The sequence below is a fragment of the Pseudomonas sp. UTLPPB19802 genome, from assembly GCF_059730225.1.
In genome coordinates this window covers 5,812,628-5,868,936 of sequence record NZ_AP048545.1, presented here as the reverse complement: position 1 = coordinate 5,868,936, position 56,309 = coordinate 5,812,628, and the positions used below count along the sequence as shown (strand labels likewise).

General features: G+C 62.5%; 49 protein-coding genes and 1 pseudogene (1 of these 50 cut by a window edge). 23 read left to right on the top strand and 27 right to left on the bottom strand.

Going from position 1 to position 56,309, the window contains the following annotated elements; translation table 11 throughout:
• Positions 1-15: 15 nt before the first annotated feature.
• The 9 genes from AC6I6U_RS25320 to AC6I6U_RS25280 all read left to right on the top strand — a co-directional run bounded on the left by AC6I6U_RS25320 (position 16) and on the right by AC6I6U_RS25280 (position 10,256).
• Entirely contained in the window at positions 16-276 is a 261-nt protein-coding gene (locus tag AC6I6U_RS25320; protein WP_497878739.1) for a YeaC family protein, read from the top strand.
• Positions 273-1,103, top strand: a complete 831-nt coding sequence (locus tag AC6I6U_RS25315) for a DUF2797 domain-containing protein (protein ID WP_497878738.1) — start codon at positions 273-275, stop codon at positions 1,101-1,103. The genes AC6I6U_RS25320 and AC6I6U_RS25315 overlap by 4 nt, the downstream gene beginning before the upstream one ends.
• A gap of 12 nt (positions 1,104-1,115) precedes the next feature.
• Positions 1,116-3,773: an aminopeptidase N gene (gene pepN / locus AC6I6U_RS25310; protein WP_497878737.1), complete on the top strand. Its 2,658-nt coding sequence runs from the start codon at positions 1,116-1,118 to the stop codon at positions 3,771-3,773.
• A 531-nt stretch (positions 3,774-4,304) separates the two neighbouring features.
• Positions 4,305-5,357, top strand: a complete 1,053-nt coding sequence (locus tag AC6I6U_RS25305) for a WD40/YVTN/BNR-like repeat-containing protein (RefSeq protein ID WP_497878736.1) — start codon at positions 4,305-4,307, stop codon at positions 5,355-5,357.
• A 21-nt stretch (positions 5,358-5,378) separates the two neighbouring features.
• Positions 5,379-7,754 (top strand): efflux RND transporter permease subunit, encoded by a 2,376-nt coding sequence (locus tag AC6I6U_RS25300; protein ID WP_497878735.1) that lies wholly within the window; start codon positions 5,379-5,381, stop codon positions 7,752-7,754.
• Between the two features lie 231 nt (positions 7,755-7,985).
• Complete coding sequence (locus AC6I6U_RS25295) at positions 7,986-8,270, top strand: DUF5629 family protein (RefSeq protein WP_497878734.1); 285 nt, start codon at positions 7,986-7,988, stop codon at positions 8,268-8,270.
• Positions 8,260-9,432 carry a lactonase family protein gene (locus AC6I6U_RS25290; protein ID WP_497878733.1) on the top strand — a complete coding sequence of 391 codons (1,173 nt, stop codon included), beginning with the start codon at positions 8,260-8,262 and terminating at the stop codon, positions 9,430-9,432. The genes AC6I6U_RS25295 and AC6I6U_RS25290 overlap by 11 nt, the downstream gene beginning before the upstream one ends.
• Before the next feature lie 157 nt (positions 9,433-9,589).
• Positions 9,590-9,769, top strand: a complete 180-nt coding sequence (locus AC6I6U_RS25285) for a hypothetical protein (RefSeq protein ID WP_497878732.1) — start codon at positions 9,590-9,592, stop codon at positions 9,767-9,769.
• 280 nt (positions 9,770-10,049) lie between these two features.
• On the top strand, positions 10,050-10,256 hold the full coding sequence (locus AC6I6U_RS25280; protein ID WP_497878731.1) for a hypothetical protein: 207 nt from the start codon (positions 10,050-10,052) through the stop codon (positions 10,254-10,256).
• On the opposite strand, the gene AC6I6U_RS25275 is transcribed toward AC6I6U_RS25280, so the two are convergent.
• The 10 genes from AC6I6U_RS25275 to AC6I6U_RS25230 form a co-directional block, all read right to left on the bottom strand.
• Positions 10,257-10,889: a glutathione S-transferase gene (locus AC6I6U_RS25275; RefSeq protein ID WP_497878730.1), complete on the bottom strand. Its 633-nt coding sequence runs from the start codon at positions 10,887-10,889 to the stop codon at positions 10,257-10,259.
• Positions 10,886-14,527 (bottom strand): AAA family ATPase, encoded by a 3,642-nt coding sequence (locus AC6I6U_RS25270; RefSeq protein WP_497878729.1) that lies wholly within the window; start codon positions 14,525-14,527, stop codon positions 10,886-10,888. The genes AC6I6U_RS25275 and AC6I6U_RS25270 overlap by 4 nt, the downstream gene beginning before the upstream one ends.
• Positions 14,524-15,765, bottom strand: a complete 1,242-nt coding sequence (locus tag AC6I6U_RS25265) for an exonuclease SbcCD subunit D C-terminal domain-containing protein (protein ID WP_497878728.1) — start codon at positions 15,763-15,765, stop codon at positions 14,524-14,526. Before AC6I6U_RS25265 ends, AC6I6U_RS25270 begins: the two co-directional genes overlap by 4 nt.
• A 226-nt stretch (positions 15,766-15,991) precedes the next feature.
• Positions 15,992-17,641, bottom strand: coding sequence for a BatD family protein (locus AC6I6U_RS25260; RefSeq protein WP_497878727.1), 1,650 nt, complete (start codon positions 17,639-17,641; stop codon positions 15,992-15,994).
• Positions 17,638-19,401, bottom strand: a complete 1,764-nt coding sequence (locus AC6I6U_RS25255; RefSeq protein WP_497878726.1) for a vWA domain-containing protein — start codon at positions 19,399-19,401, stop codon at positions 17,638-17,640. The genes AC6I6U_RS25260 and AC6I6U_RS25255 overlap by 4 nt, the downstream gene beginning before the upstream one ends.
• Positions 19,398-20,474 (bottom strand): vWA domain-containing protein, encoded by a 1,077-nt coding sequence (locus tag AC6I6U_RS25250; RefSeq protein WP_497878725.1) that lies wholly within the window; start codon positions 20,472-20,474, stop codon positions 19,398-19,400. The genes AC6I6U_RS25255 and AC6I6U_RS25250 overlap by 4 nt, the downstream gene beginning before the upstream one ends.
• A complete protein-coding gene (locus AC6I6U_RS25245; protein WP_497878724.1) occupies positions 20,467-20,961 on the bottom strand; it encodes a DUF4381 domain-containing protein in 495 nt (164 codons plus the stop codon). Before AC6I6U_RS25245 ends, AC6I6U_RS25250 begins: the two co-directional genes overlap by 8 nt.
• Entirely contained in the window at positions 20,958-21,902 is a 945-nt protein-coding gene (locus tag AC6I6U_RS25240; protein WP_497878723.1) for a DUF58 domain-containing protein, read from the bottom strand. Before AC6I6U_RS25240 ends, AC6I6U_RS25245 begins: the two co-directional genes overlap by 4 nt.
• A gap of 8 nt (positions 21,903-21,910) precedes the next feature.
• The gene (locus AC6I6U_RS25235; RefSeq protein WP_497878722.1) at positions 21,911-22,870 is read right to left on the bottom strand and encodes an AAA family ATPase; all 960 of its coding nucleotides are present in this window, start codon (positions 22,868-22,870) and stop codon (positions 21,911-21,913) included.
• 176 nt (positions 22,871-23,046) lie between these two features.
• The gene (locus AC6I6U_RS25230) at positions 23,047-23,403 is read right to left on the bottom strand and encodes a hypothetical protein (protein ID WP_497878721.1); all 357 of its coding nucleotides are present in this window, start codon (positions 23,401-23,403) and stop codon (positions 23,047-23,049) included.
• 309 nt (positions 23,404-23,712) lie between these two features.
• On the opposite strand from AC6I6U_RS25230, the gene AC6I6U_RS25225 reads away from it, so the two are divergent.
• The 5 genes from AC6I6U_RS25225 to AC6I6U_RS25205 all read left to right on the top strand — a co-directional run bounded on the left by AC6I6U_RS25225 (position 23,713) and on the right by AC6I6U_RS25205 (position 35,781).
• Entirely contained in the window at positions 23,713-24,633 is a 921-nt protein-coding gene (locus tag AC6I6U_RS25225) for a glycosyltransferase family 2 protein (RefSeq protein WP_497878720.1), read from the top strand.
• A gap of 156 nt (positions 24,634-24,789) precedes the next feature.
• On the top strand, positions 24,790-25,539 hold the full coding sequence (locus AC6I6U_RS25220; RefSeq protein ID WP_497878719.1) for an ABC transporter permease: 750 nt from the start codon (positions 24,790-24,792) through the stop codon (positions 25,537-25,539).
• Complete coding sequence (locus AC6I6U_RS25215; RefSeq protein ID WP_497878718.1) at positions 25,529-26,890, top strand: ABC transporter ATP-binding protein; 1,362 nt, start codon at positions 25,529-25,531, stop codon at positions 26,888-26,890. Before AC6I6U_RS25220 ends, AC6I6U_RS25215 begins: the two co-directional genes overlap by 11 nt.
• 15 nt (positions 26,891-26,905) lie before the next feature.
• Complete coding sequence (locus AC6I6U_RS25210; protein ID WP_497878717.1) at positions 26,906-30,616, top strand: rhamnan synthesis F family protein; 3,711 nt, start codon at positions 26,906-26,908, stop codon at positions 30,614-30,616.
• Between the two features lie 305 nt (positions 30,617-30,921).
• A complete protein-coding gene (locus AC6I6U_RS25205) occupies positions 30,922-35,781 on the top strand; it encodes an NAD-glutamate dehydrogenase (RefSeq protein WP_497878716.1) in 4,860 nt (1,619 codons plus the stop codon).
• 76 nt (positions 35,782-35,857) lie between these two features.
• Here the strand turns inward: AC6I6U_RS25205 and AC6I6U_RS25200 are convergent, their stop codons facing one another.
• Both AC6I6U_RS25200 and pcrP read right to left on the bottom strand, forming a co-directional pair.
• A complete protein-coding gene (locus tag AC6I6U_RS25200) occupies positions 35,858-36,121 on the bottom strand; it encodes a DUF4404 family protein (RefSeq protein ID WP_497878715.1) in 264 nt (87 codons plus the stop codon).
• Between the two features lie 122 nt (positions 36,122-36,243).
• On the bottom strand, positions 36,244-36,855 hold the full coding sequence (pcrP, locus tag AC6I6U_RS25195) for an HAD superfamily inactivated hydrolase PcrP (RefSeq protein WP_497878714.1): 612 nt from the start codon (positions 36,853-36,855) through the stop codon (positions 36,244-36,246).
• A 205-nt stretch (positions 36,856-37,060) separates the two neighbouring features.
• Here pcrP and AC6I6U_RS25190 point away from each other — a divergent pair, with 205 nt between their 5' ends.
• Positions 37,061-37,747, top strand: coding sequence for an MlaA family lipoprotein (locus tag AC6I6U_RS25190; RefSeq protein ID WP_497878713.1), 687 nt, complete (start codon positions 37,061-37,063; stop codon positions 37,745-37,747).
• A gap of 156 nt (positions 37,748-37,903) precedes the next feature.
• Here AC6I6U_RS25190 and AC6I6U_RS25185 read toward each other — a convergent pair whose 3' ends face one another.
• On the bottom strand, positions 37,904-38,200 hold the full coding sequence (locus AC6I6U_RS25185) for a PilZ domain-containing protein (protein WP_497878712.1): 297 nt from the start codon (positions 38,198-38,200) through the stop codon (positions 37,904-37,906).
• 274 nt (positions 38,201-38,474) lie between these two features.
• Between AC6I6U_RS25185 and rssB the strand changes: the two genes are divergently transcribed.
• Positions 38,475-39,656, top strand: a complete 1,182-nt coding sequence (gene rssB, locus AC6I6U_RS25180; RefSeq protein WP_497878711.1) for a two-component system response regulator RssB — start codon at positions 38,475-38,477, stop codon at positions 39,654-39,656.
• Positions 39,656-40,138: an anti-sigma factor antagonist RssC gene (gene rssC, locus AC6I6U_RS25175; RefSeq protein WP_177062480.1), complete on the top strand. Its 483-nt coding sequence runs from the start codon at positions 39,656-39,658 to the stop codon at positions 40,136-40,138. Before rssB ends, rssC begins: the two co-directional genes overlap by 1 nt.
• A gap of 213 nt (positions 40,139-40,351) precedes the next feature.
• On the opposite strand, the gene dusA is transcribed toward rssC, so the two are convergent.
• From dusA to AC6I6U_RS25155, 4 genes and pseudogenes are all read right to left on the bottom strand, one after another.
• Positions 40,352-41,353: a tRNA dihydrouridine(20/20a) synthase DusA gene (gene dusA, locus AC6I6U_RS25170; RefSeq protein ID WP_497878710.1), complete on the bottom strand. Its 1,002-nt coding sequence runs from the start codon at positions 41,351-41,353 to the stop codon at positions 40,352-40,354.
• Positions 41,354-41,542: 189 nt separating this feature from the next.
• A complete protein-coding gene (locus tag AC6I6U_RS25165) occupies positions 41,543-41,824 on the bottom strand; it encodes a type II toxin-antitoxin system RelE family toxin (protein WP_497878709.1) in 282 nt (93 codons plus the stop codon).
• Positions 41,814-42,061: pseudogene (locus AC6I6U_RS25160) on the bottom strand (type II toxin-antitoxin system Phd/YefM family antitoxin). Before AC6I6U_RS25160 ends, AC6I6U_RS25165 begins: the two are co-directional and overlap by 11 nt.
• Before the next feature lie 120 nt (positions 42,062-42,181).
• Complete coding sequence (locus AC6I6U_RS25155; protein WP_497878708.1) at positions 42,182-42,532, bottom strand: DUF7693 family protein; 351 nt, start codon at positions 42,530-42,532, stop codon at positions 42,182-42,184.
• Positions 42,533-43,077: 545 nt separating this feature from the next.
• Between AC6I6U_RS25155 and AC6I6U_RS25150 the strand changes: the two genes are divergently transcribed.
• From AC6I6U_RS25150 to AC6I6U_RS25130, 5 genes are all read left to right on the top strand, one after another.
• Complete coding sequence (locus AC6I6U_RS25150) at positions 43,078-43,479, top strand: hypothetical protein (protein ID WP_497878707.1); 402 nt, start codon at positions 43,078-43,080, stop codon at positions 43,477-43,479.
• 14 nt (positions 43,480-43,493) lie between these two features.
• Positions 43,494-43,814, top strand: a complete 321-nt coding sequence (locus tag AC6I6U_RS25145) for a hypothetical protein (protein WP_497878706.1) — start codon at positions 43,494-43,496, stop codon at positions 43,812-43,814.
• 255 nt (positions 43,815-44,069) lie between these two features.
• Positions 44,070-44,219 carry a hypothetical protein gene (locus AC6I6U_RS25140; RefSeq protein ID WP_497878705.1) on the top strand — a complete coding sequence of 50 codons (150 nt, stop codon included), beginning with the start codon at positions 44,070-44,072 and terminating at the stop codon, positions 44,217-44,219.
• Positions 44,220-44,320: 101 nt separating this feature from the next.
• The gene (locus AC6I6U_RS25135; protein WP_497878704.1) at positions 44,321-44,551 is read left to right on the top strand and encodes a hypothetical protein; all 231 of its coding nucleotides are present in this window, start codon (positions 44,321-44,323) and stop codon (positions 44,549-44,551) included.
• Positions 44,552-45,222: 671 nt separating this feature from the next.
• The gene (locus AC6I6U_RS25130) at positions 45,223-45,501 is read left to right on the top strand and encodes a DUF3077 domain-containing protein (RefSeq protein WP_497878703.1); all 279 of its coding nucleotides are present in this window, start codon (positions 45,223-45,225) and stop codon (positions 45,499-45,501) included.
• 222 nt (positions 45,502-45,723) lie between these two features.
• On the opposite strand, the gene AC6I6U_RS25125 is transcribed toward AC6I6U_RS25130, so the two are convergent.
• Both AC6I6U_RS25125 and AC6I6U_RS25120 read right to left on the bottom strand, forming a co-directional pair.
• Positions 45,724-46,542, bottom strand: coding sequence for an HDOD domain-containing protein (locus AC6I6U_RS25125; protein WP_497878702.1), 819 nt, complete (start codon positions 46,540-46,542; stop codon positions 45,724-45,726).
• Between the two features lie 149 nt (positions 46,543-46,691).
• Positions 46,692-47,303 (bottom strand): DUF7673 family protein, encoded by a 612-nt coding sequence (locus AC6I6U_RS25120; protein WP_497878701.1) that lies wholly within the window; start codon positions 47,301-47,303, stop codon positions 46,692-46,694.
• A 169-nt stretch (positions 47,304-47,472) separates the two neighbouring features.
• On the opposite strand from AC6I6U_RS25120, the gene AC6I6U_RS25115 reads away from it, so the two are divergent.
• Positions 47,473-48,903 (top strand): aminotransferase-like domain-containing protein, encoded by a 1,431-nt coding sequence (locus AC6I6U_RS25115; RefSeq protein ID WP_497883097.1) that lies wholly within the window; start codon positions 47,473-47,475, stop codon positions 48,901-48,903.
• Here AC6I6U_RS25115 and AC6I6U_RS25110 read toward each other — a convergent pair.
• From AC6I6U_RS25110 to AC6I6U_RS25075, 8 genes are all read right to left on the bottom strand, one after another.
• A complete protein-coding gene (locus AC6I6U_RS25110; RefSeq protein ID WP_497878700.1) occupies positions 48,869-50,005 on the bottom strand; it encodes an aminotransferase-like domain-containing protein in 1,137 nt (378 codons plus the stop codon). The two genes, AC6I6U_RS25115 and AC6I6U_RS25110, sit on opposite strands and share 35 nt — an antisense overlap.
• 16 nt (positions 50,006-50,021) lie before the next feature.
• A complete protein-coding gene (locus AC6I6U_RS25105) occupies positions 50,022-51,605 on the bottom strand; it encodes a class I tRNA ligase family protein (RefSeq protein WP_497878699.1) in 1,584 nt (527 codons plus the stop codon).
• A 1-nt stretch (position 51,606) separates the two neighbouring features.
• Positions 51,607-51,936: a cupin domain-containing protein gene (locus tag AC6I6U_RS25100; protein ID WP_497878698.1), complete on the bottom strand. Its 330-nt coding sequence runs from the start codon at positions 51,934-51,936 to the stop codon at positions 51,607-51,609.
• Positions 51,937-51,955: 19 nt separating this feature from the next.
• Positions 51,956-52,735 carry a phytanoyl-CoA dioxygenase family protein gene (locus AC6I6U_RS25095; RefSeq protein WP_497878697.1) on the bottom strand — a complete coding sequence of 260 codons (780 nt, stop codon included), beginning with the start codon at positions 52,733-52,735 and terminating at the stop codon, positions 51,956-51,958.
• Between the two features lie 34 nt (positions 52,736-52,769).
• Positions 52,770-53,972, bottom strand: coding sequence for an MFS transporter (locus AC6I6U_RS25090; protein WP_497878696.1), 1,203 nt, complete (start codon positions 53,970-53,972; stop codon positions 52,770-52,772).
• 31 nt (positions 53,973-54,003) lie between these two features.
• Complete coding sequence (locus tag AC6I6U_RS25085) at positions 54,004-55,320, bottom strand: lysine N(6)-hydroxylase/L-ornithine N(5)-oxygenase family protein (protein WP_497878695.1); 1,317 nt, start codon at positions 55,318-55,320, stop codon at positions 54,004-54,006.
• A gap of 193 nt (positions 55,321-55,513) precedes the next feature.
• Positions 55,514-55,771 (bottom strand): helix-turn-helix domain-containing protein, encoded by a 258-nt coding sequence (locus AC6I6U_RS25080; RefSeq protein WP_497878694.1) that lies wholly within the window; start codon positions 55,769-55,771, stop codon positions 55,514-55,516.
• Positions 55,772-55,963: 192 nt separating this feature from the next.
• Positions 55,964-56,309: the 3' portion of a biliverdin-producing heme oxygenase gene (locus AC6I6U_RS25075; RefSeq protein ID WP_497878693.1), read on the bottom strand. It continues 242 nt past the right edge of the window; 346 of the gene's 588 nt are visible here — the last part of the coding sequence; the start codon falls outside the window, past its right edge; it ends in the stop codon at positions 55,964-55,966.

Sequence of the window (56,309 nt, the reverse complement as noted above, 5' to 3'; positions counted from 1 at the left end):
AGTCTGGAGACTTTAATGTCCTCTTTCATCGAAATGATTGAAAACATCACCCCCGATATCTACCAGAGCCTGAAACTGGCGGTGGAAATCGGCAAATGGTCCGATGGCCGCAAGCTCACCACCGAGCAGCGCGAGCTGTCGTTGCAGGCAATGATCGCCTGGGAGACCCAGAACCTGCCGGAAGAGCAGCGTACCGGCTACATGGGGCCGCAGGAGTGTGCGTCGAAGTCCGACCCGATCCCGAACATCCTGTTCAAGTCGGATGCCATCCATTGATCGAGCTAGGCCGTGGTGCAGTCAGCAAGATGTCGACGCGTCTGGACGCCTCGACCGTGCAATACACGTTTCGCCTGGGTGACAGCGAGGTGCCGGTCAATCCGTTGATCGGCCAGAAGCTGCGCCTGGAATTTCTCGGTGCCATCCATTGCAGCCATTGCGGGCGCAAGACCAAGACCAGCTTCAGCCAGGGCTACTGCTACCCGTGCATGACCAAGCTGGCGCAGTGCGACACCTGCATCATGAGTCCGGAGCGTTGCCACTACGACGCCGGCACCTGCCGCGAGCCGGGCTGGGGCGAGCAGTTCTGCATGACCGATCATGTGGTTTACCTGGCCAATTCCTCGGGGATCAAGGTCGGCATCACCCGTGCCACCCAGTTGCCGACCCGCTGGCTCGACCAGGGGGCCAGTCAGGCGTTGCCGATCATGCGCGTGGCGACCCGCCAGCAGTCCGGCTTCGTCGAAGACCTGTTCCGTAGCCAGGTTGCCGACAAGACCAACTGGCGCGCCTTGCTCAAGGGTGATGCGCCGGCGGTCGACCTGCGTCAGGTCCGCGACCAGTTGTTCGAGTCCTGCGCCGAGGGCCTGCAGGCCCTGCAGGAGCGTTTCGGCTTGCAGGCGATCCAGCCGGTGACGGACATCGAACCGCTGGAAATCCGTTACCCGATCGAGGCCTATCCGACCAAGATCGTCAGCTTCAACCTGGACAAGAATCCGATTGCCGAAGGCACGCTGATGGGGATCAAGGGCCAATACCTGATCTTCGATACCGGCGTGATCAATATCCGTAAATACACGGCCTACCAGCTCGCCGTGCATCAGTAGAAGGACGCACCCATGCGCACCGAACAGCCGAAGATGATCTATCTGAAGGACTATCAGGCCCCCGAGTACCTGATCGACGAGACGCACCTGACCTTCGAGTTGCTCGAGGACCATACCCTGGTCCATGCGCAACTGCTGATGCGCCGCAACCCGGCACGCGGTGCCGGCCTGCCGCCACTGGTGCTCGATGGCCAGTTGCTCGAACTGTTGTCGGTCAGCCTGGATGATCGCGAGCTGGGCGCCGCCGACTATCAGTTGGACGAGAGCCACCTGACCTTGCACCCGGCGATTGAGCGTTTCACCGTCGACACCAGCGTGAAGATCCATCCGGAGAGCAACACCGCACTGGAAGGACTGTACAAGTCCAGCGGCATGTTCTGCACCCAGTGCGAGGCCGAGGGCTTCCGCAAGATCACCTACTACCTCGACCGCCCGGACGTGATGAGCACCTTCACCACGACGATCATTGCCGAGCAGCACCAGTACCCGGTGCTGCTTTCCAACGGTAACCCGATCGGCAGCGGCCCTCAGGAAGACGGGCGGCACTGGGCGACCTGGGAAGACCCGTTCATGAAGCCGGCCTACCTGTTCGCGTTGGTGGCCGGTGACCTGTGGTGCGTCGAGGACAGCTTCACCACCATGACCGGGCGTGACGTGGCGCTGCGCATCTATGTCGAGCCGGAAAACATCGACAAATGCCAACACGCGATGAACAGCCTGAAGAAGTCCATGCGCTGGGACGAGGAAGTCTATGGCCGCGAGTACGACCTGGATATCTTCATGATCGTCGCGGTCAACGACTTCAACATGGGCGCCATGGAGAACAAGGGCCTCAACATCTTCAACTCCAGCGCCGTGCTGGCCCGCGCCGAAACCGCCACCGACGCCGCGCACCAGCGGGTCGAGGCGATCGTCGCCCACGAATACTTCCACAACTGGTCGGGCAACCGCGTGACCTGCCGCGACTGGTTCCAGCTGTCGCTCAAGGAAGGCTTCACGGTGTTCCGCGACGCCGGCTTTTCCTCGGACATGAACTCGCGCACGGTCAAGCGTATCCAGGACGTCGCCTACCTGCGTACCCACCAGTTCGCCGAAGATGCCGGCCCCATGGCCCACGCGGTACGGCCGGACAGTTTCATCGAGATCTCCAACTTCTACACCCTGACCGTCTACGAGAAAGGTTCGGAAGTGGTGGGCATGATCCACACCCTGCTCGGTGCCGAAGGCTTTCGCAAGGGCAGCGACCTGTACTTCGAGCGCCACGACGGTCAGGCGGTGACCTGCGATGACTTCGTCAAGGCCATGGAAGACGCCAACGGCGTCGACCTGACCCAGTTCAAACGCTGGTACAGCCAGGCTGGCACGCCACGCCTGGCGGTCAGCGAGAGCTATGACGAGAAGGTGCAGAGCTACAGCCTGACCTTCCGCCAGAGCTGCCCGCAGACCCCGGACAAGCAGGAAAAACTGCCGTTCGTGATTCCTGTGGAACTGGGCCTGCTGGATGCCCAGGGCGGCGAAATCGCCCTGCAACTGGCCGGCGAGGCGGCACCGGGTGCCAGCAGCCGTGTGCTGTCGGTAAGCGAAGCCGAGCAGACCTTCACCTTCGTCGGCATCGCGGCCAAACCGTTGCCGTCGCTGCTGCGCGGCTTCTCGGCGCCGGTCAAGCTGAGCTTCCCCTACGATCGCGACCAGTTGATGTTCCTGATGCAGCATGACAGCGATGGTTTCAATCGCTGGGATGCCGGCCAGCAACTGTCGGTGCAGGTGCTGCAGGAACTGATCGAGCAGCACCACAAGGGTGACGAGCTGCAGCTCGACCAGCGCCTGGTCTTGGCTTTGCGCAGTGTGCTGGCCAACGAGCAGTTGGACCAGGCGATGGTCGCCGAAATGCTGTCGTTGCCGAGCGAGGCGTATCTCACCGAGATCAGCGAGGTGGCGAACGTCGACTCGATTCACGCTGCCCGTGAATTCGCCCGCCAGCAACTGGCCGAGCAACTGTTCGATGGCCTGTGGCAGCGTTACCAGGCTAATCGCGAAGTGTCGAAGAACACGGCCTACATTGCCGAAAACGAGCATTTCGCCCGTCGTGCGCTGCAGAACATCGCGCTGTCCTACCTGATGCTCAGTGGCAAGCCACAGGTGCTGGCTGCAACCCTGGAGCAGTTCGACGCGGCCGACAACATGACCGAGCGCCTGACCGCCCTGGCGGTGCTGGTGAACTCGCCGTTCGAAGCGGAAAGGGCCAAGGCCCTGGCGGCTTTCGCCGAGCACTTCAAGGACAATCCGCTGGTCATGGACCAATGGTTCAGCGTCCAGGCTGGCAGCACCCTGCCGGGTGGCCTGGAGCGGGTCAAGGCGCTGATGGAGCATCCGGCTTTCACCCTGCGCAACCCGAACAAAGTGCGCGCGCTGATCGGTGCCTTCGCTGGGCAAAACCTGGTCAACTTCCATGCGGCAGACGGTTCCGGCTACCGCTTCCTGGCGGACATCGTGATCCAGCTCAACGCGTTGAACCCGCAGATCGCCTCGCGGCAGTTGGCACCGCTGACCCGCTGGCGCAAGTACGACAAGGCCCGCCAGGCACTGATGAAGGCCGAACTGGAGCGCATCCGTGCTTCGGGTGAGCTGTCGGCGGATGTCTTCGAGGTAGTCAGCAAGAGCCTGGCCTGACTGTGATCTGTTAGCGCAGAGGCACCTCAGGTGCCTTTGAACGGACCTTGAGCGGGTCGGAAGTGGGTTGTGAGGTCACCTTGTGGCGAGCGGGCTTGCCCGCGCTGGAGCGCAAGGCGCTCCCAGATCCGGCCACTGCGGTGTATCAGGTGCACCGGGTTGTTTCAGGTTTTGCGGCTGCTGTGCAGCCGAGCGCAGGCAAGCCTGCTCGCCACAATGCAATGCGCCACGAACAGCGCACCTCAAGCAGTACTTCTGTGCATCGACAATCAAACCCTATAAAGGCCACATTCGTGGCCTTTATTCATCATCCCCCCTGATGCCCCGATATTCATGTCCTGTGCGAAAGCTCCGGGTTAACAAAAGATAACGTGGTGTCGATTGTCAGACGATTCCAAAGCCCGATAGGATAGGTCCAGCTGTGGAAGGGGCTCTAGATTGCTGGTTTCAGACGACCTGCAACGATGAAAACGCCCTCGAAGGCGCCCTGAAAGGTTGGCTGACCTAACAATAATAATGGGGGAAAGGTCTATGAATGAGCCTGTGAAGGGTACGGGTTCCCGCCGTCCGCCGACCTGGCGGCACGCGGTATTGCTGACCTCGATGCTCTCTCTGTCCGGGCTGGCGCTGATGACCGGGCCGGCATTCGCCGCCGAGGCGGGTGCTGCCGAAAACGTCTATTCCATCGAATCATCCAAGGCCGCCAAGGGCCTGCTGCTCGACGTGGTCCATGCCGGTGCCCGCCTGGTTGCCGTCGGCGATCGCGGGCATATTCTGTTTTCCGATGATCAGGGCAAGACCTGGACCCAGGCCCGCGTACCGACCCGGCAACTGCTCACGGCGGTCTATTTCGTCGATGACAAGCACGGCTGGGCCGTTGGCCACGATGCGCAGATCCTCGCCAGCAGCGATGGTGGCGCCACCTGGACCAAGCAGTTCGAAGACCTCAAGCGCGAAGCACCGCTGCTGGATGTCTGGTTCAAGGACGCCAGTACCGGCTTCGCCGTCGGTGCCTATGGCGCCTTGCTCGAAACCACCGACGGCGGCCAGCACTGGGAAGATGCCAGCGACCGCCTCGACAACGAAGACCAGTACCACCTCAACGCCATTGCCGCGGTCAAGGATTCCGGACTGTTCGTCGTCGGCGAGCAGGGCAGCATGTTCCGTTCGGCCGACTGGGGACAGACTTGGGAACGCCTCGACGGCCCCTACCAGGGCTCGCTGTTCGGCGTGATCGGTACCGCCGAGCCGGCAACCCTGCTGGCCTACGGCCTGCGCGGCAACCTTTATCGTTCCAGTGATTTCGGCTCCAGCTGGGAGCCGGTCGAACTCAAGGCCGCCCGCGGTGCGCTGGAGTTCGGCCTGTCCGGCGGCGCGCTGCTGGCCGACGGCTCGCTGGTGATCGTCGGCAACGGTGGCAGCGTGATCCGCAGCAGCGATGACGGCGTGACATTCAGCGTCTTCAATCGTCCCGACCGCATTTCCTTATCGGCGGTTACCACGGCCGGCAACGGCAACCTGATCCTGGTTGGCCAGGGCGGCGCCCACGTCACCTCGGCGACCGGCAGCGAACAGGGCAAATAATAAGAAGGCGGGGAGTTGCACATGAGCAGTCATCATCAGGACAAGGCGACGTTTCTCGAACGCCTGATTTTCAACAACCGCCCGGCAGTGATCGTGATCTGCCTGCTGGTCAGTATCTTCCTGTTCTGGCAGGCGACGCTGATCCGTCCTTCCACCAGCTTCGAGAAAATGATCCCGCTCAAGCATCCGTTCATTGAAAAGATGATGGAGCACCGCAACGACCTGGCCAACCTCGGCAACACCGTGCGGGTTTCGGTGGAGGCCAGGGAGGGCGATATCTTCACCAAGGAGTACATGGACACCCTGCGCCAGATCAACGACGAGGTGTTCTACATTCCCGGTGTCGATCGCTCCGGCCTGAAGTCGCTGTGGAGCCCGAGCGTGCGCTGGACCGAAGTGACGGAGGAGGGCTTCGCCGGCGGCGAGGTGATCCCGCAGAGCTACAACGGCTCGGCCGACAGCCTCGACCAGTTGCGCAACAACGTGCTCAAGTCCGGCCAGGTCGGGCGGCTGGTGGCCAACGACTTCAAGTCGAGCATCGTCGATATCCCGCTGCTGGAGTCCTATCCGGACCCGCAGGACCAGGGCAAGCTGCTCAAGCTCGATTACCAGAAGTTCTCCCATCAGCTCGAGGAGAAGATCCGCGACAAGTTCGAAGCGCAGAACCCCAATGTGAAGGTGCATATCGTCGGTTTCGCCAAGAAGGTCGGTGACCTGATCGATGGCCTGATCATGGTGGTGCTGTTCTTCGGCGTGGCGTTCGTCATCACCCTGGTGCTGCTGTACTGGTTCACCTGGTGTATCCGCAGCACCATCGCCGTGCTGATCACCACCCTGGTGGCGGTGGTCTGGCAACTCGGCCTGATGCACGCGGCCGGCTTCGGGCTGGACCCGTATTCGATGCTGGTGCCGTTCCTGATCTTCGCCATCGGCATTTCCCACGGCGTGCAGAAAATCAATGGCATCGCCTTGCAGTCCAGCGAGGCCGACAACGCCCTGACCGCAGCCCGGCGGACTTTCCGTCAGTTGTTCCTGCCGGGGATGATCGCGATCCTGGCGGATGCCGTGGGTTTCATCACCCTGCTGATCATCGACATCGGCGTGATCCGCGAACTGGCGATCGGTGCCTCGATCGGCGTGGCGGTGATCGTCTTCACCAACCTGATCCTGTTGCCGGTGGCGATTTCCTATGTCGGCATCAGCCAGAAGGCCGTCGAGCGCAGCAAGAAGGACGCGACCCGCGAACACCCGTTCTGGCGCCTGCTGTCGAACTTCGCCAGTCCCAAGGTCGCGCCAGTGTCGATCATCCTGGCCTTGCTGGCCTTCGGCAGCGGCCTCTGGTACAGCCAGAACCTGAAGATCGGCGACCTCGACCAGGGCGCGCCGGAACTGCGTCCCGATTCGCGCTACAACAAGGACAACAGTTTCATCATCAACAACTACTCCACCAGTTCCGACGTGCTGGTGGTGATGGTCAAGACCGCTTCCGAGGGCTGCTCGCGCTACGCGGCGATGGCGCCGATCGACGAGTTGATGTGGAAGATGCAGAACACCGAGGGCGTGCAGTCGGCGATTTCCCTGGTGACCGTGTCCAAGCAGATGATCAAGGGCATGAACGAGGGCAACCTGAAATGGGAAACCCTGTCGCGCAACCCGGATGTGCTGAACAACTCGATCTCCCGCGCCGACGGCTTGTACAACGCCGACTGCTCGCTGGCGCCGGTGCTGGTGTTCCTCAACGATCACAAGGCCGCCACACTGGACCGGGCGGTGCACGCGGTGCAGGACTTTGCCAGGGAGAACAACAAGGACGGCCTGGAATTCATCCTGGCGGCCGGTAACGCCGGGATCGAGGCCGCCACCAACGAAGTGATCAAGCAGGCCGAGCTGACCATCCTGATCCTGGTGTACATCTGCGTCGCGGCCATGTGCATGATCACCTTCCGTTCCTGGGCGGCGACCCTGTGCATAGTCCTGCCGCTGGTGCTGACCTCGGTACTGGGCAACGCGCTGATGGCCTTCATGGGGATTGGCGTGAAGGTCGCGACCCTGCCGGTGGTGGCGCTCGGCGTGGGGATTGGCGTGGACTACGGGATCTACATCTACAGCCGCCTGGAGAGTTTCCTGCGTGCCGGCTTGTCGTTGCAGGAGGCCTACTACCAGACCCTGCGTTCCACCGGCAAGGCGGTGCTGTTCACCGGCCTTTGCCTGGCGATCGGCGTCTGCACCTGGATCTTCTCGGCGATCAAGTTCCAGGCCGACATGGGCCTGATGCTGACCTTCATGCTCCTGTGGAACATGTTCGGTGCCCTGTGGCTGCTGCCGGCGCTGGCGCGGTTCCTGATCAAGCCGGAGAAACTGGCGGGCAAGGTGGGCGGTTCGCTGCTGGCCCACTGAGGACAGGACGGCGGGCAATGTGGCGAGCGGGCATGCCAGCGCTCGACTGCGCAGCGGTCGTAAAGCAGGCGGCCGGGTTTTATCTGGAAAACCACGGTTGCAGGTTTTGGGGCCGCACTGCAGCCCAGCGCGGGCAAGCCCGCTCGCCACATCGGTTTCCGAGCCCCTGGAACCTTTATGCCGCAATATCGCCTATCATTGCCCCTTTCCCGAAAAATGATAGAAAACACCATGACCGACACCTTGCTCACTGCCCTTGAAGCCTGCGACATGCTGGAAATCGACGGCCTGCACGCCTTCGATTTCACCCTCGACGACGCCGGCCTGCTGATCGAGTGCATGGACGGCCGTGCCGCCAAGCGCTGGACCTTCAGCCAGGCGCAGTTGCAGGCTGCCGCCTTCGACGAGGCTCTGCAGAGCTGGGTGCTGGCCGGCGACTCCGGTGAGCATCGCCTGGTCTGCCTGAGTGCGTTCAGCGCCAAGGAAGAAGAGGAGGACGAACAAGATGATGCGTAAATTCTGGCCCCTGCTGATGGCTGGCAGCATCGGTTCGATGCCGGTCCTGGCGGCATCGGCCGACACCGTCGATTTGCTGGTCGGCTCCTACACGGCCGGCAAGAGCGAAGGTATCTACCGCCTGCAGTTCGACAGCCGCACCGGCAAACTCGACCCCAAGCCGTTGCAGGTGATCAAGACGGCCAACCCGTCCTGGCTGACCCTGTCCGCCGATCAGCGCCGGCTGTACGCGGTCAATGAAAACGGTCCGGGCCAGAAGGACCCGGTCGGGCGGGTCAGCAGCTTTGCGATCGACCCGAAAAGCCGCCAGCTCAAGCCGATCAGTCAGGTGCAGAGCCTGGGCAGCGAGCCGACTCATTCGAGCCTGAGCGGCGACCAGCGCTACCTGTTCGTCGCCAACTACTCGGTACTGGAAGATCCGGGCGGCAGCCTGGCCGTGCTGCCGGTGGATGCCAAGGGCAAACTGTCGCCGCCGGTGCAGCTGAGCAGCCACCCGGCCAGCCTGGTCAACCTGGAGCGGCAGGCTTCGGCTCACGTGCATTCGGTGGTGTCGTCGCCGGACGGTCGTTTCGTCTTCGCCAACGACCTGGGTGCGGACAGGATCTTCGTCTACAAGTACGACCCCAAGGCCAATCCGGAAATGCCGTTGACCCCGGCCAACCCGGCCTACGTCCAGTTGCCGCCGGGTAGCGGTCCGCGCCACCTGCTGTTCAGCGCCGATGGCAGGCACGCCTGGCTGACCAGCGAGATGAGTGCGCAGGTCACCGTGTTCGACTATCAGGATGGCAAGCTCACCCAGAAGCAGCGGGTGGAACTGGCCGACCAGCAGCCGCTGGCGGACAAGGCCGCCGCTGCGTTGCACGCCTCGAAGGACGGCAAGTTCCTCTATGTCAGCAACCGCGGAACGGCCAACCAGTTGCTGGTTTTCGCCATCGACCCGGTCAGTGGCGAGTTGAAGGAAGTGCAGCGTCGGTCGGTCGAGGGTGACCATCCGCGTGAGTTCGCCCTCGATCCGAGTGGCAGGTTCCTGCTGGTGGCCAACCAGAAGAGCAACCAGATCGTGGTGATCGAGCGTGATGTCGACAGCGGCCTGCTGGGTAAAACCGTGCAGACTGTGCCGTTCGATGCGCCCAGCTATCTCGGTTTCCTGGCGGGACAATAGACCGCAGGCCGCGGCTTGCAAGGGGCTTGCGCTTCTATTAATCACGCTGATATCCGCTACTGCTGTAATGAATTTCAACCCGGACACTCCTCGGATGTACTTTGGACTCACGGCCTGAAAGGGCAAGCAAGCCAACTGACATTCGAGGATTTTCGACATGAACTTCAATCTCTTCTCCATCATCGCCGCTTCCGCCATCTCTGCCAGCGTTGCCCTGCCAGCCAGTGCCAGCGTCGACGTCAGCGAGAAAAAATCCCACACCCAGAGCTACACCCCCAAGTACCTGCAACAGAGCGCCAACTTCTACGCCGCCCTGGATCACAAGGCTCAACACTGAGCGCTGAACCACCCCGCAACGCCGGAGCGAATGCACTCATTCGGCAGCAGGCCCACCAGCCGACTGCCATGAGAGTGAATTCGCCCCGGCGTTGTCATTTCTGCAGTGTTGTTTAAACAGACAATAAGATTCATATAAGTCGCTGTTAAAATTGACGCTGACTTATTGACTCTTCTAAGATTAATATTACTGATGGCGACTATTTAAATAGTTGCCTACTTGATTAAGCGGTTATGATGGATCCTATAGGCATGACATTCGCCTGTGGAGAAAAAACACCATGGCCAGCAACCTTCTGACTTCTGCCCGACACGGCGCCTACCTGGCTATCGGCCTGTATGTGGTGCTGGTGCTTGTCGTCAGTCTGTCGACCCTGCTGCACGGCTCGGACGACGCGGCTATCCAGTTGGCGACGCCGACCATCCCGCTCGAACACAAGACCCAGTCCGCCGGTGTGCTCGTGCACAACGCCGATACCGGGGCCTGATCAGCCGCCATCGATAGCGGCCCAGGCCGGCTTGCTCATCACTGCGCTGAACAGTTCTGAAGCCAGGAATCGTTCCAGCCACTCTTGCAGGCGCCGATAGGGCGTTTGCGCGAACCAGTCCCGGTCGACATGGGCGAGCTGCCGAATGAACGGCGCCAGGGCCATGTCGGCCAGGCTGCGATGCTCGGCCAGCAACCAGTCGCGTTGTTGCAGCAAGCCTTCCAGTTTCTGCAGGAATGGCTCGGCCTCGGCCCGGTAATGCTCCATGGAAAACTCCGGATAGCGCACCGCGTACTTGTAGCGGTCGAGCCGCAACTTGAAATCGCCGTCGTTCTCCTCGATCAGCGCGGCGGCGGCCTGGGCGGCCAGCGGGTCGCCCTTGAGCAGCCAATCCTCGGGATCATGCCGGGCCAGGGCCCAGTGCATGATCTCCAGGCTCTGCTCGATCACCTGCCCATCGCCACAGGCAAGTACCGGCACCGTGCCCTTGCTCGACAGCGCGAGCATCGCCGCCGGCTTGGCCTTGAGGCTGACCTCCTCGATATGCACCGCCACGCCCGAGTAACGCAGGGCCAGGCGCGCACGCATGGCGTAGGGGCAGCGGCGGAAGGAGTAGAGCAGCGCCGCGGTCATTTCACCTCCAGGGTGCTCAGGCCGTTGCCCTGGCGCTGTACCTGGATCTGCACCGGGATGCGCTCGTGCATTTCCTGCACGTGGGAAATCACCGCGACCTTGCGCCCCTGGGCCTGCAGACCGTCGAGGGCGTCCATCGCCAGTTGCAGGGATTGCGGGTCGAGACTGCCGAAACCTTCGTCGATGAACAGCGACTCGATCTTCAATGTACTTGAGGCCATCGAGGCCAGCCCGAGGGCCAGGGCCAGCGAGACGAGGAAGGTCTCGCCGCCGGACAGCGAATGCACCGAGCGCAGTTCATCGCCCATCTCGATGTCCATCACCAACAGGCCGAGCATGCTGCCGCCACGCTTGAGGCGATAGCGCCGTACCAGTTGCCGCAGCTGGGCGTTGGCGTGATGCACCAGCAGGTCGAGGTTGTAGGCCTGGGCCAGCTTGCGGAAGCGATCGCCGGTGGCCGAGCCGATCAGCGCATCCAGGCGGGCCCAGCGCTGGTACTCGGCATAGGCTTCGGCAATTCGCTGGGCCAGTGCCTGGTTGGCGTTTTGCCGGCGCTGGTCGTCGGCCTGCTCGGCCCGCAGTTCGGCGCATTGCTGTTCGCTGGCAGTGAATTGCTGCTGGAGTTCGGCCAACGCACTGGCCAACTGCTCGGCGTCGAGGTTGCCGTTGTGCTGGGCCTGGTGCGCCTGCAGGCGCTGTTCGCGCTCCTGCAGCAGAACCTGGGCCTGCTCAATGGCCTTTTCATTTTGTTGCAGGCGTTGGCGCAGCTCGCCGACCTGCTGCTCGTCCAGTTCGAGCAAGGCTTGCAGGCCGCTGTCGTCCAGTTCCGGATGGCTGGCGCGCCACTCGGCGATCTTGCCGGCCAGTGCGCTGGCTTCCTGTTCCAGGGACTGCTGGCGTTCCTGCTGGGCCTTGAGTTCGGTGGCAACCTGTACCTGTTGCGTGCGGGTTTCCTGCAACGCCTGGACTGTGCCGCTTTCGGCCAGGCGCGCCTGTTCCACGGCCTGTTCGAGTTGCTGTTGCCAGTGTTCGGCGCTGTCGTGCGCACCGAGCAGCTGGCCCAGTTGCTGTTGGCTGGCCTGTTGCTGCCCGGACAGTGTCTCGAACTGTTGCTGGGCAGCTTGCAATTGCTGTTCGCGGCCTTGCTGGCGTTCCAGCTCCCTCTCCAGGGATTGCTGGCGTTGTTGCTGTTCGGCGAGTTCATCACGCTGCTGTTCGAGCTGCTCTAGGCGCTCGGCGATCTGCCGGTCCAGTTGCAGGAATGTCGCCGCCGGTTCCTGGCGCAGGGCTTCCAGGGTCGGCGCCGGCAGCAGCGTGGCGAAGGCAGCCAGTTCGTCGTCCAGGCGCTGGCGATCACTGGTCAGTTCGCGCTGCTGGTGATCCAGCTGTTGGGCGGCCTGTTGATGCGCGGTTTCGGCCTGGCGCAGTTGCTGGGTGAGGCGCGCAGCATCCTGTTGCAGGGTGAGCAGGGCACCCTGGCGCTGCTCGTCGCGCGTCAGGTTCTGGCTCAACTGGCTGGTTTGCCGCTCCAGCCAGGCGTCGCGTTGTCCAGCGTCCTGATCCAGCAACTGGGTGGCCAGCGGATGGGCTTCCAGGCTTGGTGTCAAGGTCTGTTGCTGGATCGCCAGTTGTTCCTGCTGCGTCAACAGCTCTTTCTGCTGGGCGATCACTCCACCGACTTCGGTGCGCAGCTCGGTGAGCCTTTCCTTCAGCCGATCGACTGCTGCCTGGGCATTGGTCTGCTCGCTTTCATCGTGGCGGCCGAGACTCTGCAGCAGCGCCTCGGGCTGGTGATAGGGATGTTCGTGGCTGCCGCAGACAGGGCAGGGCTGGTCGTCCTGCAACTGTGCGCGCAGTTCCTCGACGCTGGCACTGCGGGCCAGGCGCTGGCGCTCGAGCAGTTCGCGGGTGACGTTGAAGGTTTGCTCGGCGACCGCCAGTTCGGCCTTGGCCTTGACCCCGTCCTGGGTCAGGCGCTCGCGCTCCTGCTGGGCGCTGGCCAGGCGTTGCTGCAGGTCGGCGGCGCGTTTGTCCAGGTCCTTCTGGCTGGACCAGAGTCGGGTCAGGTCCTCGACGGATCGCAGTTGCTTGCGGTTGTCCTGCAGCAGGCTGCCGAGGATGCCGATCTGCTCGGCCACCGCGTCCGGTTCGGCGGCGGCCTCCTGATAGAGCATTTCCAGTTGCTGCTTCTGCTCGGCCAGGGTTTGCGCGGTGTCACTGGCCGTGCGCTCGAGGCCGGCCAGTTCGGCCTGGCCCTGGTTGAGCCGGTTGCCGATCAGCATCAGTTGCTGCAGGCGGTCGCGGTAGGCATTCCAGGCGTCGCTCAGGGACGTGAGGTCGGTGCTCTGTTGCAGTTGCGTGGCGATCTTTTGCAGGCGCTCGGCGACCTGTTGTTGCCGCTCCTGTAGTGTCTGGATCGTGTGCAGGCCCTGGTCGCGGGCCTGCTGCGCGCTCTCTTGCGCCTGGGCAGCCTGTGCGGCGTCCTTGGCCAGGCGGGCGAGGCCGCTTTGCTCTTCGAAGGCCTGGCGCAGCAGCGGCGCACCGCTGGCCTGCTGTTGCTGGGCGACGTTCAGCGCTGTCTGGGCGTCGCCCAGGCCCTTTTCCAGTTGTGCCAGGCGTTCGCTCAACTCGTCGTGTTGCTGGCGCTGGCGGCCGATCTGCTCGGCCAGGGGCGCCAGTTGTCCGTCGACATCAAGCTTGCGGGCGAATTGATGCCGTTGCGGGGCCAACTGTTCCAGCCGGATGAGCTTCAGGCGCTCTTCGGCCATTGCCTGCCCTTGCTGCTGGACGCTCTCCAGTTGTTCGGCACCGGCCTGGCGGGCGTCCTGCAACTGCTGCAACTCCTTGAGCCAGCTGTGCTGCTGTTCGAGCTGACGCAGTTGGGCCTTGTGCAGTTCGAGCTGTTGCTGCGCGCTGCTGAAGCGCTCGTCGAGTTCGGCTCGGGCCTCAGGGCTCATCGGGGTGACGCCGACCGCCTGGTCCTGCAGCAGCTTGTGGGCTTCGCGGGCTTCCTTGGCCTTGTCGAAGGCACGGCGGCCGAGGCGGGTGTACAGCGCGGTATCGGTGAGCTTTTCCAGCAGTTCGCTGCGCTCGTTGTCGTCGGCCTTGAGGAACGCGCTGAACTCACTCTGGGCCAGCAACACGGCGCGGGTGAACTGCTCGAAGTTCAGCCCCAGGCAGGCTTCCAGCTGGGTCTTGTACTCGCCTTTCTGGCTGGCCAGCAACTGGTCGCTGTCGAGGTCGCGCAGGCTCTGGCGGCTGGCCTGCAGCTTGCCGTTGGCCTTGTCCCGGGCGCGGTTGGCTTCCCAGCGGGCGCGGTAGCGCCGGCCGTTGATACCGACGAAGTCGACTTCGGCGAAGCCGGCGCCGGTGCCGCGCCGGAGCAGGGTACGCGGGTCGCCGGTGCCGATTTCACCATCGGCATCCGGCACCTTGGCGTCGCGCGCGGCGTTGTTCAGTCGTGGCACGGCGCCGAACAGCGCCAGGCAGAGGGCGTCGAGCAGGGTGCTCTTGCCGGCGCCGGTCGGCCCGGTGATGGCGAACAGGCCGGTGCTGGCCAGTGGCTCGGCGGTGAAATCCAGTTCGAACGGTCCGGCCAGGGAGGCGAGGTTCTTCAGGCGAATGGCAAGGATCTTCATGGCTGCTCATCCTCCAGTTGGACTTCCTGCAACAGCAGGGCGAAGTCGGCGAGGGTCTGAGAGTCCACTTCGTTGCCGTAGTTGTCCTGCCAGGCACGGCTGAACAGGTCCTGGGGACTGAGCTGGTCAAGGTCGACCAGGCGTGCGCCATCCTCTTCATCTTGTGAGCCACTGCCGGCGTATTCGGCGGCAATGCGCACCAGGCGCACGGCCTTGCCTTGCAGGGCCGTCTCCACCTGCTGGCGCAGGTCCGGCTGCGGTTCGTCGAGGCGCACCCGGACTTCCAGCCAGGGCTGGCGTTGCAGGTCGGCGAGCAGGTCGACATCGGGCAGCTCGGCGAGCTTTTCCAGAATGTCGTCAAAAGGTAGCGGACCCAGGCGTTGCAGATCGACGGCACGCGGGATCAGGCGCGGTTCGACGCTGACCAGGGTTTCGCCGTCGAGGACGATATCGAGGATCTGGTGCTTGTAGCCGATCTCCGAGAACGACAGCGGGATCGGCGAGCCGCTGTAGCGGATGCGCTCCTCGCCGTTGACCTTTTGCGGCTTGTGCAGGTGGCCGAGGGCGACATAGCTGACGCTGGCATCGAACAGGCTGGCGGGCAGGGCTTCGGCGCTGCCGATGATCAGGCTGCGCTCGGAGTCCTCCGACACCGAGCCGCCGGCCATGTGCGCATGGCTGATGGCGACCAGTGCCTGGCCGGGCTGGCGTTTGGCGTTGGCGGCCTCGATCAGCCAGCGGTGGACCTGGCCGATACCGCGCAGGTAGTCGTCGCCCAGCAGCGTGCCGGTGACTTCGGCCGGGCGCAGGAACGGCAGGGCCAGGCACCAGCCGGCGATTTCGCCGGTGGCATCGGGCAGCGGGATCAGCAGGCGATCGCTGTCGAGCTGGCCGTCATCGAGCCAGAGTACCCGGCCCAGGGCGTGGGTACGCAGGCGGCGCATCAGCGGTGCCGGCAGCTCGATTCGCGAACCGGAGTCATGGTTGCCGGCGATCATCACGATGGTCAGTTGCGGCCGCTGTTCGTGGGCGCTGACGATGAAGTCGTAGAGACGCTCCTGGGCTTTGACCGGCGGATTGACGGTATCGAAGATATCGCCGGCGATCAGCAGCACATCCGGTTGCTGGCTGGCCAGTTGGGCCAGCAGCCAGGTCAGGAAGCAGGCGTGTTCGAAATCCCGCTCCTGGCCATGAAGATTCTGGCCCAGGTGCCAGTCGGAGGTATGAAACAGGCGCAAGACAAACTCCGCGAAGACGGTGGCGACCGCTCAAGACAAGATGGCGGTGCGAAAGACCGACAAGTCTACTGGTAAATCCGCGGGGAGTGGCGATTGACTCCGCCGCCTGTAGGAGCCGGGCTTGCCCGCGAAGGGGTCCTCAAGACCGCCAAAAGCTTCGCGGGCAAGCCCGGCTCCTACAGGGGGCGGTGTTGGGGCGGAAGGAGGGGAATGCCCAGGCCGAGGGTTACTTGGGATAGAGCGGCGGCAGCCCGCTGTCGCCCACCGGGTCCTGCACGCGCTCGGCGGTCGGGATGGCACGGACTACCCGCCACAGTTCCTCGCCTTGCCAGTATTGGCCGCTCTCGCTGTAGAGGGCGCCGTTCAGGCCGTCGAGGGCATCGGACAGCGGCACGAAACGCGCGGCCATCTCCGCCAGGGTTTCCGGCTGCTGGCGGGCCCAGGCGTCGAGGGCCTGGCGCGTGGCCTGGGGGTCGTTGGCCAGGCAGGTGCGCTTGAGGTCGTCGAGCAGCGTTCGCGGGCTTGGCCCGGTTTGCGCGGCGCGGTGCACCGCCGGTTGCGAGCGGGCGCGCCACCACAGGCCGAATCCGAGCAGGGTGGTGCAGGTCAGCAGCAGTGTGCTGAGTTTCCAGAGCCACAGGTTGGCCGCGTCGGCAGCGAGGTTCGCCGGCAGGCTGTTGACGGGCGTGTCTACCGCCAGGCTCGGGTTGTTCGCGACTTGCAGGCTGCGGGCCGGCAGGCTGCTGCGCTCGATATGTTCCTCATGGGTGTTCCACCAGACCACGGTGACCGCCGGCAGCTCGAAGTTGCCGCTGTGGGTCGGGACCAGCGCCTCGCGTTCTTCACGGCTGCCGATCAGGCCGCGCTCGCTGTTCTGGTTGCTCAGTTGTGGCTGGTCCGGGTAGCGGCGCAGGCCATTGACGCTGGTGGCCGGCAGAGGCGGCAATTGCGCGCTGGACAGCCCTTCGGCCTTGATGGTGAGGCTGCGGGTCAGCGAGTCGCCAACCTGGCTGTGATCCGGCTCCGGGCTCCAGCTTTCGCCCAGGCTAAGGCTGCGGGCCGGCAGCCAGGGTACATCGGCAGGCCAGGTGGCCGGTTGCGGCTTGACGTCGAGGGTCAGGGCTGCCGAGCTGACGTGAATCAGCTTGCCGGGCTTGGGAGCGGTGGGGGCCTGGCCCTGATTCTGGATTTTTCCGGCGTCCACCAGCGTGGCGCTGAACACCAGCGCCGGAATCGCCAGTTCGCCGCTGTGCTGCGGATAAATGGCATAGCGCAGCTCGATCACTCCATGGCGCACGCCGTTGATCAGCTTCTCGTAGGTGCGCGACTCCCCCAGTTGTTCGATGCGCGCATCGCCCAGTTGCAGTGGGCTGAGGCTGCTGTCGTCATACAGCGATACCGAATGATAGATGCGCAGGGTCAGTACGGCCTGTGCCTGGACGTAGACATTGTCCTGGTCGAGGCTGGTCTCGATGAAGACGGGCGCCATGCTGTCGATCGGTTCCTGCTCGTCGCTCTGCACCACTTGCAAGGTGATGGGTTGGCTCTGCAATTCGCCCAGTTGCAGCGCCGGAATCACTACGCTACCGGTATGCCGGGGCAGCAGGGTGATGATCCAGCGGGTGGTCGCCTGCTGGTCGCCGCCCAGGCTGGTCAACTGGTTGACCTGGCGCGTGCCGCGCACCTCGAAGGCGCTGGCCAGCGGCTCCAGGTCCGGCTTGCCAAACTGGGTGACATCCCGCGACTCCAGGGTCAGTTCCACCGATTCACCGGAGTTCAGGCGCGTGCGGTCGACACTGGCGAGCAACCCGTCGGCGTGGGCCGGCAGGCTCCAGCAGAGCAGCCACAGCAGGAAAACGGGAAAGCGGTTGATCATCGGGTCTTGTCCTGATGGAGCTGTTGTTCGTACCAGAATTTGCGCCTGAGCAGTTCACCCGGATCATCGGGGATCTGTCGCAGCCACTGTTCAAGGGCCTGGCGCTGCTCGCCCTCGATGTTCTGTGCGGCGCTGCGCAGCGGTGGCCGGGTGGTCTGTTCGTCGTCCAGTTCGCTGCCCGGTACGTCATTATCGCCTGATGGCGTGGCCGGGCTATCGGTTGATCCGCTATTCGGTGGCTGTTCGTGTTCCTGCGGCTTGACGTCGGTTCCCTGGGGCTGGCCAGGGTTGGCGTTGCCGGCCGGAGCATCCTGCAGCGTCGCGGCAGGCTCGCCGGTGGCGCCGGTTTCGGCGGGCTTGTCCGGTTGGGCAGTGGGCTGGTTGCGTTGCTCTTCCAGGATCTGTTCCACCAGGGCCTTGTTTCGCAATGCCGGGCGCAGGTCCGGCTGGCGTTCGAGCGCCTGTTCGTAGGCGTCCAGCGCCGCTTCCAGCTCGCCGCCCTGGGCCAGGGCGTTGCCCCGGTTGTAATGGGCATTGGCGTCGTCACCCTCGGCGAACTTGCGCGCGGCGCCGAGGTAGTCACCCGCTTCATAGAGGGCCAGACCCTGCCATTGCGGGTCGTCGAAATGCCGGGCCGCTTCCAGCGGACGCTGTTGCTCCAGCAGCCGCATGCCCTGCTGGTCCGGGCGCAGCCACAGGTCGTTGAATTCGAAGGCCTGGCTCGGCTGGGGGAACAGCAGGAACAATGGCAGGCAGAACAGCCAGCCGCGCCGACCGGCACAGGCGGCCAGCAACAGCAGTGGCAGCAGCAGCCAGTAGCCCTGGTCTTCCCAGCTGTCGAGCTGTACCCGCTCACCGTCGTCACGTAGGTGGCGTGGGCCGTCGAGCAGGCCGAGGCCGCGCAGGTCGCTTTCGTCGACGCGGCCCTGGCGATAACGTCCGCCGACTTCCCCGGCGAAGGCCTTGAGGCTCGGGCTGTCCAGGCGCGGGACGCGGATCGCGCCCTGGGCGTCCTTGAGGAAACCGCCGTTCTCCTGGGCGACCGGTGCGCCGTCGCGGGTGCCGATGCCAAGGATCAGCAGGCTGTGGGGCTGCCGGTCGAGGGCCTGGCGGATACCTTCGCGTTCCTGTTCACTGAGGGACGAGCCAATCAGCAACAGCCGGCCCTGGCCCTGGGCGCCGCGTTCAAGCAGGGTCAGCGCCTTGGCCACCGCCAGGTCGGCGCGGTTTCCCGACTCGGGCATGATCGACGGCTTGAGTGCATCCAGCAGGTTGCGGCTGGTGCCCATGTCATCGGACAGCGGCACCAGCGTATGGGCGCTGCCGGCATAGACGATGATCGCCGTCTGCGCATCGCTGCGCGCGCGCATCAGGTCGAACAATTTGCGTCGGGCCTGTTCCAGGCGGTTGGGCGCGATATCGGTGGCGAGCATGTCGGGCGTCAGTTCCAGCAGCACCACCAGCGGGTCCTGGGGTTTCTGGGTGGATTGCTCGATCCGCTGCCAGCTCGGGCCGAGCAGGGCCAGCACCGCCAGGACCCAGCCCAGGCCGAGCACCACCCACGGCAGCCGGCTCTCGCGGCCGCTGCCGCCACCGAGCAGTACGCGGTGGAAGGCCGGCGGCAGGATCATCTGCCAGCGCCCGGCCCGTTTCTGTCGATGCCAGAGCTGCCACAGCAACCAGCCGAGCAGGGGCAGCAGCACCAGCCAGGCGGGGCGGAACCAGTGTGGCCACAGGGCTGGAAGGAATTCACCGCTCATCGACGCCTCCGCAAGCGCAGGCGCTTGAGGCGTTGACGCCATTCAGGATGCTGCGGCAGGAACTGGCGGCGCGCCAGCCAGCGCTGCAACAGGTTGTCCGGCCAGTGTTCACGGGCCACCAGCAGCAGGCTCAGGGCCAATGCCAGGGCCAGCGGCCAGTGATAGAGGGCGCGGGCCGGGCGGGCCTGGGTCGGTTGCTGGGCCACCGGCTCGAGTTTGTCCAGGGTACTGCGAATGCTCTGCAGTTCCTGGCCGTCACGGGCACGGAAATACTGGCCGCCAGTGACATGGGCGATCTCCTTGAGTGCCGGCTCGTCGAGGTCCATGCTCGGGTTCAGCCCAAGCATCGACAGGCTACCGCTCTGTTCCGGATCGGCGCCGATACCGATCGGGTAGATTTTCACATGTTCCTCGGCGGCCAGGCGGGCGGCGGTGATCGGGTCGATCTGGCCGCCGTTGTTGGCGCCGTCGGTCACCAGGATCAGCACCCGGCTCTGCGCCGGTCGCTGGCGCAGGCGTTTGAGGGCCAGGCCGATGGCATCGCCGATGGCGGTGTTCTTGCCGGCGATGCCGATCTTCGCTTCATCCAGCCAGATCCGCACGGTTCGCCGGTCGAAGGTCAGCGGCGCCTGGACGTAGGCCTTGCTGCCGAACAGGATCAGGCCGACGCGATCACCTTCGCGGCTTTCGAGGAAGTCGCCGAGCAGGTGCTGGACCAAACTCAGGCGGCTGACGTCCTCGCCTTGCCAGCGCATGTCGGGGTATTCCATGGAGCCGGAGACATCCACCGCCACCAGCAGGTCGCGGCCACTGGCGGCGATCGGCAACGGCTCGCCCAGCCATTGCGGGCGGGCGGCGGCGATCAACAGCAGCAGCCAGAGCAGCACGAAGCGCGCCTGCTGGCGCCAGCCCGGCAGGTTGAGCCGGGCACGGCGGCGCGCCAGGGTTTCGAGGTCGGCGAGAAAGCTGACCTTCAGCGCCGCCTCGCCGCTGTCGGCCACCGGCAGCACCAGTCGCAGCAGCCAGGGCAGGGGGAAGAAAGCGAAGATCCACGGCCAGGCGAACTCAAACATGCTTGCGGATCCAGGTGTCGACGGCCTGGTTCAGGCCGGCGATAGCCTTGTCGTCGAGCTTGCACTCAGGCTTGTAGACGCCTTCCACCAGCACCATCCAGCGCGTCAGCCCGGCCGCCGGGCAGCGGTTGTCGAGGAAGGCCAACCACTGGCGACCGTTGAGAGTATGGCTTTGGCTGTTGGGATAGTGGTTGCGGCACAGGCGCTTGAGCAGCCCGTTGAGTTGCTGCAGCCAGGCACCGGCGGGGGCGCCATCGTAGGGTTTGGGCAGGCGCGCCAGTTCGTCCAGCGCTGCCAGCCGCAGTGGGTCCAGCGGTTGTTCGGCACGGGGAATCGGACGTTTGCCGGGCAGCCAGCGGCGCAGGTACCAGAGGCCAAGTCCCAGCAACGGCATCAGCAACGCCAGCAGCCACCAGCCCGGCGCGGGTGGCCAGAAACCCTGTACCGGCGGGCTGATCAGCGGTTGCAACTGGTCCAGGCCGCTCATGACGGTTTGCCTGGCCGCTGGGGGTTGAGGTACTCGCGCAACTGCTCGACCATTTCGCCCTGGGTGCTCAGAGGCATCAGCAACACGCGCAGTTTCTGCGCCAGCAGTTCCCAACGGGCGGCCCGCGCATCGCCCTGGGCACGATAGGCCTGGCGCAGTTCCGGGTTCAGCGTGTCGAGTTCCAGCAGCGCGCCGCGATCGGCGAAGCGCAGCAGGCCGGCAGCGGGCAGGGCATGATCGAGTGGGTCGGAGATTGGCAGCAGCAACAGGTCGCAATGGCGCGACAACAGGCTCAGTTGGCGTTCGGCGGCATCGCTCAGCGCCCGCTCGTCGCAGATCACGATGACCAGGCTGCCGGGACGCAGTACCTCCCGCGCGCGGATCAAGGCCAGACCCAGGGTGTCCTGGCCGGTGGCGGTGTCGGTGTGCAGCGAATGGTTGACCCGTACCAGCCGGTTGAGCAACTGCAACAGGCTCTGCTTGCTGCGCCGCGGCTTGATTTCGTAGTGCTCGTTGTCGCCGTAGACCAGCCCGCCGACCCGGTCGTTATGGCCCAGCGCCGCCCAGCCGATCAGGCTGGCAGCCTGGGCGGCGAGTACCGACTTGAACATCTGCCCGGAGCCGAAGAACAACTGCCGGCTCTGCTCGACGAGAATGAAGATCGGCCGTTCGCGTTCTTCGTGGAACAGCTTGGTGTGTGGCTCCTGGGTCCGCGCCGTGACGCGCCAGTCGATGGTCCGCACGTCGTCGCCGGCCTGGTAGACCCGTACCTGGTCGAAGTCCACGCCACGGCCGCGCAGCTTCGAATGGTGCAGGCCGATCAGCGGGCTGCGCTGGCTCGGCGTCGAGAAAAGTCGCACTTCGCGCACGCGGTGACGCATCTCGATCAACTCGGCGAGAGTGGTGCGGATGCCGGGCTCGGCGGGTAGCGGGGTGATCATGGCCGGGGTCAGGCGACGGCGACGACGTCGAGAATCCGCTGGACGACCCGATCCTGGTCGATCCCCGCCGCCTCGGCTTCGAACGACAGGATGATGCGGTGACGCAGCACGTCGAACAGCACCGCCTGGATGTCTTCCGGGCTGACGAAGTCGCGACCGGCCAGCCAGGCGTGGGCGCGGGCGCAGCGGTCGAGGGCGATCGAGCCGCGCGGGCTGGCGCCGTAGGCGATCCACTCGGCCATCTCCGGATCGAACTTGGCCGGGTTGCGGGTCGCCATCACCAGTTGCACCAGGTATTCCTCCACGGCGTCGGCCATGTACAGGCCAAGGATTTCCTTGCGCGCGGCAAAGATCGCCTGTTGGCTGACCCGGCGCTCGGGCTTGGCTTCGCCGTTCAGCGCTTCGCCACGGGCCTGCTGCAGGATGCGCCGCTCCACGGCAGCGTCCGGGAAACCGATCTTGACGTGCATCAGGAAGCGGTCTAGCTGGGCTTCGGGCAGCGGGTAGGTGCCTTCCTGCTCGATCGGGTTCTGGGTCGCCATCACCAGGAACAGGGGGGACAGGTCGTAGGTGCTGCGTCCTACACTGACCTGGCGCTCGGCCATGGCTTCGAGCAGGGCTGACTGGACCTTGGCCGGGGCCCGGTTGATTTCGTCGGCCAGCACCAGGTTGTGGAAGATCGGACCTTGCTGGAACACGAAGCTGCCGGTTTCTGGCCGATAGATCTCGGTACCGGTGATGTCGGCGGGCAGCAGGTCGGGGGTGAACTGGATCCGATGGAACTGCGCTTCGATGCCTTCGGCCAACTCCTTGATGGCCTTGGTCTTGGCCAGGCCGGGGGCGCCTTCGACCAGCATGTGGCCGTCGGCCAGCAATGCGATCAACAGGCGCTCGATCAGCTTTTCCTGGCCGAGAATCTGCGCTGAGAGAAAGGTTCGCAGCGCCAGCAGCGCTTCACGATGTTCCATCGATGAGTGTTCCTGAGAGGGGGCGACGGCATGCGGACAAATGCCGTCGCCGGGGGCGTTACTTTAATCCATCGAGGGTCGTGGCGACTAACGTACAAAGGGTTTTTTGTGATTTTTCGGGAAAAATCCTGCGTTGTTGAGAGTTATTTCTCACAGATGTCACGCCCAAACGATTTTCAGCCCAGTTCGCTGACGTAAGTGCCGGTGCCCGCCAGGATATTCTTCAGCGTCTGTTCGACTTCGGCCAGCTCCGACGCGTCGGTGCCATGCAGGATTTCGAGGTGGTCCGCGCCGTTGAGCGCGTCGGCATCGCCCGGCGCCACTTCGATCAGCAGGCGGGTCGCGCTCAGTGTGACCTTGACCCCGTCCAGGGTCGAAGGCTCGCCGTCCAGGGTGATCTCCAGCTCATCCTCGTCCGGGTAGCGGGTCATCAGGAACATCTCGCCCTTGTCGCTGTGGCAGCAGAGCATGGCCATGTTGTCTTCTTCATCGTCGCAAGGGTTGGCGATGAGGTGGGCGGTGCTGAACGGCATGGCTGGGTGTCCTGTGGGGGCGGGTAGGGGCGATATCTTGCCTGTTTCGAGGATATTTTTCAGGATTGGATGGCGGCATGCGAACCATTCGTCTGCGGTGTCGCCTCGCAGGACACTCTTGGGTGATGTGTAGGAAGTATCTTGGCTTTAACTTCCATCATTCCATATTGCGTTCAGAGTTCTCGCATAGACCTGTCATTTCTGACAGTAGACGATGTACGTCGAAGTCTTGATAATCCTCGCCAAGCCGAGTTCCAGCGTTGTCCGGTTCAAGATTTTTCCGAAAATCTTCTACGGAGGAATAAGGTTTTGAAAGTTTCGATCCTGATGTGCACTTACAATGGCCAACGCTTCCTAGCCGAACAGATCAACTCCTTTGAACGCCAGAGTCATTGCAATTGGAGTCTGGCGGTATCCGACGATGGTTCCAGCGATGCCACCCTGGAAGTAATCGATCATTGTACGGTTGATTGGCCAGCAGAGCGCCTGAAGATGTTTTCCGGACCTCGCAAGGGATTTGTCGCCAACTTCCTGTCATTGACCTTCCGTCCCGAAGTGCAGGCGGACTTTTACGCCTGGTCGGACCAGGACGATATCTGGAACGAAGACAAGCTCGAAACCGCGCTGATGTGGTTGCAGAGCATTCCCGCGCATGTTCCGGCACTGTATTGCGGTCGCACTCGATTGATCACCGAGTTGGGGCTTGGCACCGGTCAGTCCCCGCGATTTTGCCAGCCGCCGAAGTTTTCCAATGCGCTGGTGCAGAGTATTGGCGGGGGCAACACCATGGTTTTCAATCATGCTGCTCGCGAGCTGCTGCGGGAGGCAGGCGCCGATGTCTGCATTCCCTCCCATGACTGGTGGGCTTATCAACTGGTGTCCGGGGCGCGGGACGGCGTGGTTTTCTACGACCCGCAGCCCAAGACGCTCTATCGCCAGCACAAGGCCAACCTGGTCGGCAGCAACGCCGGTTGGCTGGCGCGTCTGTATCGGATTCGCATGCTGGTCCATGGCCGTTTTCACGAATGGAACCGTCAGAACATCCGGGCCCTGGAGTTGATGAGCCACCGGTTGGACCAGCACAGCATCGAAGTTCTTTCGGCATTCAAGAATGCCCGCGACCTGCCACTTTGGCAGCGAGTCTCGGGTATCAGACGTTGTGGCGTCTATCGACAGACCCTCGGCGGCAACCTTGGGTTGTTGTTTGCCGCCTTGCTGCGAAAGATCTGACGGTCTGCAAGTTTCTCATTTCCTATTGGCTGTCTCGCGTACCGGTCGAAAGACGGCTGCATCATTTTATTCAGGGGTACTGATTGAATGCATGAACTCATCAACTCATCGAGTGATATGTCGAGGGGGATCTGGCGTCACCGAAGTCTTATCCTGATGTTGGCACGCCGCGATATTGTCGGGCGTTATCGTGGTTCAATGCTGGGAGTTGCCTGGTCGTTGCTCTATCCGCTGTTCATGTTGGCGATCTATTCCTTTGTCTTTGGTGGGATATTCAAGTCGCACTGGGGGGCGGGGGGAAGTTCACCGCTGGAGTTTTCCCTGGTCCTTTTTCTCGGGCTGATCGTTTTCAATATCTTTTCCGAGTCGGTCAGTCGTGCTCCCGGAATGATCGCGGCTCATGGCAGTTATGTGAAGAAAATCGTTTTTCCGCTGGAAATACTGCCGGTGGTGCTGTTGGCGGGAGCGATGTTTCAGTTCCTGGTCAACCTCGGCGTCTGGCTGGTGTTTTGTGCGCTGTGCTTTCAGGTCCCACCGCTGACCATCGTCCTGCTACCCGTGGCGATACTGCCGCTGCTGTTGTTCACCCTGGGCGCCTGCTGGGTGTTGGCGGCACTGGGGGCCTACCTGCGTGATATCGGTCATCTGGTCGGGATGCTGGTCACTGCGCTGCTGTTCCTCTCGCCGATCTTCTATCCCGTCACGGCGCTGCCCGAGCGCTTCCAGCATCTCATGTATCTCAATCCCCTGGCCCTGGTGATCGAGAATGCCCGGCTGGTCGCGTTCTGGAGCCGCTTGCCGGACTCCGGCGACTGGTGTCTGTCGTTGCTGGTCGGCGCACTGGCAGCGTGGCTTGGCCTGAAGTTCTTCCAGAGAACCCGAGGAGGGTTTGCCGATGTCCTCTGATATCGCCATCGCTGCCACGGGGCTGGGCAAGTGTTATCGGCTCTTCAACAAACCCAGCGACCGGTTGTTGCAGATGCTGTTCCAGGGGCACAAGTCCCATTGTCGAGAGTTCTGGGCGCTCAATGATGTGTCATTCGAAATGAAAAGGGGCGAGGCCATCGGCATCATTGGCCGCAATGGCTCCGGCAAGTCGACTCTCCTGCAATTGATCTGCGGGACCTTGCGCCCTACCGCGGGAACGCTTCGTGTCCAGGGGCGAATCGCTGCCCTGCTGGAACTGGGAGCCGGATTCAATCCCGAGTTTACGGGCCGCGAAAATGTCTACATGGCGGCCTCACTGTATGGGCTGAGTGGCGAAGAGATCGACTTGCGCTTTTCCGCCATCGCGGCCTTTGCCGATATCGGCGGTTTCATGGAACAGCCCGTCAAGACCTACTCCAGTGGCATGTATGTGCGACTGGCGTTTGCGGTCGTCGCTCATGTCGACGCCGATATCCTGGTCATTGACGAGGCGCTGTCGGTCGGTGATGCCTATTTCTCGCAGAAATGCATGCGGTTCATCCGCAAGTTCAAGGAAACGCATTCACTGATCTTTGTCAGTCACGACACGGCTTCGGTGATAAACCTCTGTGACCGGGTGCTTTGGTTGGACCAGGGGCAGCCAAGGGCACTGGGAGAAGCTCGGGGGGTGTGCGAGCGTTATCTGAACGATCTGTTTCATGCAACGAGTGGTGGACACCCTGCAAGTGTCGGCCAGCCTGCGACCCAGGTTGAAAACGCGATGAAGCGCAATGGGCCGGTTGCCCTGGAGTGGCGTGACCAGCGTGCCGACTACATCAATGCGAGCAACCTCAGGAACGATCTCGAGGTGTTTCGCTTCGACCCACAGGCCCCTGGAGCTTTCGGAGGGGAGGAGGCGCGGATCACCGAGGTCAGGTTGACCGACTCGTCCGGGACCGGACTGAGCTGGATCCTGGGTGGAGAGCGGGTCAGCCTCCGGGTCGAGGCGCAGACATCGGTTTTCCTCGATCGCCCGATCATCGGCTTCTTCGTCAAGGATCGATTGGGGCAGACTCTGTTTGGCGACAACACCTATATCAGTCAGTTGGGCAATGCCCGTGCGGCACAGGCTGGCTCGACACTCACCGCACAATTCGAGTTTTTCATGCCCTGGCTGGCCAAGGGGGACTATGTCATCCAGGTCGCCATTGCCAATGGCGAACAGCATGACCACAAGCAATTGCACTGGTGCCACGAGGGCCTGCTCATCAGGTCGCACCACGATCCGGTGTCGACCGGAATCATCGGCATTCCCTTTCTGAACATCAGTCTCAGCGTCGATCACTACTGAGTAGCAAGGAAACCTATGCATCCTTCGGCCATGCTTCACGGCAGGAATTTCATCGAGTCGCTGCAGTACCCGGACAGCCGGCAGGTCAAGATGGTTGAAGTGGGCTCCCAGGACGTCAATGGGTCGTTCAGGGCCTTCATTCCCGAGCGCTATCACTACATCGGCTGTGATTTTGTCAAAGGCAAAAATGTCGATCTGGTCCTGGATGATCCCTACTGCCTGCCCTTCGATGATGACTCCATTGACGTGGTGATTTGCAGTTCCTGTTTCGAACATTCCGACATGTTCTGGCTGGTGTTCCTGGAAGTGCTCCGGGTATTGAAGGCTGATGGACTGTTTTATCTGAACGTGCCGAGCAATGGTTATGTTCATCGCCACCCGGTGGATAGTTGGCGTTTTTACCCGGATTCGGGCCGGTCGTTGATTCAATGGGGCCGTAGAAATGGCTATGCACCGGTGTTGATCGAATCGTTTATCGGTGCTCAGTTGGGCGCGCGTCCGGAACAGCGGTGGAATGACTATGTGGGGGTGTTCGGCAAGACCGCGGCCAGCGTCTCGTACCTGCGTTTCCGCCTCTCGGACAAGGCGTCGTCGGTGAGGCACTTGCAGTGCCATGGGCTCGATACCCGGGAGGTCGAGCCCAGTGAGCCGGAGGATCTTCTGAGTATCCTCGAGCTGGAAGAGACCAATGTCGCCCTGGCGGCGCAGGTTGGCAGGTTGAAAGGCCAGATTGGCGGGTTGCAAGGGCAGTGCGCCGATCTGGATCAACGGATCGGCGGCCTGGAGCAGGTTAACGAAGTGCTGCGTGGTCGTGTTTCGCAATTGATCGAATTGAACAGCGCTTTATTGGCCTCCAGGTCCTGGCGCCTGACGGCTCCGTTGCGCTGGCTCAGGCGATGGCTGTCCGGGGGCGGTACCAGCGGTCGGAACACGCTCCGGGTGTTGCGGCCACTGGCGCGTGCGGTCTATCGCCGCCTACCTGGTCGTCTGCGGCCGTTTCTGCTCAGGGTCGCGTTCAGATTCTTTGGCGAGCGCCTGTTGTATTGGGGGGCGCCGCCGGGCACTGTCGTGGCAGATTCGCCCAGGTCGCCGGTATGCCGCCTGGACTATCAGGCGTTGTCAGCACGGGCGCGGGTCGCAACTGCGGCTGGGAGACAGAGCGTTGCGGTGGTCATTCATGTGTTCTACCTGGACGTTTTCCAGGAGATGGCCGCTTGTTTTCCTCACTTGGGTGATAATTGCCATTTCTACATTTCGGTATCGGATGAGGCGAGTCGTGCTGCTGTAACGCAGACACTGCAGCGCCAGGGCGTCGAGCGCTTCGAGGTGAGAGTCTGTCCCAACCGGGGACGCAATTTTGCCCCCTGGCTGGTGGAATACCGCGACCAGATCCTCGGTCACGACCTGATGTTGCATCTGCACACCAAGAAATCGTTACGAACCGGCGACGACCAGAAGGCCTGGCGGACCCATTTGTTCGATTGCCTGCTGGGTAGTCCGGCGACCGTTGGTTTGATTCGAGGGGTCTACCGGGATCGGCCGCAAGCTGGGGTCATTGCCCCCGAAACCTATGAGCAGGGGGCCAGCTACTGGTTTCATCACTGGTTGTCCGTAGGGCACTTGCTACCGGGCTTTTTCTCCAGGTTGGGTATCACCCGTTATCCGCGACGGGGCCTGATCGACTTTCCGGTAGGCGGGATGTTCTGGGCGCGGGTCGCCGCCCTGCGACCCTTGCTGGCGGTAGCGTGGCGGTATGAGGATTTCGAGGCCGAGCCGGCCGCGGACGACGGCACGCTGCCTCATCTGATCGAGCGCTCCATCGGGGTTGTCGCGGAGCATGCCGGGTATGTCTATGGCGAAATCAATCCGCAGGCCGAGCGCTTTCTGTGGGGCGGTGGCGGCAAGCTGTTGAGCCACTACCCGGTCACGAGCAGGCGGATCGGCGACGCCAGCGGATTCGCCGTGGTGTCTTTCGATTTCTTCGACACGCTGTTCTCCAGGGTTTCGGTGTCGCCCGAGGACGTCCAGCACTACATCGGTTTCGAGCTGGAGCAGCGCCTGGACCCGCTGGTCGCGCAGGGGTTTTATGCCGTGCGCAAGGCGGCCGAGTCGAGGGCTCGCGAGCTCTCGAAGACCGGCGAGGTCAGGCTCTCGGATATCTACGACTGTTTTTCCCTGTTCGGCTGGAATGCCGAGCGTTCCAGGGTGGCCATGGCCCTGGAACTGGAGATCGAGCAGCGCTGCCTGGTTCCGCGCCAGGCGGTACTGGATGTGCTGATCATGATGAAGCGTCAGGGCAAGCGGGTGATCATCGTCAGCGACAGCTATTTCGACCGTGGTTTTCTCATCGAGGTGCTGAGGCGTTTCGACGTGGCGGGCTGGGTCGACGAGGTGTATGTCTCCTGCGAGGTGGGACATCGCAAGGATCGTGGCGACATCTGGCCCTATCTGGTCGCTCTGGAGGGGGCGTCGATCCGGCATGTCGGTGATAACGAGCAGGCGGACATCCAGCAGGCCTTGCGCAATGGCCTGTCGCCAGTAGCCATCCTTAATCCGGCCGTGCTTGCCCAGGAGCGCGGGTTGAAGTTGCCGCCAGGCTGGCGCGAGGCTGAGAACGACTGGCGGGATGGCATCCTGCTGGGGTCGGCGGTCCAGGTTGTCGCCAATGACCCGCTGCTCGAACAGGGCTTGCGTCCCATTGTGCTGGACAGCCTGGTCGATGTCGGTTACCTGGTCTACGGGCCGCTGGTCATGAGCTTTCTGAATTGGCTGGATCAAAAGCTGGTCGCGGGGGGTTATGACCGCGTGCTGTTCCTGGCCAGGGATGGCTTCTACCTCAAGGAGGTTTTCAATCGGCATTACGCCAACGTGGACGGGGAAAGGACCGAATATTTTCTTTGCTCGCGCCAATCGTTACTGGCGGTGTTGTGGGGGCAGGGCATTGCGGTCGAGGACCTGTTCCGTGGCGGGCGCTTCAGCGGTACCGTGGGCGCCCTGCTCAAGGCCCGGCTGGGTTTCGAGACACGGGACGGCGACGAGTTCATTGTCCTGCCGGGCGATGAGGCTCGGGTCAGGCAGCATGTGCTGGCGCATCATGAGGCCATCGCCGACTACTGTGCCGGGCAGTTCCAGGCATTCACCGACTACGTGGATAGGCTTGGCATCCATTCGGGTGGGCGTTATGCGGTGATCGACCTCGGGTATGCCGGTACCATTCAGTATCGCCTGCAGCGGATTCTCCAGTGTCCGCTGGAGGGCTTCTACATGAGTACCAACCAGGCCGCGCAGCAGGTCGTCGACGAGGGCGGGCAGATCCATGGGTTTTTCAACGATGCCCTGCACCTGGGCAGGCCCCTGCAACCGGTCGAGGCCCACAGCCTGGCGCTGGAGGCGGTGTTTTCCGCGCCTCATGGCCAGGTGGTCGGCTATGCGTCGGACGGGACGGCTGTCTTCTCCGACAGGGACCAGCCCACGCAGATGCTTGCCCAGGCCGTGCAGGAGGGAGTCGACAAGTATTTTTCCACGCTGCTCGACGCCTACGGCACATCGCTGCTGAAAGTGGAGTTTTCCCCGTTGACGGCGCAGTACCCCTTCGAATTGATGATCACGGGTGGCCTTGTCCTGCCCGGGAATTTCTCCTGCCAATTCACGGTCGAGGACGAGTTTTGCGGCAATGGCGAGTTGAATGTCTCGCAACTCCTGGGTTTGCGTGTTTCGGTGCCCTGACGCTTCCACACGCTGGTATACCTAGCAATATCCGAATATGTCGCAGCATCGCAAGAACGCCTGGCGACCCTCTCGTTAAGCTTCGCAACGGATAGTTCTTTCCCGGCCCCGCCCTGTAAAACCGGCAGCGGCTGCGGAAACAGCTACTCTTCGAACGTGGATGTGACCCCTGGGTCGCGATCAGCTTCATCAACCTGTCACTGCGCACTGCCCAAGCTACATCTGCGCAGTGCCGAGGGTCCCCTTTCACGGGGAAAACGCGCGACGCTTCACTCTATATAACAAGCCCAAGCGGAGTACCACAGATGGCGTTCTTCACCGCAGCCAGCAAAGCCGACTTCCAGCATCAACTGCAAGCGGCACTGGCGCAGCACATCAGCGAGCAGGCACTGCCACAAGTGGCGCTGTTTGCTGAACAGTTCTTCGGCATCATTTCCCTGGATGAACTGACCCAGCGTCGACTCTCCGATCTCGCCGGCTGTACCTTGTCGGCCTGGCGCCTCCTGGAGCGCTTCGACCACGCCCAGCCACAAGTACGGGTGTACAACCCGGACTACGAACGCCATGGCTGGCAATCGACCCACACCGCCGTGGAAGTCCTGCACCACGACCTGCCGTTCCTGGTGGACTCGGTACGTACCGAACTCAACCGCCGCGGCTACAGCATCCACACCCTGCAGACCACCGTGCTCAGCGTGCGCCGTGGCGCCAAGGGCGAACTGCTGGAAATCCTGCCGAAGGGCACCCAGGGCGAGGATATTCTCAACGAATCGCTGATGTACCTGGAGATCGACCGCTGCGCCAACAGCGCTGAACTGAGCGTGCTGTCCAAGGAGTTGGAGCAGGTCCTGGCGGAAGTCCGCGTCGCGGTCACCGATTTCGAACCGATGAAGAACAAGGTTCGCGAGCTGATCGACAGCATCGACAACAGCCAGTTCGCCATCGCTGGAGACGAAAAAGCCGAGATCAAGAGCTTCCTCGAATGGCTGGTGAACAACCACTTCACCTTCCTCGGCTACGAAGAGTTCGTGGTCCATGGCGACCAGGACGGTGGCCACATCGAGTATGACCCGAACTCCTTCCTCGGCCTGACCAAGCTGCTGCGCGCCGGCCTCACCGCCGATGACCTGCGCATCGAGGACTATGCCGTCGCCTACCTGGCCGAGCCGACCCCGCTGTCGTTCGCCAAGGCCGCGCACCCGAGCCGAGTCCATCGTCCGGCCTACCCGGACTTCGTTTCCGTACGGGTGATCGACGCCGATGGCAAGGTGGTCAAGGAATGCCGCTTCCTCGGTCTCTACACCTCCTCGGTATACGGTGAGAGCGTGCGGGTGATCCCGTACATCCGCCGCAAGGTCGAGGAAATCGAGCGTCGCTCCGGCTTCCAGTCCAAGGCCCACCTGGGCAAGGAACTGGCCCAGGTGCTTGAAGTGCTGCCGCGCGACGACCTGTTCCAGACCCCGGTCGACGAGCTGTTCAGCACCGTGATGTCGATCGTGCAGATCCAGGAGCGCAACAAGATCCGCGTGTTCCTGCGCAAGGATCCATACGGCCGCTTCTGCTACTGCCTGGCCTATGTGCCGCGTGACATCTACTCCACCGAAGTGCGCCAGAAGATCCAGCAAGTGCTGATGGATCGCCTGAAGGCCAGCGACTGCGAGTTCTGGACCTTCTTCTCCGAATCCGTGCTGGCCCGTGTACAACTGATCCTGCGGGTCGATCCGAAGAACCGCCTGGACATCGACCCGCTGCTGCTGGAAAAGGAAGTGATCCAGGTCTGCCGCAGCTGGCAGGACGATTACTCCAGCCTGGTGGTCGAGAGCTTCGGCGAAGCCCACGGCACCAACGTGCTGTCGGATTTCCCGAAAGGTTTCCCGGCCGGTTACCGCGAGCGCTTCGCCGCGCACTCGGCGGTGGTCGACATGCAGCACCTGCTGAGTCTGACCGAAGCCAATCCGCTGGTCATGAGCTTCTACCAGCCGCTGGGCCAGGTTTCCGGCCAGCGCGAGCTGCATTGCAAGCTGTATCACGCCGATAACCCGCTGGCGCTGTCCGACGTGCTGCCGATCCTGGAAAACCTCGGCCTGCGGGTGCTGGGCGAATTCCCGTATCGCCTGCGCCACAGCAACGGCCGCGAGTTCTGGATCCATGACTTCGCCTTCACCGCTGCCGAAGGCCTGGACCTGGACATCCAGCAACTCAACGACACCCTACAGGACGCCTTCGTCCACATCGTCAGTGGCGATGCCGAGAACGACGCGTTCAACCGCCTGGTACTGACCGCCGGCCTGCCATGGCGTGACGTGGCGCTGCTGCGTGCCTACGCCCGTTACCTCAAGCAGATCCGCCTGGGCTTCGACCTCGGCTATATCGCCAGCACCCTGAACAACCACACCGATATCGCCCGCGAATTGACCCGGTTGTTCAAGACCCGTTTCTACCTGGCCCGCAAGCTCAGCACCGACGACCTCGATGACAAGCAGCAGCGCCTGGAACAAGCGATCCTGACCGCCCTGGACGACGTCCAGGTGCTGAACGAAGACCGGATCCTGCGTCGCTACCTCGACCTGATCAAGGCGACCCTGCGGACCAACTTCTACCAGACCGACGCCAACGGCCAGAACAAGTCGTATTTCAGCTTCAAGTTCAACCCGCACGCGATTCCCGAGCTGCCCAAGCCGGTGCCGAAGTTCGAGATCTTCGTCTACTCGCCACGGGTAGAAGGCGTGCACCTGCGCTTCGGCAATGTCGCCCGTGGCGGCCTGCGCTGGTCGGATCGCGAGGAAGACTTCCGTACCGAAGTCCTGGGCCTGGTAAAAGCCCAGCAGGTGAAGAACTCGGTGATCGTGCCGGTAGGCGCCAAGGGCGGCTTCCTACCGCGTCGCCTGCCGCTGGGCGGTAGCCGTGACGAGATTGCGGCCGAAGGTATCGCCTGCTACCGCATCTTCATCTCCGGCCTGCTGGACATCACCGACAACCTGAAGGATGGCGCCCTGGTGCCACCGGCCAACGTCGTCCGTCATGACGACGATGACCCTTACCTGGTGGTGGCTGCGGACAAGGGCACCGCGACCTTCTCCGACATCGCCAACGGCATTGCCATCGACTATGGCTTCTGGCTCGGCGACGCCTTCGCCTCCGGCGGCTCGGCCGGCTACGACCACAAGAAGATGGGCATCACCGCCAAGGGCGCGTGGGTTGGCGTGCAGCGCCACTTCCGCGAGCGTGGCATCAATGTCCAGGAAGACAGCGTGACCGTGGTCGGCGTCGGCGACATGGCTGGCGACGTGTTCGGCAACGGCCTGCTGATGTCCGACAAGCTCAAGCTGGTGGCGGCGTTCAACCACCTGCATATCTTCATCGACCCGAACCCGGAGCCGGCGACCAGCTTCGCCGAGCGCAAGCGCCTGTTCGACCTGCCGCGTTCGGCCTGGTCGGACTACGACACCAGCATCATGTCCGCGGGCGGCGGTATCTTCTCGCGTAGCGCGAAGAGCATCGCCATCTCGCCGCAGATGAAAGAACGCTTCGACATCAGGGCCGACAAGCTGACCCCGACCGAACTGCTCAACGCCTTGCTCAAGGCGCCGGTGGACCTGTTGTGGAACGGTGGTATCGGTACCTATGTCAAGGCCAGCACCGAAAGCCACGCCGATGTCGGCGACAAGGCCAACGACGCGCTACGGGTCAACGGCAACGAGCTGCGCTGCAAGGTGGTGGGCGAGGGCGGCAACCTGGGCATGACCCAGCTCGGTCGCGTCGAGTTCGGCCTCAATGGCGGCGGTTCCAACACCGACTTCATCGACAACGCCGGTGGCGTGGACTGCTCCGACCACGAGGTGAATATCAAGATCCTGCTCAACGAAGTGGTGCAGGCTGGCGATATGACCGACAAGCAGCGCAACCAACTGCTGGCCAGCATGACCGATGAGGTCGGCGGCCTGGTGCTGGGCAACAACTACAAGCAGACCCAGGCCCTGTCCCTGGCAGCCCGACGTGCCTACGACCGGATTGCCGAGTACAAGCGCCTGATGGGCGACCTGGAGGGCCGTGGCAAGCTGGATCGCGCCATCGAGTTCCTGCCGTCGGAAGAGCAGTTGGCCGAGCGTGCCGCCGCTGGCCAGGGCCTGACGCGCGCCGAGCTGTCGGTCCTGATCTCCTACAGCAAGATCGACCTCAAGGCCGCGCTGCTCGACTCCAAGGTGCCGGATGACGAGTACCTGACCCGTGACATGGAAACCGCCTTCCCGCCGACACTGGTGAGCAAGTTCGCCGAGGCCATGCGCCGTCACCGTCTCAAGCGTGAAATCGTCAGCACCCAGATCGCCAACGACCTGGTCAACCACATGGGCATCACCTTCGTGCAGCGCCTGAAGGAGTCCACCGGCATGAGCCCGGCGAACGTCGCCGGTGCCTACGTGATCGTGCGGGACATCTTCCACCTGCCGCACTGGTTCCGCCAGATCGAGGCCCTGGACTACAAGGTCGCGGCCGAGACCCAGCTGGAACTGATGGACGAACTGATGCGCCTGGGCCGTCGCGCCACGCGCTGGTTCCTGCGCAGCCGGCGCAACGAGCAGGATGCAGCCCGTGACGTCGCGCACTTCGGTCCGCACCTGGCGGCGTTGGGCCTCAAGCTCGACGAACTGCTGGAAGGCCCGACCCGCGAAGTCTGGCAGACCCGCTACCAGGCCTATGTCGAGGCCGGCGTACCGGAACTGCTGGCGCGGATGGTGGCTGGTACCACGCACCTGTACACCCTGTTGCCGATCATCGAGGCCGCGGACGTCACCGGTCACGACGCTGCCGAAGTGGCCAAGGCCTACTTCGCGGTGGGCAGTGCCCTCGACCTGACCTGGTACTCCCAGCAGATCAGCGACCTGCGCGTGGCCAACAACTGGCAGGCCCAGGCTCGCGAAGCGTTCCGCGACGATGTCGACTGGCAGCAGCGCGCGATCACCATCTCGGTGCTCAAGCTGGCCGATGCGCCGCAGGACATGGAGGCCCGCGTGGCGCTGTGGCTGGAGCAGAACGCGAGCATGGCCGATCGCTGGCGTGCAATGCTGGTGGAAATCCGTGCCGCCAGCGGCACCGACTACGCCATGTACGCGGTGGCCAACCGCGAGTTGATGGACCTGGCCCTGAGCGGCCAGTCAGGGCTGTGATAGCCTGAAATGAGCTGTAACTAAAAAGCCCCGGTTCGTGAGAGCCGGGGCTTTTTCATTGGGCTGGTGTGAGGGCTCAGATACCAATATTGCCCAGGGTATTCACGATATTGCGCAGGGTGCCGGCGATCGTCGGATGTTCGAGTTCGAAGCGCTCTACCGCCAGGTTCACCCCGTCGGCCAGGTTGTTGTCCTGGGTCGTGTTGTTCAGTTTCAACTGCAGTTCGATCTGCTGCATCAGGCCCTGCAGGTGGGCGCGCTCGGCTTCGGACAGCGGCGGATTCTGTTCAAGTTGCTCGCGCAGGGTATCGAGTTGTTCTTGCAGTTCGCGGGCAGGCATGGTGGTTTCCTTCTATGGAGAGTCACAGGCATAGACCCTGTCCCAACGAGAAAGGTCGGTACCTGACTTTCAGAGTAATCCACTATGGCGATCCGTGCCTGATCCCGGTCAAGATCGTCGTATCAGGGTTTTTCGCCCTTGAGGCGCCGCAAGGCGATGTCGTCCAGGCAGGTGGACAGTTCGCCGAGGTGGTCGATGACCGAGTGCACGCCGAGGCTGAACAGTTCCACGGTCGCCTTGCCGCGTTTCCGCTCCCGTTCCTGGCGGCTCAGTGCCTGCCATTCCTGCGGTGTCAGCCCGCACAATGGGCCGCAGGAGGCCAGGCCGATGGTCCACAGGCCGGCATTGAGCCCCGATTGCAGTAGGCGCGGCTCGCCGCTGACCAGCACGCAGCCCTCCAGTTGCTGCACGCCGAGGCCCATCAGCGCCTGCCAGCAGGCGTTGGGCGCTGGCCAACGGGCGTCCTCGGCGACGCCGGCCGGCTTCACCCAGCCGGGCAGGGTGGCGGCCAGTGGCAGGCTGACGTCGTGGGGCAGTTCGTCCATCCAGGCACAGGGCACGCCGAGCTGTTTCAAATCCTGTAATACTTCCAGTGCACCGGGCGTGGCGTGGCTATGATCATCGGGACGCTGGCCAGTCCGCGCCCGGGCGCCGAAGTCCACCAGGCAGCCGGTCAGGCCGAAGAGCAGGGCGGTGGGCGTAGGCAACGGTGTGGTGGCGGCAGTGAGTGGCATGGCAACGTCCCTGAAATAACTTCGCAGAATAAGGCGCTGCCATGACAGTTGGATGAATTATCACTGTCGGCCTGACTTGTAATTCTTTGTAGGACTTATCCCGGCCATACTGCCTAAATGCAGGCATCCGCTTTATACTGGCCTCAATCATCAGTTGGTCAGGGCACGGCGCCCGCATCCCGTCTCATCCAAGGAGTTTCTTTCTATGCGCTGGATCGATCGTCTAGCTCAAGTGTCGTTGTGTGCCAGCATGGTGCTGGTGCCTTTTGCCGCGCAGGCGGCAGACGAAGATCCGTGGGAAAGCGTCAACCGTCCAATCTTCAAGTTCAACGACACCCTCGACACCTACGCCCTGAAACCCCTGGCCCAGGGCTATCAGACCGTGACCCCGCAGTTCCTGGAAGACGGCATCCACAACATTTTCCGTAACTTCGGCGATGTCGGGAACCTGGTCAACGACGTGCTGCAATTCAAGCCGCAGGCAGCGGGTGTCGATACCGCACGCCTGTTGCTCAACACCACCCTGGGCGTGGCGGGCTTCTTCGACGTGGGCACCAAAATGGGGCTGCAGCGCAACGATGAAGACTTCGGCCAGACCCTCGGTCACTGGGGCGTGGGCAGTGGCCCGTACGTGGTCATTCCATTCTTCGGCCCAAGCACCCTGCGGGATGCGCCGTCCAAGGTGGTCGACAGCTACACCGAACCCTATCGCTACATCCATGACGTTCCGGCACGCAACATCACCATGGGCCTGGATCTGATCGACACCCGTGCCAGCCTGTTGTCGAGCGAGAAGCTGATCAGCGGCGACAAGTACATCTTCATCCGCAACGCCTACCTGCAGAACCGCGAGTTCAAGGTCAAGGACGGCAAGGTCGTCGACGACTTCTAGTGTCCGATCCTGCCAACAAAAAGGCGACTCCAGGAGTCGCCTTTTTCATGCCTGCCTGAAACGCCGGTCCTGGGAACTCCGTTCCCCCGTGTAGGAGCCCGGCTTGCCGGCGAACCGCCAAGGGCGGCCATCCCCCACCCATCTCAAACGAATCGCTCAACTCATCTTGAGAATATGCAACCCCAGCCTCTGCCCCCCATCCTGATCCCTTACCCACACTACTTCGGTTTCTGCTTCCAGCCCTTTCAGCGACGGGTGATCGGAGTCGATCCTCACCAGCAACCGGTCTCCCGCCTTGAATGCCCGCGGCGCAGCCACCTGCATCCCGCTGCTGGACAGGTCCAGGCACACCGCCGAAATCTCCAGCCCGGCATGGATCAGCGTCACGTCGGCATCGACGCGCATCCGGATGTAATCACGCTTTTCCGTGTAGTCACGATCGGTTTGGCTCATCGACTTCGTCCTTCCATTCCGTTGTGGTTTTCACACTTCTTATAACTCCCGGTGATTTGAGGTGTAAAGACCTCAAGCGACCATCGGCATGAGCTTGAAACGCCCGGCGGATGGGAGTACCGTCTGCGCCTTAGAAGGGCACCTCTGATACCGATGCACCGGACCTGATCGTTCGGCTGCTCGAACCGGAGAGGCTAGAAAGCGAATCCAGTAGTACGAGTGGGGTCCAGGCCTTGCTGTCTACGCCAACCTAATTCTGGCTCCGTTTGCCCACATGCAGAAAACCAGTGCCACGCTGCTGATAATAGATGACGACGAAGTAGTGCGCGCAAGCCTTGCGGCCTATTTGGAAGACAGCGGATTCAGCGTCCTGCAAGCCAGCAACGGCCTGCAGGGACTCCAGGTATTCGAGCAGGCCCGGCCCGACGTGGTGATCTGTGACCTGCGCATGCCCCAGATGGGCGGCCTCGAACTGATCCGCCAGGTCACCGACCTTGCGCCGCAGACCCCGGTGATCGTGGTCTCGGGTGCCGGCGTGATGAACGATGCCGTCGAGGCCTTGCGCCTGGGCGCAGCGGACTACCTGATCAAGCCCCTTGAAGACCTCGCCGTACTCGAGCATTCCGTGCGCCGGGCGCTGGATCGTGCGCGCCTGTTGCTTGAGAACCAGCGCTACCGTGAGAAGCTCGAAGCCGCCAACCGCGAACTCGAGGCCAGCCTTCACCTGCTGCAGGAAGACCAGAACGCCGGGCGCCAGGTGCAGATGAACATGCTGCCGGTCAGCCCCTGGAGCATCGACGACTTCCATTTCGCCCACCAGATCATCCCGTCGTTGTACCTGTCGGGCGATTTCGTCGACTACTTCCGGGTCGATGAGCGGCGAGTGGCGTTCTACCTGGCGGATGTTTCCGGCCACGGCGCCTCATCGGCGTTCGTCACCGTACTGCTGAAATTCATGACCACGCGCCTGCTGTTCGAATCCAAGCGCAATGGCACCTTGCCGGAATTCAAGCCGTCGCAAGTGCTCGGTCATATCAACCGCGGGTTGATCAACTGCAAGCTGGGCAAGCACGTGACCATGGTCGGTGGCGTGATTGACGAGGAAACCGGGCTGTTGACCTACAGCATCGGTGGGCACCTGCCGCTGCCGGTGCTCTACACTCCGGACAGTGTGCGTTACCTGGAAGGGCGTGGTCTGCCGGTCGGCCTGTTCAACGAGGCCACCTACGAGGACCACATTCTGGAGCTGCCGCCGACATTCAGTCTTACACTTATGTCTGATGGCATTCTGGACCTTTTGCAACAAGATACACTCAAAGAGAAAGAGGCTGCCTTGCCTGAATTGGTGAGAACAGCCGGTGGCAGCCTGGATGGCTTGCGCCAGGTTTTCGGATTGGCCACGCTAGGGGAGATGCCGGATGATATCGCCCTGTTAGTGTTGAGCAGGAACCTTTGATGAGTACCGGTAGAATCCAATTCGCCGAGCAGGATGGCACCTTCGTTCTGAAGTTCGTCGGTGAAGTGCGCCTGACCCTGTGTTCAGCGTTGGATGCCACGATCGAGAAGATCTTCACGGCGCTGAATTTCACGGCGATCGTGATCGACCTGACCGAAACCCGCAGCATCGACAGCACGACCCTGGGCTTGCTCGCCAAGCTCTCGATCCTGTCGCGGCAGAAAGTCGGCCTGTTGCCGACCGTAGTGACCGTCCACGACGACATTACCCGCCTGTTGCAATCCATGGGTTTTGACCAGGTGTTCAACATCGTCAACCGCCCGATTCCGTGCCCGGAATGCCTGACCGACCTGCCTTCGCAGGACCAGTCGGAAGAGGTGGTGCGGGTCAAGGTGCTGGAAGCGCACAAGATCCTCATGGGCTTGAACGACTCCAACCGCGAAGCGTTTCACGACCTCGTGAACGCGTTGGAGCGCACTTGAGCCACTGACGCCTCGAGGCGTACAAAAAAGGGCGACACCTTGCCGGGTGTCGCCCTTTTTGCGCTGCCTCTTTCAAAGCTCAGCTCGAGCTTCCTGTGGAGCGATGACCCTCTGTGGGAATAATGATCCCCTTGTGGGAGTGATGATCTTATGTGGGAGCCGGCTTGCTGGCGATGAACGATAACACTGCCCCAACTGACGCCCCGCCAGCGATCAGCGTCCCTCCAGCAACTCCCCCGCCTGATCCAGCAACGCCAGCGGATCCTGCGCCTTGTGAATATCCACCGACAGCAACTGCCGGAACCGCCGCGCCCCCGGGAACCCGGTGCCCAGCCCCAGCACATGGCGGGTCACATGGTGCATCGCCCCGCCGCTGGCAATATGTTCGGCCACATAAGGCCGTAGCAGCTTCAGCGCCTCGGCGCGGGAAATCACCGGCGCCGTGCTGCCGAACAGTTGCTGGTCGACCTCGGCCAGCAGATACGGGTTGTGATAGGCCTCGCGGCCCAGCATCACCCCATCGAAGGTCTGCAGATGTTCCTGGCACTGCTCCAGCGTCTTGATTCCGCCGTTGAGTACGATCTCCAGCTCCGGGAAATCCTGCTTCAACCGCGCGGCCACGTCATAGCGCAGCGGTGGAATCTCGCGGTTCTCCTTGGGCGACAGGCCTTCCAGGATCGCGATCCGCGCATGCACGGTAAAACTGCCACAACCGGCCTCGCGCACCGTACCGACGAAATCGCAGAGTTCTTCGTAGCTGTCCCGGCCATTGATGCCGATGCGATGCTTGACCGTCACCGGAATCGACACCGCATCACGCATCGCCTTCACGCAATCGGCTACCAGTTGCGGATGGCCCATGAGGCAGGCACCGATCATGTTGTTCTGCACCCGGTCGCTGGGGCAGCCAACATTGAGGTTCACCTCGTCGTAGCCGGCTTCCTCGGCCAGGCGCGCGCAGGCGGCCAGGTCGGCGGGCGTGCTGCCACCCAGTTGCAGCGCAAGCGGGTGCTCGGAGGCGTTGTAGCGCAGGAAACGCTCGCGATCGCCGTGGAGGATTGCACCGGTGGTGACCATTTCGGTGTAGAGCAGGGTGTGCTTGGAGAGCAGGCGCAGAAAGTACCGGCAATGGCGGTCAGTCCAGTCCATCATCGGCGCAACGCTGAAGCGGCGCGAGGGCTCGGAGCGGGTGGGGGTAACGTCGTTCAAGGGCATGGAAAATCGGTCGCTGTGGGCACAGCCGGCGCGAATGGGGCAGGGCGCGGGCTTGAGTGGCGTGGGGCTGAATGGGGCGGAGTTTATCAGGAAATGGGCTTGGCTGGCGGAGGAGGCGAGGGGCTGGTCAAGCCATTTTTCCTGGCCGGTGCCCAAGACGTGCCTTTTCACTACTGGCGCAAGGTCCTCTCAGCGTCTCTTGGCCTCGCTATAGACATCACCCCGCTCACGCTTACCCACTGCAATGACCGTAACCACAAGAACCTCATCTACCACCCTGTAAACCAAGCGATACCTAGCCGTTCGCAGCTTGATTTTGTACGCACTGGCAAAGCCGTTCAGGCGATCCCCGGGCACATGGGGATTGCCAAGGCGTTCCTGCAGTTTTCTCTTGAACTGCTCACGAACTGTCGCTCCGAGCTTTTGCCATTCCTTCCAGGGTTTTTCAGAGAACTCCAGCTCATAGCTCATCAAGGGAGACCTTGATGGTTGGGTCGTTCTCCCGCTCGCGGCAGATGGCGGCCAGTTCCATGTCCTCCAAGCGGTCCAGCATGGCCTCATATTCCTTGGCTGGGACGCAGTAGAATGCAGGCTCGTTACGATTGAGGATCGCCACAGAAAAGCCACCGCCAGCCGCCACGGTGCCCATTGGGTTTTTCTTCAGTTCGGAAATGCTTGCACTACTTGCGACAGCAAGACGTGGGCCATTGAGAGACTCCTTTGGAGTGCTTTAAAGAGTGCTTAAAATAGCATTTTCCTCAGAAAAAAGCTCCCGCTGTGCAGAATATGGAGCAGCTCAGAGGATGGGGCAAGAGAGCATGATTGCGATCAAAGCGCTTTCAGGCGTTCTTCCAAGACCTTGTGCTCCCAGGTGCTGAGCAGGGCAATTGGATCAGTTCCGTATCGATCTCCAGGGGCGAGCTGCCACACCCTCCCGTCAGGGCACTCACACTGATTGCAGTAGTCGAGCGCATCACCATCGTTGCAAATCGTGATTCGCCACCCTTCGACGTCGACCGCAAAGTGGCCGGTGTCGGCCCCGTTCCCGGTTTGTCTGCGGGCTTTCACCATAGTCCTTCGTCCAAGAACGACATCTCGCAGTACCTGGCAGACCTCCCGTGTCGTGAGCGCGCCAGTGGATACCTCATCGCGATCGCCTGCGATGGTGGAAGAGTTCATTACAGGTCGTCTCCTGCTGACATTTTCAGGGCCCGGCTTGTCATATATTTGGCAAACGGGAAAGGCTTACTTTTATACCTGTCGACATTGATAGAAAATAAATCCGTCCCGGTTTTCCCTCCGTCCCGGTTTTCCCTCGTCCCGGTTTTCCCGGATGCCGTAGCAGCAGGGAAAATTTTGAGCCTGCGAAATTGAAGAGGGATCATAGATGCGGGTCATAGGATGGATATTACGGGTGTTGGCGTGCGTATGGCTCGTGTCTGGAGGGCTGCGTGTTGTGCTCGCATTCATGGTGGCGAGAGCGCAGGGGCCAGGTAATCACTTGTTGATGGGGACTATCACCCTAGTGCTTGCGGTTGTGACGTTCTGGGTAAGCGGCAAGCTGTTAGATAGAGCTGACAAAGCAAAACAGGCAGCCCAGCGCAGAACTAAATGGTAGGGGAAACGTACCAGGTACACCACAAGACCAACCATCGAGCTGGGCCGAGGCAGGAGAAGGGGTCGGTGATCGGCGCCCAGGATTGAGCAGGCAAGAGGAGTGATTTATGGCTTGGACCGTTTGGATACCTCTGCTGGTTGCGGTTTGTGCTGCTGTAATGGCATTCGTTTCCGGCATTTTGATCGAACGAAGCAAAAGACGAAATGCGCTCCGAACAGAGGCTTATGCAGAATATCTTTCAGCCATTGCTTGTTCGGGTAACCCAAGTGATCGTCCGAAAGTTCTAGCGGACGCAGCGTTAGCAAAATGCAAAATCGTGATCCATGGTGCAAGCGAGGTCATAGCTGCGTTAAGTGCATTTGAGCAAGCCGGTGCTGCTGCGGCAACGGAGGAAGGTAGGGAAAGTCTCATTAGCCTTGTCATAGCCATGCGTGGTGACGCAAAGGTGAGACGAGGTGATATCGCCCGAGTCCTACTAGGAGAGCCTGGGCCGAGCAGCCGGGAATGATAGGAAAACGAGTGATGAAGCGTCTAACCAGATCAGAGTTAATCGAGTCAGTGTTAGCTGAAATGGATCGCGTCTGGGGGCCGGAGGGTTTCGGCGGTGAAGCTGAAGCCTATACGTGGCTGAAAGAGCACTTTGGAATATCGGAAGAGGAAGATGTGCAGTGGCAGGACATACTTTCGGATTGGGCAGGCACGTTTGATGAAGATACGGCAGATCTGGAAGAGGACGAAATAAACCAAGTGAGATCGTTTCTCCAGGACGATTCGAGCGTGACTGCTTTCCTGGAGTCGTTGCTCCAGCGCTACAAAAGCTGTGATGCGACGTACCCAAGCTAACAGCGAGGAAAAGGGCGCCATTATGATTTCTCCACCAATCACCGAGCCTGTCGCTCAGTTCGTCTGGCACTGTGTTGAAGGGCGACTTTGGCCGATCACATTGATCGTGGGCAGCAACTGGGTGACAGCAACCGACCCGAGCACCTACCTGGTCAACGCGGACGAGCCAGCCACCTACGAACAAGTCCAAGCCATGCTGATAGAGGCTGGTGGCATAGGCCAGTGGTACCCAAGCGAATAGGAAGGAAATCGACCATGAACAACGCAACCACCATCACCGTTGATCTGCCGTCGCATGTGCTCGACAAGCTGGAGGCCTATGCGCGCGCCCGTGAGGCCGTGTTTAACGTGGACAGGCGAACTGGTATCCAGGGCATGAATGAAGCCGAGCGCGAGGAGCAGTAAGCAGGAAAACTCGCTCAGCTGTACCCCAAACCCTGGCCTAAAAACCGGGGCCGAGGGCGTAGAAGAGGCGCGGTTTTCGCGTCTGCGACAGGGAGAACCATATGAAACGTCTGCCAGAAGGAGTACGCAGGGTTTGCGCTGTAGTTGGCGTGCTGTTTGTAATTTGGTGGATCGCCGTAATTGGCTTTCTTTCTCACGGGTTCACGCAAGTCCAGCCGATCGGCTGGGTTGTGCTGGGGCTGGGTGCCATCCTGGCATACCTTATTCCAGCGCTGCTCTACCGGATCTACAGATGGATCAGAGATGGATTCGTTATGGATGCTCAACGCTAAAGGAAAGGAACACCATGACCAGCTTGATTTTCAGCTGCAGGATGGCCACTTTCGAGCCGAAGCTGCCCCTCGCGAATGGCAGAAACCTACATTAGGTGAGTCAGTGGTACAAAAATGGTACAGGCTCTAGGGGTCTCATCTGTAAGGCCTGCAGCGCAAGGCTTTCAGGAAAAATAGGTCCAATCCATCATCGGCGCAACGCTGAAGCGGCGCGGAACGAAAATGCGAAAATGGGACAAATATATTTTCACAACCTGCTGTACTGGTGAAAATGAATCCATTCCCATTTTTGCCATTCTGCACCGAAACGTCTTGCCTCAAATGTCACCTTGAGCGCCCCCGCCACTCCTCTATGCTTGAGCTGTCGCTGCCAATTCAGCGGCCGGGCCTGAGAATCCGTGAAACAATAGGCGCACAGGCGCCACCATCCATTAGACTGTTGGCGCTATTTTTGTGTCCGCACGTCTGTGTCATGGCGGCTGTGCGCGGGAGACTTCGGTCTGCCGGGTTCCTATTGGCCCGGTTTCTCAGCCTGCGCACAGCTGCCACCTCTTCGCCTGAGAACGAATGTGGCAGCTTCCTTCACTAGGAGCTAGGCGTATGTTCGTTTCCACTGCGTTACGTTTTCCACGTCCAAACCTCGACACCCTTGCCATTGCAGGAGGTGCCCAATGAACAATCCCCTTTCGAGCAAAACCGTGGGCGCCGTCACTTTCGCGACCTGCGGTTCTCAAGGTCGTGAACTGTTTCGGGTCAATTCTGGCGTACCGATTCAGGAAGCGCTGGAGCATGCCTCCTTGCTGCTCCACTGCGCCAAGACGCTCTCCCTTGACGCCGCAATCGACGCAGATGGCTCCCGTTATGCCTGGGCCTCCCACTACCTGGCCGAGATGGGCAAAGCGGTGATCGATGATCTGACACAGGCCATGCTGCGGGAGGCGGCGGTCTAGGCGGAAGCTGGAGGCTGCGTTCTGAACGAGAGGCTGTGGAGCGGCATTCGTCGGGATGGGGCAGGGCGCTGGCTTGAGTGGTGCGTGGGGCGAATACTCAGAATTCACAACATAGGCTGGCCCCGTTGCCCCTGGCTCTGCCTCGCGCCGGCGCCAGGCAGTACTGGCACCTCGCAAGCTCCTGGCACCGGGCTCCCGCCTGGCCCCCATGACCCACTCCACTCAGGCAAGGAAGTCGGCGAACGCCTTGTCCTGTTCCAGCACCAGCGGCAGCTTGCCGAACAGTGCGTCGAGGTCGACTCCCTCGAACAGCGGGCCGCCCACGGCATTGCGCGCTTCCGGGGTCGGGCCGCCGTGCTGTTCCAGCCCATCGCAGATTTCCATGGCCTGGGCGATGATCCGCGCATAAGGCTGGCCATCCGGCGCGAGGTGCGGTTGGCCCTGGTAGCGGATGGCCGACTGGATGGTCAGCGGCAGGTTCCAGCGCTTGCCCAGTTCCGCGCCGACTTCCGGGTAGCCGAAGCCCAGTTGCTGGGTTTCGCTGGCGGCGCGGCTGGTGGTGCCACTGGCGCCCTTGATCCGGGCGGCGTAGTCCGGCGCACCGGTCTGGATCAGTAGCTCGCCAATGTCGTGCATGACCCCGCAGGTAAAGGCCACTTCACCGTCGAGCCCGGCCTGGCGGGCCAGCAGGCGGCTGACACTGGCGACCTGGAAGCTGCGGCCCCAGAACACCTTGAGGTCGAAACCCGGCGCCGACTTGAAGGCCCCGGTCACGGCCGAAGCCAGCACCAGGGTGCGCAACACGTTGAAGCCCAGGCGCAGGGCGGCGTCCTCGATGCTGGCCGACTCGCGTGCACCCTTGAAGCGCGCCGAGTTCGCCAGGCGCAGGACCTTGGCGGAGACCACCGGGTCGCGCTGGATATTGCGGGCGACGTTTTCCAGGCTTTCGTGGGGGTTGTCGAATTGCTGGACCAGCTCCAGCGCGACCTGGGGAATGCTGGGAAGACTGTGCAACTCCGAAAACAGCTTATCGATATCCATGGCAAGGCCTTTTCATCCAGTGGAGACTCTTTACGATAGGCAATATTTCGCCGTCTGCACGTCGTCTTTGAATACCCCGAAAAGGCCGAATCGGGGTCTGGCACAGTGCTATCAGCGCTGGCCGGTGGAGGCAGTCGCGAGACGTATGGCTAGCGTGCCATCGCCATCCCGCGTGCAGTCGAACGCAGGCGCCGCTCTCCCATCAGGGTGCGCAACTCGATCCACAGCGTCATCGGGATCGGGTGGCAGTCCTGCTCCCACTCCTTGTAGATCGCGGTGGGCACCCGCACCAGCTCGGCACAGGCCTGCGGGGTCAGGTCGTGGCGCCGGCGGAAGGCTTTCAACTCGGGGCCGGCCGGATGCTTGGGGGCGATGCCGAGGACTTCGGGGAACCAGGTCGCCAGCAACGACCGGGCCCGTGCTTCATGGCCGAGCTGGGATGCGCCAATGCCACGCTGCTGCAATTGCACCATCAGCTGGAACACCTGGGACATGTCGGCCGCGACCGGAGGGGAGACTTTCCAGCCGATGAGCGAAAGGTCAATGCCGCCCACTTCGCCGGGGTAAAACCAGCCGAGCAGAAAGGTGGCGCAACGGGATGCTTCGAGTGTCTGGCCATGCGCTACGGTGAACAACCGATCCAATGCGTCCAGTTGGTCCTCGAAGTGTCTGCCGGCGGATATCGATCCCACGGTCACCGGCTTTCTGGTCAACTGTTCTGTGCTCACTTCAAGCATCGAAACCTCTGCGATATTCGGCATTTCACCCGGAAACTCCATGCTTCCGCTGTCTTGTGCAAGCGTTCTGGACGCTGGGGCGGGACTCACTATCGACGTTGTCTGGGGACACAACAAGTAACAGTTCCTCCCCATTTATGATTAACTGTTCTCCTAATAAGACCGAACAGTGGGCGTGGCAGTGAAAGACTTCATGGTGAGCAAGGACGATGACCTTTCCCTGACCCAGCAACTGGTCAATGGCATCTGCCAGTGGATCGAGGCGCAGCGGATTCGCCCGGGCACGCGCCTGCCGTCGATCCGTCAACTGGCCCGGGAGAAACACGTCAGCCATTCGCGGGTCATCGAAGCCTATGATCGGCTGGTGTCGATGGGCATCCTCGAGTCGCGCCAGGGCAAGGGCTTCTTCCTGGTCGAACCGATAGCGGCAGAGAGCGCCCCCCCGCCCGAGGTGCAGAAGATCAACGATGCCCATTGGCAGCCGCTGACCCAGTTCTGCAAGAGCCGGCTGAATCTGTGCTGCGGCTGGATTCCCGAGGTCTGGCGCGAAACCCAGGCCATCGGTTTCGCCATTCGCCAGGTGACCCGCACCGACCCCGACAGCCTGTTCAGCTACAGCACGCCGCTGGGGCTGCCATTGCTGCGCCAGCAGATTCACAAGCGCCTCGAACGGATGGATGTGCGGGTCGATCACGAGCAGATCCTGACCACCCAGGGCGTGAGCCATGCCATGGACTTGCTGGTCAGGGATCTGCTGCAGCCGGGTGACTGTGTCGTGGTCGAATCACCGGGCTACCCGAACCTGTTCAATCTGCTGCAAGCCAGCGGCATCCGCATGTTGACGGTGCCCAGGGAGCAGGACGGGCCGGACATCCGCCACCTGGAAGCCCTGCTGCAATGCCATCGGCCACGCTGCCTCTTCATCAACAGCATGTACCACAATCCCACCGGTACCTCGCTGCGCCCGGCGACTGCGCATCGGCTGTTGCAACTGGCCGAGATCCACGACTTCCAGATCATCGAGGACGATACCTACGCCGACCTGCATAACGGTTCCTGCACACGCCTGGCCAGCCTGGATTCGCAGAACCGGGTCATTTACGTCGCCAGTTTTTCCAAGACCTTGAGCGGGTCGCTGCGGGTCGGTTACCTGGTCTCCAGCGCGCAGCGAGTACGCCGCCTGGCCCAGCTCAAGTCGGTGACGAGCATGGGCACCTCCCGGTTCATCGAGAGCGTGGTGGCCACGCTGCTCGGTAACGGCGCCTATCGCAAGCTGGTGCAACGCCTGCGCGACCGCCTGGACAAGGACATGGCCCATACCCTCAAGCGCCTGGAGGACTATGGCTGGGAAACCTTCGCCGAGCCGGTCGGCGGCATGTTCGTCTGGGCGCGTTGCAAGCCGTTCGGTTTTGCCCAGCTCAATGCCGTGGCCGCGTCCTGTGACGTGATGCTGTCCAGCGGTGATGCCTACTATCTGGACGGCCAGCGCAGCGACTGGATCCGCATCAATGTCGCCTACGCCGGTGATCCGCGCGCGACCGAATTTTTCCGGCGCCTGGCTGCCGCTCGCAGTGCCTGTCCAGAAGAGGCTAGCGAACCAGCGAGCGATAAGCCTCCTCGATGATCTGCAGCCCCTGGCGGATCTGGCTCGGCGACAGGTAGCTGAAGCACAGGCGCACATAGCGCCGCGATTGCGGGCCATTGTGCTGTCCGTGGGACAAGCGCACGTTGCCCAGCTCCCTGGCCTTCTCGATCAGCGCCGCCGGCTCGACATCGCCGGCAATCCTGACCCAGAACGAGAAGCCTCCGGTGGGGACCAGATAGTCCTGTACGCAGAACGTGCAGGATTTCAGCAGGCCGGCCATCAGGTCGCGCTTGGTCCGGTAGTGTTCGCGCAGGTCATCGATGTGCGTTTCGAACGCTTCGTTCTGCAGCAGGCTGAGTACCAGGTTGCTGATCAGCGGGCTGACGCCGCCATCGAGCTTGAGCTGGGCCAGGCCGCGGATGATCGCCGGCTCGGCCAGCACCCAGCCCAGGCGCAGCCCCGCGCCGGCGATCTTCGAGCAACTGTGCACGTTGATCACTCCCTGGCCTGCCGGCAGCACTTCCGGGCGCTGGGATTGGTAGGGCAGTTCGGAGTAGACCAGGTCCTGGATCAGCGGCACTCCGTGGCGATTGAGCAACTGCGCCACGGCCTGCATGCGCTCGACGGAGAAACAGCATCCGGTCGGGTTATGGAACACCGGCGAGGTGTAGTAGAGCGCCACCTTGCCGGTGGTGCTGGTCAAGGCGTGGGTCAGCTCATCGAGATCGACGCCGTCGCGGTCCATCCCCAGTTGGATGACCTGCGCCCCGGCCACGGAAAAGATCCGCAGTGCGCCCAGGTAGCTGGGGTCTTCGGTGAGGACGATGTCGCCCGGATCGATCAGCAGGTCCGCCAGCAGCGTCAGGGCCTGCGAAGCACCGGCGGTCACTTGCACGTTTTCCACCATCACCTCGTGGCGCCGGGCAATGGCCTGGCGCAGCTCGGGCAGGCCCAGGGAGTCGGTGTACTGGAGCAGGTCGCCGATGCCGACCCCGGTCGCTGGCAGCGGCGAGGTCGGCAGGGGAATACCGGCGAAGGTCACCGGATCGGGCATGCCGATCGCGAAGTTGATGACCTGTTTGGTCGATGAGTAATCGAACGCACCAAAGTCACTGGCGCGCTGACTGCGTAGCGAGTACATGTTGTTCTCCTCGGCCTCAGGCGATGGCGGCGGCGGCGCGAAAGCGTTGCTTGTACGCGCGGATATAGTGGTCGGGGATGTGCGCATCGATCATCGGGAATGACGCCTGCGGCAACGGCCAGGCAGGCAGTGGCAGCGGCTGGCTGGCCGCTGTCCAGTCGGCGCCGAAGTACAGCGCGGTGTAGCGCTGGGTCCATTGCGGGATGAAGGGCGCGAGCATGCCCAGCAGCGCCGAAACCTGTTTGGCTTGCCAATGTGGGGCGGTATCGGTGATGTCGGCGTGGTCGATGAAGTCTTCGATCGCCTGCAGGGCGTCCCAGAACGCCAGCCCGTCCATGGCGCGGGTATGGCGCGCCACCTGTTCGGCCAGTCGGGTCGGCAAGGGTTCGTCGACGACCTGCCGGGCCTGCCGGGCATGGGCGCGCAACGCCGCCTCCCAGGCATGCAGCTTCTGTGCGGCGGCCATCAGACCTTCGAGTTCGAACTCGTTGTCCTGGTTGCCGAAGGGCTTGGCGATGCTCGCCAGGTACAGGCGCAAGACGTTCTGGTCGATCACCTTGGCCACTTCATCGGCCCAGATCACATGATCGCGGCTGGTGGAGAATTTCGACCCTTCGAGCGTCGAGAAGTCCTGGATGCTCTGGTTGAACGGCGCGGCGAAGCCCCGGCCGAGCAGGCTCGCGGTAACGCCTACGGTGTAGTAGAAACGGTTGTCCTGGCCCATGAAGAACACCACCCGGCTGTCCGGGCTGGCCATTACCTGCTGGTAGTCGCGGTCTTCGCGCGCGCACAGCCGACGGATACCGGTATCGAAGCACCACAGTCCCTCGAACCAGGTCAGCAGGGTTTGTCCGGCAACGTCGTCGGGCTCGCCGAGGACCACGCCGCGCTCGAAATGGCGGGACATCGGCAGGGTGCGCAGGGTCTCGTGCAGCCAGGTCAGCTCAAGGTCCTTGATGGTTGCCGGCCACTGGCTCTCGGTAATCGCCTGTTGCAGGGTCGGTGCGAGCTTTTCGATATCCAGGTGGGCCTGGCGGATCGGCTTGAGGCTCAGCGGCCCGGAGCAGGGCGCGTGCCGCGGTTGCTTCAAGCGGGAATGGGGAACGGCCAAACCGCAGTTTTCACAGAGGTTGCTGTCGGTCGGCGCCGAGCAGTCCGGACACAGCCCGCTGGCCAGCGAGTCGGCGGCGAACTCGGCGCAGGTTTCGCAATACAGCTGCACGCCGTCCTTGATGGCGATGAACCCGTTGTCCTTGAGTGCCCGGTAGATAGCCAGGCTGTTGTCGATATGGTCGGCGCTGGTGGTGCGCACGAACTCGTCGGGCTCGATGCCGATCGCGCCCAGGCAGGCGAGGATCTCGCCGTTGTGCAACTGGGCCACCTCGTCCACCGGCCGTTGCAGCTTCTGCGCCTTGACCAGGGTGTAGGTGCCATGTTCGTCGGAGCCTGTGACATGGAACGCGCGATGCCCGGCCTGGCGCTGGAAGCGCACGTAGATATCGGCCAGCAGGTAGACGCCGGCGATATGCCCCAGGTGCAGCTTGCCGTTGGGGCAGGGTGGAGCAGGACAAACGAAGTAGGTTTTTTGTGTGTCAGTCATTTTAATCCCACCAGACGGCCAGGAACTTCAGCGGCTGTTGTGAATGTGTGTTGTGAATGGAGTGGGGGATATGCGGCTTCATGTAGAACAGCATCGAGCCGGCCACCGGCATCTGCCGCTCCTGCTCCTGGAAAATCCCTTCGCCCTCCATCAGTACCCACACTTCATGTTCATGATGCGAGTGCAGATCGACCGCGCCACCAGGCTCGACTTCGACAATCGACATGCCGAACTGCGGGCTCAGGGTGGTGGGCAGGTGATCCAGCAAGCGGCAAACCAGCACGCCGTATTCCGGGCGCATCATCTGCGGCTCAATAGGCTTTACATGCATGTCGATCTCACCCAGTCGTTCAGTCGCGGTAGAAAATGCCGTTGGACGGCTTGAGGTTTTCCAGGTCGGCCACACGGCCTTCAGGCGGGTTGTAGGCGCGCTTCATCGCGTTGTATTCATCGCGGGTCGGGCCGCCCGTCGAGGCGCGCTGGTAGACCAGGTACAAGGTGCGGCGCGAGCGGTCGCTCTTGTTCGGCAAGGAGTAGTGCGGGGCGTAGTCGTCGAAGATGAAGATGTCGCCGGCGCGCCACGGCACCTCCTTCCAGCTGAACTGCTTGGCGACTTCCGGCAGGATCACCCCGCCCTCGTCCATGGGGAACACGCCCTGCTTGTGCTGGCCGGGGCTGAAGAACAGCCCGCCGTTGCTGGAGTCCGCGTCGTCGATGGCGACGGCGACCACGGCATGAACCATCCGCTCCTTGAGCTTGTGCGGGATGTGGTAGATATCCTGGTGGGGACGGAAGCCGCCGCTGTCCGGGTACTTGAAGATCAGCAGTTCCTTGAGGCGGCGGGTCTTTTCATCGAGCAGGTGTTCAACGGTGCGGGTGATGCGCTCGTCCTGCAGCAACACCTGCTGCAGGCCGGGGTGGAACTCGATGAAGTTCTCGACCTTGGAGGTGATCTTCTCGCCCTTGTCGGTCTTCTCGAACCACATCATCCAGCGATCGTCGCTGATGTCCCAGCGCCCGATTTCCTGGGTGAATTCGGACAGCCGCGCCAGATCTTCCGGCGGGAAAAAGCCTTCCAGCCGAATGTAGCCTTCGTCGTGCCACTGGGTTTTCTGAGCTTCAGACAACATCAACGCTACTCCTTTACGTGTGATTAACCAGTTTTCAAACAGCCAGCATCTTGCTGCTGCGGGTACTCGCCATCAGTGCCAGGTTGGTCAGCGCGGCGACGAGCAGGCACGCCAACACCCAATCGACGCCCCAGCGACTCATGATCGCGCCGCCGATCGAGGGAAAGCCGAACAGACCAATGAAGTAGCCCAGGGTGAAGACTTGCGACGTGACTGAGGGCGACAGCCCGTTCGCCTCGGCCTGGTTGACCGCCAGGCTGTTGAGCGTCGAATAGCTCAGGCCGTAGCCGATGGCGAAAATCACGGTCGCCAGCAGATAGACCAGCGTGCTGTCGTCGTTGAGCAGGAACATCCCCAGCGACAGGCTGGTGAACAGGAACAGGCCGATCGCCAGGCGTTGTAGCGGCAGGCGACCGATCGAGCGGGCCACCGAGAAGCGCAGCAGTACGCTGGTGAGGGTGAAGGTGATGAAGAAGTTGTCGGCTTTCAGCTGGCGTACCTGCGCGTAGCTGGCCTGGTAGGTGGACAGGCCCGAGAAGATGCAGGCGCCCAGCACGATCATCGCGATCGGCAGGGCCGCGCGGCTCCCCAGCAGTGCCTTGAGATCGACGATTCGCAGCGAGACTTGCCGGGTGGCGGACCTGGGCAGGTTGACCATGGCGCGCCGGGCGAGCACCACGCACAGGGCCGATACCAGGCAGGCGATGCCCAGCAGGGCGTAGAACAGGCCATAGCTGCCGGTGGCCTTGACCACCAGGTGACCCAGTGGCGTGGTCAGGCCCAGCCCGGCCATCTGCGCCCCGGACATGATCGTGAAGTATTGCAGGCGGGCAGCAGGGCGCAGGTGATGAATGATCTGCAGGGGCGCCAGGATGTAGAACACCGACCAGCCCACGCCCAGTAGCAGCCCGCCCGGATACGCCGCGCCGGGCATTCGCGCGGCACAGGCAAAGGCGAACATCGCCAGGGCCATGGCCAGGCAGGCAACCGTGATGCTACCCATGACGCCGATGCGCTGCGCCGCCCAGCCCGCCAGGCAGCAGCACAGTATGGTGGTGATCATCCCGGTCGAGATCACGCTGCCGACGGCGGCCTTGTCGAATCCCATGGCCTGCAGGTACTCCGGCAACAGGAAGCTCGATCCGTAGGCGCCGGCGATGATGATGCCGGCGATCAGGAACGGCAGGAACGCCGAGGACGGCAGCCGGTCGGGTAATGGCTCAGGTGTTTCGGGCATGGCAGGGTGCTCTGGCGGTGTGGGCGGCAAGTCAGTACTGCACGAGGCTGAGGGCGTGCCGGGGCTCCAGGTGTCGGGCCGGGGCCTCGCTCAGCGCGTCGATGTGGCTGAACATCGGCGTGTCCGGTTCGGTCTGGAAATGCTCGTGGCCGAGCAGGTCGTTGAGGATGCGGCTGTTGCGGTAGGCGACCATCGACAGGTTCACCGATTGCAGCCCATGCTGGACGATGCTGCGGTTCTGCAGATAGACCGGGCCGGGCATCGGCGTGGCGAATTGCACGCGGTAGCTGCCGTCGATCAGCGGTTGTCCGCCATCGCGCTGGGCCTTGGCCAGCAGGTTGTCGACATACGGTTGCGGGCAGGGCTGGAAACCCGTGGCGAGAATCACCCGGTCGACGACGATGCTGCGCTGCTGTCCGCTGCTCAACGACCTGAGCCGGGCGCGCCAGCGTCGACCCTCCGGCTCGAGCCCATCGAGCACGGCCGACTGCAGGATATCGATGGCATGGGACTGCTCATGACCCACGCGGCGCTCATAGAGTCGTTCGTAGAGTCGGTTGCACAGGTCCGCCGAGATGCCATCGCTGGTCAGTCGTTCCTGCTGCACCGCGTGGCTGCGCTGGGCCATCGGCAGTGTCTGGAAACGCTGGTTATAGGCGGGGCAGAAGGCCTCGTTGACGAAGGCGTTGTCATCCATCGCGAACAGGTTCGAGCGCGAGGTGACCCAGGTGAGCGCCCCCAGGGAGGGGGTGCCCAGCAGTTGCTCGACGGTTTCCGCGCCGCTCTGGCCACCACCGATCACCAGCACCCGCTCGCCGGGCTGGACGGCTTCGCGGTGAAGAAAGTCCGCCACATGATAGATGGCGTTGCCCAGCCAGGGCCGCGCACATTCCGGCACTCGGGGCGTGATGCCGACGCCGACGGCAATCGCCTTGGCCTGGTAGCTCTGCTCGGCGGTCACCACCCGGTAGCCTTCGGCGCATTCGACCACATCCAGCACTTCCTGGGAGAAGCGCAGATTGGACAGTTGCCGCGCCACCCAGCCGTAGTAGTCGGCGAACTCCTTGCGTGAGGTCGAGGCCCCCCCCTTATTGATGAAACTGTAGAGCCGCCGGTGCTCGGCGAGGTAATTCAGGAAGGAGTAGCGGCTGGTCGGCGCGGCCAGGGTGACGCAGTCCTTGAGCGGAGAAACCTGCAACTGGCCATTGGACAAGAGCATGCCGGGGTGCCAGGCGAACGTGTCCCGCTTGTCCAGGAACAGCGTTTCCAGGCCGGTGGGTTCGGCCAATGCCGCGAGGCTGAGATTGAATGGACCGATGCCGATACCGATGAGGTCGTATGTTTTCATTAATTGCTCGCCGCCCTGCGAATCAATGGTGAATGCGTCTGGCCGTCCTGTCCTGCCATGGGGTGCGATACCCCTGGACGCTGCGGTTGACCATGGTGGATTGGCCAACTGAAATGTAGGATATATCCGACATTTTGCCGTTGCAAGCGTCGCTACGTACTTTTCGCTGGCGACGGATAGGGCGGTGGTGGGCTTAGAGCAGCTCGGCCAGTGGGTAGCCGACGGCGTTCGCCAGGCGGTCCATCATGTCGATGGTGACGTTGTGTTTACCCTGCTCGATGTCCGAGAGCGTGGTGCGCTGCACCCCGGAGCGGTTCATCACGTCCGCCTGGGTCAATCCGGCGGCCCGGCGGGCCTGCTTGAACTTCTGGGCGAACCGCAAGCGGGCAGGCGAAGCACCTTCGACCGAGCGGCGCTGGGGTTCATCCGTAGGGGGAGTGTCGGAGGGCATGGTCTGGTCCGGGTACGCGACCGCGGGGCTGGCGCCGGCGAATACGCAGGTTAACGGTATCTGTCCGGGTCAAGTATACGGGGCATTGATCCTGACGGTGCGAGGTTGCCCATGGATTTGGCCGAGGTCGGCGATGGGCCGGGGGCGTATCAAGCCCCAGGCCCGGGTTCACCGGGGGAAACGGAGGTCAGTTCAGGGGAAGCATTTTTTCAGGGCCGCGCGATAGAAGTCGAACGCGTCGACTGCGCCCTGGACCGCTTCGGCGCGCTCTTCGTCACTCAGCGGCAAGCCGTCGAGCAGGGTGACGAACTGGCGCCAGTGCAGGCCGCGGCCGTCGGGGTGGGCGGCGAGGTGCCGGGCGCCATGGCTGCCACTCAGGCCGATCAACTGGGACTCCTTGAACAGGAATGCGGCGCCCAGGTTCGAACCTTCGCTGCAATACAGCCAGCCCAGGGCGGCATGGGCGCTGGCCGGCTCAACGGCTTGTGGCGTGGCCGGGACTTCCAGGCCCAGGTCGCTCAGGTCGGCGCAGACGGCG

What these genes read in the sequence shown, in the direction of transcription:
- dusA (WP_497878710.1), bottom strand. Translation starts at nt 41,353, where the DNA reads ATGCCCTTGAACGACGTTACCCCCACCCGCTCCGAGCCCTCGCGCCGC.
- AC6I6U_RS25085 (WP_497878695.1), bottom strand. Translation starts at nt 55,320, where the DNA reads ATGAAAACATACGACCTCATCGGTATCGGCATCGGTCCATTCAATCTC.
- AC6I6U_RS25215 (WP_497878718.1), top strand. Translation starts at nt 25,529, where the DNA reads ATGTCCTCTGATATCGCCATCGCTGCCACGGGGCTGGGCAAGTGTTAT.
- AC6I6U_RS25155 (WP_497878708.1), bottom strand. Translation starts at nt 42,532, where the DNA reads ATGAACTCTTCCACCATCGCAGGCGATCGCGATGAGGTATCCACTGGC.
- AC6I6U_RS25230 (WP_497878721.1), bottom strand. Translation starts at nt 23,403, where the DNA reads ATGCCGTTCAGCACCGCCCACCTCATCGCCAACCCTTGCGACGATGAA.
- AC6I6U_RS25150 (WP_497878707.1), top strand. Translation starts at nt 43,078, where the DNA reads ATGGCTTGGACCGTTTGGATACCTCTGCTGGTTGCGGTTTGTGCTGCT.
- AC6I6U_RS25240 (WP_497878723.1), bottom strand. Translation starts at nt 21,902, where the DNA reads ATGATCACCCCGCTACCCGCCGAGCCCGGCATCCGCACCACTCTCGCC.
- AC6I6U_RS25105 (WP_497878699.1), bottom strand. Translation starts at nt 51,605, where the DNA reads ATGACTGACACACAAAAAACCTACTTCGTTTGTCCTGCTCCACCCTGC.
- AC6I6U_RS25110 (WP_497878700.1), bottom strand. Translation starts at nt 50,005, where the DNA reads ATGTACTCGCTACGCAGTCAGCGCGCCAGTGACTTTGGTGCGTTCGAT.
- AC6I6U_RS25305 (WP_497878736.1), top strand. Translation starts at nt 4,305, where the DNA reads ATGAATGAGCCTGTGAAGGGTACGGGTTCCCGCCGTCCGCCGACCTGG.
- AC6I6U_RS25135 (WP_497878704.1), top strand. Translation starts at nt 44,321, where the DNA reads ATGAAACGTCTGCCAGAAGGAGTACGCAGGGTTTGCGCTGTAGTTGGC.
- AC6I6U_RS25190 (WP_497878713.1), top strand. Translation starts at nt 37,061, where the DNA reads ATGCGCTGGATCGATCGTCTAGCTCAAGTGTCGTTGTGTGCCAGCATG.
- AC6I6U_RS25125 (WP_497878702.1), bottom strand. Translation starts at nt 46,542, where the DNA reads ATGGATATCGATAAGCTGTTTTCGGAGTTGCACAGTCTTCCCAGCATT.
- AC6I6U_RS25165 (WP_497878709.1), bottom strand. Translation starts at nt 41,824, where the DNA reads ATGAGCTATGAGCTGGAGTTCTCTGAAAAACCCTGGAAGGAATGGCAA.
- AC6I6U_RS25255 (WP_497878726.1), bottom strand. Translation starts at nt 19,401, where the DNA reads ATGAGCGGTGAATTCCTTCCAGCCCTGTGGCCACACTGGTTCCGCCCC.
- AC6I6U_RS25275 (WP_497878730.1), bottom strand. Translation starts at nt 10,889, where the DNA reads ATGACCGCGGCGCTGCTCTACTCCTTCCGCCGCTGCCCCTACGCCATG.
- AC6I6U_RS25210 (WP_497878717.1), top strand. Translation starts at nt 26,906, where the DNA reads ATGCATCCTTCGGCCATGCTTCACGGCAGGAATTTCATCGAGTCGCTG.
- AC6I6U_RS25205 (WP_497878716.1), top strand. Translation starts at nt 30,922, where the DNA reads ATGGCGTTCTTCACCGCAGCCAGCAAAGCCGACTTCCAGCATCAACTG.
- AC6I6U_RS25115 (WP_497883097.1), top strand. Translation starts at nt 47,473, where the DNA reads ATGGTGAGCAAGGACGATGACCTTTCCCTGACCCAGCAACTGGTCAAT.
- AC6I6U_RS25280 (WP_497878731.1), top strand. Translation starts at nt 10,050, where the DNA reads ATGGCCAGCAACCTTCTGACTTCTGCCCGACACGGCGCCTACCTGGCT.
- AC6I6U_RS25220 (WP_497878719.1), top strand. Translation starts at nt 24,790, where the DNA reads ATGTTGGCACGCCGCGATATTGTCGGGCGTTATCGTGGTTCAATGCTG.
- AC6I6U_RS25260 (WP_497878727.1), bottom strand. Translation starts at nt 17,641, where the DNA reads ATGATCAACCGCTTTCCCGTTTTCCTGCTGTGGCTGCTCTGCTGGAGC.
- AC6I6U_RS25120 (WP_497878701.1), bottom strand. Translation starts at nt 47,303, where the DNA reads ATGCCGAATATCGCAGAGGTTTCGATGCTTGAAGTGAGCACAGAACAG.
- AC6I6U_RS25145 (WP_497878706.1), top strand. Translation starts at nt 43,494, where the DNA reads ATGAAGCGTCTAACCAGATCAGAGTTAATCGAGTCAGTGTTAGCTGAA.
- AC6I6U_RS25250 (WP_497878725.1), bottom strand. Translation starts at nt 20,474, where the DNA reads ATGTTTGAGTTCGCCTGGCCGTGGATCTTCGCTTTCTTCCCCCTGCCC.
- AC6I6U_RS25095 (WP_497878697.1), bottom strand. Translation starts at nt 52,735, where the DNA reads ATGTTGTCTGAAGCTCAGAAAACCCAGTGGCACGACGAAGGCTACATT.
- AC6I6U_RS25100 (WP_497878698.1), bottom strand. Translation starts at nt 51,936, where the DNA reads ATGCATGTAAAGCCTATTGAGCCGCAGATGATGCGCCCGGAATACGGC.
- AC6I6U_RS25200 (WP_497878715.1), bottom strand. Translation starts at nt 36,121, where the DNA reads ATGCCTGCCCGCGAACTGCAAGAACAACTCGATACCCTGCGCGAGCAA.
- AC6I6U_RS25320 (WP_497878739.1), top strand. Translation starts at nt 16, where the DNA reads ATGTCCTCTTTCATCGAAATGATTGAAAACATCACCCCCGATATCTAC.
- AC6I6U_RS25270 (WP_497878729.1), bottom strand. Translation starts at nt 14,527, where the DNA reads ATGAAGATCCTTGCCATTCGCCTGAAGAACCTCGCCTCCCTGGCCGGA.
- pepN (WP_497878737.1), top strand. Translation starts at nt 1,116, where the DNA reads ATGCGCACCGAACAGCCGAAGATGATCTATCTGAAGGACTATCAGGCC.
- AC6I6U_RS25245 (WP_497878724.1), bottom strand. Translation starts at nt 20,961, where the DNA reads ATGAGCGGCCTGGACCAGTTGCAACCGCTGATCAGCCCGCCGGTACAG.
- AC6I6U_RS25080 (WP_497878694.1), bottom strand. Translation starts at nt 55,771, where the DNA reads ATGCCCTCCGACACTCCCCCTACGGATGAACCCCAGCGCCGCTCGGTC.
- rssB (WP_497878711.1), top strand. Translation starts at nt 38,475, where the DNA reads ATGCAGAAAACCAGTGCCACGCTGCTGATAATAGATGACGACGAAGTA.
- AC6I6U_RS25295 (WP_497878734.1), top strand. Translation starts at nt 7,986, where the DNA reads ATGACCGACACCTTGCTCACTGCCCTTGAAGCCTGCGACATGCTGGAA.
- pcrP (WP_497878714.1), bottom strand. Translation starts at nt 36,855, where the DNA reads ATGCCACTCACTGCCGCCACCACACCGTTGCCTACGCCCACCGCCCTG.
- rssC (WP_177062480.1), top strand. Translation starts at nt 39,656, where the DNA reads ATGAGTACCGGTAGAATCCAATTCGCCGAGCAGGATGGCACCTTCGTT.
- AC6I6U_RS25140 (WP_497878705.1), top strand. Translation starts at nt 44,070, where the DNA reads ATGAACAACGCAACCACCATCACCGTTGATCTGCCGTCGCATGTGCTC.
- AC6I6U_RS25130 (WP_497878703.1), top strand. Translation starts at nt 45,223, where the DNA reads ATGAACAATCCCCTTTCGAGCAAAACCGTGGGCGCCGTCACTTTCGCG.
- AC6I6U_RS25285 (WP_497878732.1), top strand. Translation starts at nt 9,590, where the DNA reads ATGAACTTCAATCTCTTCTCCATCATCGCCGCTTCCGCCATCTCTGCC.
- AC6I6U_RS25090 (WP_497878696.1), bottom strand. Translation starts at nt 53,972, where the DNA reads ATGCCCGAAACACCTGAGCCATTACCCGACCGGCTGCCGTCCTCGGCG.
- AC6I6U_RS25290 (WP_497878733.1), top strand. Translation starts at nt 8,260, where the DNA reads ATGATGCGTAAATTCTGGCCCCTGCTGATGGCTGGCAGCATCGGTTCG.
- AC6I6U_RS25235 (WP_497878722.1), bottom strand. Translation starts at nt 22,870, where the DNA reads ATGGAACATCGTGAAGCGCTGCTGGCGCTGCGAACCTTTCTCTCAGCG.
- AC6I6U_RS25185 (WP_497878712.1), bottom strand. Translation starts at nt 38,200, where the DNA reads ATGAGCCAAACCGATCGTGACTACACGGAAAAGCGTGATTACATCCGG.
- AC6I6U_RS25300 (WP_497878735.1), top strand. Translation starts at nt 5,379, where the DNA reads ATGAGCAGTCATCATCAGGACAAGGCGACGTTTCTCGAACGCCTGATT.